Origin of the sequence: Desulfobacula phenolica (genome assembly GCF_900105645.1) — a bacterium.
GTDB classification, from domain to species: domain Bacteria; phylum Desulfobacterota; class Desulfobacteria; order Desulfobacterales; family Desulfobacteraceae; genus Desulfobacula; species Desulfobacula toluolica.
This window is the reverse complement of sequence record NZ_FNLL01000001.1, coordinates 519043-576713: the sequence shown is the minus strand read 5'-3', so window position 1 is coordinate 576713 and position 57671 is coordinate 519043. Positions and strand designations below refer to the sequence as shown.

The 57671-nt window shown below is 40.1% G+C and carries 47 protein-coding genes (2 of these 47 only partly in view); 14 read left to right on the top strand and 33 right to left on the bottom strand.

Annotated elements, in window-relative coordinates:
• The 4 genes in view from BLT94_RS02415 to BLT94_RS02400 are tightly spaced (at most 56 nt apart) and all read right to left on the bottom strand, a layout consistent with a single transcriptional unit that may run on beyond the window.
• Positions 1 to 950: the 5' portion of an ATP-grasp domain-containing protein gene (locus BLT94_RS02415; protein WP_175530247.1), read on the bottom strand. The gene continues 139 nt to the left of window position 1, outside the view; only the first 950 of its 1089 coding nucleotides appear in the window; it begins with the start codon at positions 948 to 950; its stop codon lies beyond the left edge, outside the window.
• A 56-nt stretch (positions 951 to 1006) separates the two neighbouring features.
• Complete coding sequence (locus tag BLT94_RS02410) at positions 1007 to 2227, bottom strand: MFS transporter (RefSeq protein WP_092230045.1); 1221 nt, start codon at positions 2225 to 2227, stop codon at positions 1007 to 1009.
• A gap of 25 nt (positions 2228 to 2252) precedes the next feature.
• On the bottom strand, positions 2253 to 3404 hold the full coding sequence (locus tag BLT94_RS02405; RefSeq protein WP_092230043.1) for a hypothetical protein: 1152 nt from the start codon (positions 3402 to 3404) through the stop codon (positions 2253 to 2255).
• Entirely contained in the window at positions 3397 to 4476 is a 1080-nt protein-coding gene (locus BLT94_RS02400; protein ID WP_092230041.1) for an alanine racemase, read from the bottom strand. The genes BLT94_RS02405 and BLT94_RS02400 overlap by 8 nt, the downstream gene beginning before the upstream one ends.
• Before the next feature lie 219 nt (positions 4477 to 4695).
• Here BLT94_RS02400 and BLT94_RS02395 point away from each other — a divergent pair, with 219 nt between their 5' ends.
• Positions 4696 to 6807: a methyl-accepting chemotaxis protein gene (locus BLT94_RS02395; RefSeq protein ID WP_092230039.1), complete on the top strand. Its 2112-nt coding sequence runs from the start codon at positions 4696 to 4698 to the stop codon at positions 6805 to 6807.
• Between the two features lie 240 nt (positions 6808 to 7047).
• Here the strand turns inward: BLT94_RS02395 and BLT94_RS02390 are convergent, their stop codons facing one another.
• The 14 genes from BLT94_RS02390 to hisA all read right to left on the bottom strand — a co-directional run bounded on the left by BLT94_RS02390 (position 7048) and on the right by hisA (position 25227).
• The gene (locus BLT94_RS02390; protein ID WP_175530246.1) at positions 7048 to 9306 is read right to left on the bottom strand and encodes a PAS domain-containing hybrid sensor histidine kinase/response regulator; all 2259 of its coding nucleotides are present in this window, start codon (positions 9304 to 9306) and stop codon (positions 7048 to 7050) included.
• 54 nt (positions 9307 to 9360) lie between these two features.
• Positions 9361 to 11271, bottom strand: a complete 1911-nt coding sequence (locus BLT94_RS02385; protein WP_092230032.1) for a methyl-accepting chemotaxis protein — start codon at positions 11269 to 11271, stop codon at positions 9361 to 9363.
• 15 nt (positions 11272 to 11286) lie between these two features.
• On the bottom strand, positions 11287 to 11664 hold the full coding sequence (locus tag BLT94_RS02380) for a response regulator (protein ID WP_092230029.1): 378 nt from the start codon (positions 11662 to 11664) through the stop codon (positions 11287 to 11289).
• A gap of 220 nt (positions 11665 to 11884) precedes the next feature.
• The gene (locus BLT94_RS02375) at positions 11885 to 13702 is read right to left on the bottom strand and encodes a sigma-54 interaction domain-containing protein (RefSeq protein ID WP_092230025.1); all 1818 of its coding nucleotides are present in this window, start codon (positions 13700 to 13702) and stop codon (positions 11885 to 11887) included.
• 89 nt (positions 13703 to 13791) lie between these two features.
• Entirely contained in the window at positions 13792 to 15096 is a 1305-nt protein-coding gene (locus tag BLT94_RS02370; RefSeq protein ID WP_092230023.1) for a TRAP transporter large permease, read from the bottom strand.
• Entirely contained in the window at positions 15093 to 15503 is a 411-nt protein-coding gene (locus BLT94_RS02365; protein WP_245742912.1) for a TRAP transporter small permease, read from the bottom strand. The genes BLT94_RS02370 and BLT94_RS02365 overlap by 4 nt, the downstream gene beginning before the upstream one ends.
• Before the next feature lie 175 nt (positions 15504 to 15678).
• Positions 15679 to 16689 carry a TRAP transporter substrate-binding protein gene (locus tag BLT94_RS02360; protein ID WP_092230100.1) on the bottom strand — a complete coding sequence of 337 codons (1011 nt, stop codon included), beginning with the start codon at positions 16687 to 16689 and terminating at the stop codon, positions 15679 to 15681.
• Positions 16690 to 16835: 146 nt separating this feature from the next.
• The gene (locus BLT94_RS02355; RefSeq protein ID WP_092230018.1) at positions 16836 to 18125 is read right to left on the bottom strand and encodes a phenylacetate--CoA ligase family protein; all 1290 of its coding nucleotides are present in this window, start codon (positions 18123 to 18125) and stop codon (positions 16836 to 16838) included.
• 29 nt (positions 18126 to 18154) lie between these two features.
• The gene (locus tag BLT94_RS02350; RefSeq protein WP_092230016.1) at positions 18155 to 18697 is read right to left on the bottom strand and encodes a 2-oxoacid:acceptor oxidoreductase family protein; all 543 of its coding nucleotides are present in this window, start codon (positions 18695 to 18697) and stop codon (positions 18155 to 18157) included.
• Between the two features lies 1 nt (position 18698).
• Positions 18699 to 20516 (bottom strand): thiamine pyrophosphate-dependent enzyme, encoded by a 1818-nt coding sequence (locus BLT94_RS02345; protein WP_092230098.1) that lies wholly within the window; start codon positions 20514 to 20516, stop codon positions 18699 to 18701.
• A 134-nt stretch (positions 20517 to 20650) separates the two neighbouring features.
• A complete protein-coding gene (gene mdh / locus BLT94_RS02340; RefSeq protein ID WP_092230014.1) occupies positions 20651 to 21610 on the bottom strand; it encodes a malate dehydrogenase in 960 nt (319 codons plus the stop codon).
• Positions 21610 to 22518 (bottom strand): malate dehydrogenase, encoded by a 909-nt coding sequence (locus BLT94_RS02335; RefSeq protein ID WP_014958197.1) that lies wholly within the window; start codon positions 22516 to 22518, stop codon positions 21610 to 21612. Before BLT94_RS02335 ends, mdh begins: the two co-directional genes overlap by 1 nt.
• A 336-nt stretch (positions 22519 to 22854) precedes the next feature.
• A complete protein-coding gene (locus BLT94_RS02330; RefSeq protein WP_014958198.1) occupies positions 22855 to 24354 on the bottom strand; it encodes a hypothetical protein in 1500 nt (499 codons plus the stop codon).
• A gap of 108 nt (positions 24355 to 24462) precedes the next feature.
• Entirely contained in the window at positions 24463 to 25227 is a 765-nt protein-coding gene (gene hisA, locus BLT94_RS02325) for a phosphoribosylformimino-5-aminoimidazole carboxamide ribotide isomerase (RefSeq protein ID WP_014958199.1), read from the bottom strand.
• Positions 25228 to 25640: 413 nt separating this feature from the next.
• On the opposite strand from hisA, the gene BLT94_RS22485 reads away from it, so the two are divergent.
• Positions 25641 to 25775, top strand: coding sequence for a hypothetical protein (locus BLT94_RS22485; RefSeq protein WP_281243335.1), 135 nt, complete (start codon positions 25641 to 25643; stop codon positions 25773 to 25775).
• Between the two features lie 64 nt (positions 25776 to 25839).
• Here the strand turns inward: BLT94_RS22485 and BLT94_RS02315 are convergent, their stop codons facing one another.
• Positions 25840 to 26811 (bottom strand): NAD(P)/FAD-dependent oxidoreductase, encoded by a 972-nt coding sequence (locus BLT94_RS02315; protein WP_092230010.1) that lies wholly within the window; start codon positions 26809 to 26811, stop codon positions 25840 to 25842.
• Positions 26812 to 26876: 65 nt separating this feature from the next.
• Entirely contained in the window at positions 26877 to 27998 is a 1122-nt protein-coding gene (gene cfa, locus BLT94_RS02310) for a cyclopropane fatty acyl phospholipid synthase (RefSeq protein WP_092230008.1), read from the bottom strand.
• A gap of 475 nt (positions 27999 to 28473) precedes the next feature.
• Between cfa and BLT94_RS02305 the strand changes: the two genes are divergently transcribed.
• The gene (locus tag BLT94_RS02305) at positions 28474 to 29817 is read left to right on the top strand and encodes a sigma-54 interaction domain-containing protein (protein WP_092230006.1); all 1344 of its coding nucleotides are present in this window, start codon (positions 28474 to 28476) and stop codon (positions 29815 to 29817) included.
• 205 nt (positions 29818 to 30022) lie between these two features.
• Complete coding sequence (locus BLT94_RS02300) at positions 30023 to 30400, top strand: NifB/NifX family molybdenum-iron cluster-binding protein (protein ID WP_092230004.1); 378 nt, start codon at positions 30023 to 30025, stop codon at positions 30398 to 30400.
• 168 nt (positions 30401 to 30568) lie between these two features.
• Here BLT94_RS02300 and BLT94_RS22260 read toward each other — a convergent pair whose 3' ends face one another.
• Entirely contained in the window at positions 30569 to 31282 is a 714-nt protein-coding gene (locus BLT94_RS22260; RefSeq protein WP_245742910.1) for a cytochrome c3 family protein, read from the bottom strand.
• Positions 31283 to 31485: 203 nt separating this feature from the next.
• Between BLT94_RS22260 and BLT94_RS02290 the strand changes: the two genes are divergently transcribed.
• Complete coding sequence (locus BLT94_RS02290; RefSeq protein ID WP_092230001.1) at positions 31486 to 31830, top strand: cytochrome c3 family protein; 345 nt, start codon at positions 31486 to 31488, stop codon at positions 31828 to 31830.
• A gap of 87 nt (positions 31831 to 31917) precedes the next feature.
• A complete protein-coding gene (locus BLT94_RS02285) occupies positions 31918 to 33837 on the top strand; it encodes a GAF domain-containing protein (protein ID WP_092229998.1) in 1920 nt (639 codons plus the stop codon).
• A gap of 121 nt (positions 33838 to 33958) precedes the next feature.
• Here BLT94_RS02285 and BLT94_RS02280 read toward each other — a convergent pair whose 3' ends face one another.
• Both BLT94_RS02280 and BLT94_RS02275 read right to left on the bottom strand, forming a co-directional pair.
• The gene (locus tag BLT94_RS02280; protein WP_092229996.1) at positions 33959 to 35035 is read right to left on the bottom strand and encodes a uroporphyrinogen decarboxylase family protein; all 1077 of its coding nucleotides are present in this window, start codon (positions 35033 to 35035) and stop codon (positions 33959 to 33961) included.
• A 183-nt stretch (positions 35036 to 35218) separates the two neighbouring features.
• Positions 35219 to 35845, bottom strand: coding sequence for a cobalamin B12-binding domain-containing protein (locus BLT94_RS02275; RefSeq protein ID WP_092229993.1), 627 nt, complete (start codon positions 35843 to 35845; stop codon positions 35219 to 35221).
• 655 nt (positions 35846 to 36500) lie between these two features.
• On the opposite strand from BLT94_RS02275, the gene BLT94_RS02270 reads away from it, so the two are divergent.
• From BLT94_RS02270 to BLT94_RS02255, 4 genes are all read left to right on the top strand, one after another.
• Positions 36501 to 37301: a dihydropteroate synthase gene (locus tag BLT94_RS02270; RefSeq protein ID WP_092229991.1), complete on the top strand. Its 801-nt coding sequence runs from the start codon at positions 36501 to 36503 to the stop codon at positions 37299 to 37301.
• A gap of 13 nt (positions 37302 to 37314) precedes the next feature.
• Complete coding sequence (locus tag BLT94_RS02265) at positions 37315 to 38034, top strand: hypothetical protein (RefSeq protein WP_092229990.1); 720 nt, start codon at positions 37315 to 37317, stop codon at positions 38032 to 38034.
• Between the two features lie 13 nt (positions 38035 to 38047).
• The gene (locus tag BLT94_RS02260; protein WP_139168967.1) at positions 38048 to 39595 is read left to right on the top strand and encodes an ASKHA domain-containing protein; all 1548 of its coding nucleotides are present in this window, start codon (positions 38048 to 38050) and stop codon (positions 39593 to 39595) included.
• Positions 39596 to 39701: 106 nt separating this feature from the next.
• Positions 39702 to 40265 (top strand): DUF2889 domain-containing protein, encoded by a 564-nt coding sequence (locus BLT94_RS02255; protein WP_092229986.1) that lies wholly within the window; start codon positions 39702 to 39704, stop codon positions 40263 to 40265.
• A gap of 208 nt (positions 40266 to 40473) precedes the next feature.
• Here the strand turns inward: BLT94_RS02255 and BLT94_RS02250 are convergent, their stop codons facing one another.
• From BLT94_RS02250 to BLT94_RS02235, 4 genes are all read right to left on the bottom strand, one after another.
• Positions 40474 to 40854: a DUF1667 domain-containing protein gene (locus BLT94_RS02250; protein WP_092229984.1), complete on the bottom strand. Its 381-nt coding sequence runs from the start codon at positions 40852 to 40854 to the stop codon at positions 40474 to 40476.
• Entirely contained in the window at positions 40848 to 42083 is a 1236-nt protein-coding gene (locus BLT94_RS02245) for an NAD(P)/FAD-dependent oxidoreductase (RefSeq protein WP_245742908.1), read from the bottom strand. The genes BLT94_RS02250 and BLT94_RS02245 overlap by 7 nt, the downstream gene beginning before the upstream one ends.
• 10 nt (positions 42084 to 42093) lie before the next feature.
• Complete coding sequence (locus tag BLT94_RS02240; protein WP_092229980.1) at positions 42094 to 43563, bottom strand: NAD(P)/FAD-dependent oxidoreductase; 1470 nt, start codon at positions 43561 to 43563, stop codon at positions 42094 to 42096.
• A 73-nt stretch (positions 43564 to 43636) separates the two neighbouring features.
• The gene (locus BLT94_RS02235; protein WP_092229978.1) at positions 43637 to 45073 is read right to left on the bottom strand and encodes a 4-hydroxyphenylacetate 3-hydroxylase N-terminal domain-containing protein; all 1437 of its coding nucleotides are present in this window, start codon (positions 45071 to 45073) and stop codon (positions 43637 to 43639) included.
• A 582-nt stretch (positions 45074 to 45655) separates the two neighbouring features.
• Here BLT94_RS02235 and BLT94_RS02230 point away from each other — a divergent pair.
• From BLT94_RS02230 to asd, 3 genes are all read left to right on the top strand, one after another.
• Positions 45656 to 46789: a succinate--CoA ligase subunit beta gene (locus BLT94_RS02230; protein WP_092229976.1), complete on the top strand. Its 1134-nt coding sequence runs from the start codon at positions 45656 to 45658 to the stop codon at positions 46787 to 46789.
• A 95-nt stretch (positions 46790 to 46884) separates the two neighbouring features.
• Positions 46885 to 47757, top strand: coding sequence for a succinate--CoA ligase subunit alpha (gene sucD / locus BLT94_RS02225; RefSeq protein WP_092229974.1), 873 nt, complete (start codon positions 46885 to 46887; stop codon positions 47755 to 47757).
• Positions 47758 to 47799: 42 nt separating this feature from the next.
• A complete protein-coding gene (asd, locus tag BLT94_RS02220; protein ID WP_092229972.1) occupies positions 47800 to 48906 on the top strand; it encodes an aspartate-semialdehyde dehydrogenase in 1107 nt (368 codons plus the stop codon).
• A 152-nt stretch (positions 48907 to 49058) separates the two neighbouring features.
• Here the strand turns inward: asd and BLT94_RS02215 are convergent, their stop codons facing one another.
• From BLT94_RS02215 to BLT94_RS02205, 3 genes are all read right to left on the bottom strand, one after another.
• Entirely contained in the window at positions 49059 to 50507 is a 1449-nt protein-coding gene (locus tag BLT94_RS02215; RefSeq protein ID WP_092229970.1) for an ammonium transporter, read from the bottom strand.
• A 26-nt stretch (positions 50508 to 50533) separates the two neighbouring features.
• A complete protein-coding gene (locus BLT94_RS02210) occupies positions 50534 to 50872 on the bottom strand; it encodes a P-II family nitrogen regulator (protein ID WP_092229968.1) in 339 nt (112 codons plus the stop codon).
• 251 nt (positions 50873 to 51123) lie between these two features.
• Positions 51124 to 52221, bottom strand: coding sequence for an NAD(P)/FAD-dependent oxidoreductase (locus tag BLT94_RS02205; RefSeq protein WP_092229966.1), 1098 nt, complete (start codon positions 52219 to 52221; stop codon positions 51124 to 51126).
• A gap of 230 nt (positions 52222 to 52451) precedes the next feature.
• Between BLT94_RS02205 and BLT94_RS02200 the strand changes: the two genes are divergently transcribed.
• A complete protein-coding gene (locus BLT94_RS02200; protein ID WP_092229964.1) occupies positions 52452 to 55037 on the top strand; it encodes a hypothetical protein in 2586 nt (861 codons plus the stop codon).
• Positions 55038 to 55086: 49 nt separating this feature from the next.
• On the opposite strand, the gene BLT94_RS02195 is transcribed toward BLT94_RS02200, so the two are convergent.
• The 3 genes from BLT94_RS02195 to BLT94_RS02185 form a co-directional block, all read right to left on the bottom strand.
• Positions 55087 to 55557, bottom strand: coding sequence for a hypothetical protein (locus BLT94_RS02195; RefSeq protein ID WP_092229962.1), 471 nt, complete (start codon positions 55555 to 55557; stop codon positions 55087 to 55089).
• Positions 55554 to 56270, bottom strand: coding sequence for a DUF4198 domain-containing protein (locus BLT94_RS02190; protein ID WP_092229960.1), 717 nt, complete (start codon positions 56268 to 56270; stop codon positions 55554 to 55556). The genes BLT94_RS02195 and BLT94_RS02190 overlap by 4 nt, the downstream gene beginning before the upstream one ends.
• Before the next feature lie 104 nt (positions 56271 to 56374).
• A protein-coding gene (locus tag BLT94_RS02185; protein ID WP_175530245.1) for a TonB-dependent receptor plug domain-containing protein crosses the window boundary here: on the bottom strand, positions 56375 to 57671 show its 3' portion. Its footprint extends 782 nt past the window's final position; 1297 of the gene's 2079 nt are visible here — the last part of the coding sequence; its start codon lies off the right edge, out of view; its stop codon occupies positions 56375 to 56377.

Below are 57671 nucleotides of genomic sequence, written 5' to 3'. Positions count from 1 at the left end.
GCCGGATCACAATTGTTCTCCAAAAAATAGATTTGTTTTGCCGGTGTAACAATAAAATCCATCCGTGACAAATTTCTGCAATCAACGTCTTTAAAAAGTTTTCGGGCAAAATCCGTTATCGATCCAATTTTTTCTTTAACATACACATCATGTCCGTCTGTTGCTGCCTTATATTTGTCCTGAGTATTTAAAAAATCATTTTCCGTAAAGAATTGTTTTACGGCCAGAATATCAACCTCACCATTTTTTTCCATGCAATAACAACCATATTCATCCCCCTGAATATATTCTTGTATAATGGCCCGGCGATCATACTCAAAAATATTTTTAACCAGCTCTTTGATATCATCCTGATTCTTGTTGTTGCATTCAAACATCTTTACATAAATACTAGAACCCAGCGAATTGGGCTTTACAACAATTTTTCTGTCAGCAAATCCGGCAAAACATGAGTCCAGTTCTTCAACAGAAGAGATATAAGCCGTATCCGGAATTTTAATATCGGAATAATTAGCAGCAACGAACCGATCCATATGAAATTTGCTCTTGCATATATGAAAACTTAACGGCGTTCCAAACGTGCCTTTAATACCATAGTTTTCAGCAATGCTTACAAATCGTCCATCCGTGCCGACAGGGCCGTCACACATCAGGTAAACAAATTCATTGTTTTCCCTGATCAGGGAAAAGGCATCAACAATGTCACACGAAGCAGTCCTGCCGGGGTCAAAATAGAATGATGCAGGTTTTTTTAAATCAACCTGCGACACCAGCACTCTGCCGTCTTGCAGTATATAGTAAGTGCTTGACACCTCAATTTCTTCATCAACTATAGATGACTGGATATCCATATAAAAATTTTTAAAACTGAAAATACTGGCATCATGCTCTGTAGACTGGCCGCCAAATACAACGGCTATTTTTTCAGGATAGTTTATTTTTAATTCCATTTTAATTTCCATTTAGCATAAACAATTCAATTTTCATTTTGCAACTTAAATATTTCTTACGTTTCAACTTCTTTTTTTGAAACAAATACAAACAACAGGGTAAGGACGATATAAATTAAACCTATCATTGAAAGACCTTTTTCAATTTCTCCAGAAGCAAGTATAACGCTCAGCACAAGAGGACCCAGTAAACACCCTATTCTATCTATTGCTCTATACAAACTCATTGCCTGCCCGGCTCCGATTTCAGTGACGATGTTTTGCTGCAAAGCATAGACGGTTCTTGCAGAGTGACCAATGGCTGCGGCAAAACTTAAGATAAAAATAACAAAAATAATTGCCCAAACCCCTTTAAAAAACAAAAAGCACAACATCCCTGATCCACCGATTAGCCCACTGATAATAATATAAATCCGCTTATCCTTAGTCTTATCCATAAGCGGACCAAGCAAAGGAGAAATATAAATCATAAAAACCCCGTTTATCATTAAAATTCTTGCAATATTGGCCTGGGATGTCCCCATCCTGTCAAGGTAAATAGGGCTGATATAATAAAGGATGCCGATTAATGTAACAGCTGCGGGAAGACTTAACAGTACCAGCAGGGAAATGATGTTTCTATTGGTCACAAACCTGAATATCAGCTTTAAATTAGTTTTATATGACCTTGGTTTATTATTCTCCCGTATTTTTTCAGGATAATAATACGTCTTTTGCATAAATAAAATTGTGTAACCTATTGTGATCAGAGTAAAAAAAGCGGCCATGAAAAACACATTTTGAAATCCAAGCCTTTCTGCCAGCATCCCTCCCACTGCGCCTCCACAAATACTTCCTGAATACATGCCTGCGCTCATTGTGGCAAACCCGGTTGTACGATTTTCTTCCCCTGTATTAGTGTATACAAACCCCATGTAAGACATGAACACAAGGCCGTAACCAAAGCCGTATACAGCCCGTGACAAAACATACAGTTCAATCGAAGGTGAAATACCTGAAATAACCTGGGCTGATCCAGCCAGGAGTATTCCCCAGAAGTGGCTTTGCTGCCAGCCTTTTCTATCTATCCAGTATCCACCGACAAGAAAGGCAACAGTGGTAAAAAGCATGGAAATGGAAATGGGCATTCCCATGACATATGCTTTGGACAATCCAAAAATGGGAGCATATAAATCCTCAGCATACAGGGTAATGAATGATATCGGCAAATCTATTCCAAAACAGAAAAGAAACGCATCAGGTCTGATTAAAGAGTAAAGTTTTGATTTTTGTGTCATTACTGTTGAAATCCTGATTTCATTATCAAATAAAGATAAACATAAAAAAAAGCAGTTCTGTAATAAAAACTAATGAAATTAAAAGAACAGTAACACTGTCCATAATAATTTCAAATATTTTCTTTTGTATGGCAGACTTTGAAATCTGTATCTGTATATGCCCGCTGATCAATTCTTTAGATTTAAGAGTTCCTTGTAAAATCTGTTTTGATTCCATGTTATTTTTAATGGGGAAATCCTCATGTTTATCATATGCTGAACAGAGAAGTTGCATATCCTTATTTAAAACATTAATATTATCTATGTATGGAGTTGAATCGGCAATGGATTTGAGCCTTTCATCAATTTTATTCAGTTTGCAGATATTGATCCCGGCCGTTAAAAATTTTTCAATTTCTGTTGTTAACTGGTTTTGGATACCGAGAGTTTTCAAATGAATAATACCTACATATTTTTCATGAAAGTAAGTTATACTATAATAAGAATAAATCATCTGCCCTAAGCATAGAAACAAAAACAACAAGCAATACAAGCGTTTCCTCTGAAATCTCCCGGTACTGAAATCAAAAAGCCAGACCATGCTTGAAAAAAGCAGAACAGATACAACCAATGTGGTTTTTGCAAGCTTTTTTAAATTCCACTGTATTATTAAATTAAGTGGTTGTTTAACAAGTGATTCTTTAAAAGTAACATTGATCATCCCGGTAATTTCTTTTTTTTTATCCCGGATTTCAAGGAAAATATAATACATGCCATCATGCAATTTTTTTTCAGGATTATACTTACATAGGGTTTCTTTCCCTTGTAAATAATCAGGAATTAAATTTGACGGGATAACGGTATGAACTTTAGCCGAATCAAGGCTGTATAAGATTTCTCCACCGGGACGTGCAATGGATATGTCCGTAATATTTGAATTTTCCTCTTTAAATTGTTCCAATAACATATTTATCCCGTAAAATTCATGCAATTGTTTTCCAAATTTAATGGACAGTTCAATGGTTCTCTTGAGATTAACAGCAGCATCCCTGTATATGGAAAGCACTGAATCCGTATACATCTTTTCAAAAGATGAAATACTTAAAATACCATTAAACGTATTTGCAACAATTAAAATACCTATTGCTATTACAAAAAACTTCCAGTTGTTTTTAAGGATGTTAAAATAGTTATTCATCTGTCTGCTGTTTAAAAACAATACAGGTAAACGGGGAAATAAAACTTTGAAGCATGCTCATGTAATTCATTTTAAATTCTATAAAGTCACCTGGTTTCAAGTCTTCCCGGCTATCTGTAAAATCAATGACCGTATAATTGCTGTTAATACAGACAATATCCAAACCGGCATTTACCGGCGTCAATCCTGCAGGATATGTGTCGGCAATGCCAAAATTCATTACGGCTCTCTTCCTTATTCCCGTATGCTTGAACTCAGGGTTGTATCCAAAGGCATTTTTACCAAGATTTTCAGGCAAATCAATTCTTTTTTCACTTGTTTCCAGCACATCACTTCTGAATATCAAAACATCGTCATACAAATTTTCATGTTTTTTATCAATGGTCGGGATATTGCCAAGAAAAATAGATTCGCCCAGCCTGACTTGATTGATTTTCTCCGGCAAAGGATTGGTCTTAAGATACTCCAGCATGACGGAACCGCCGACTGAAACGGTTTTAACCGGCAAGCTCAATTGCGTTTCAATCCGGGTTGCCAATTCCTGTAAAATATCAACATTCAAATGAGTTGGAATAATACCGGCACAGCACCCCAGATTGGTTCCGATTCCGGAAAAAACAAGCCGTAATTTTTTTATTTCATGTATCCGTTTTACCGTATCAACAACATTTTCAGGCAGGACACCTTCACGCAAATCACCTGTATCAACCATCAGGATAATATTGTGGGTTTTGTTCCGGGCAATCGCCACTTCATTCATCTTCTTGAGAACAGACAATTCAGAATTAAAACTGGTGCCAAAATACTGAATCATATCACCTAGTTCATGAAGGGATGGCAAAGATATAAAAACAGGCTTTTTTTGAAATACATTGTCGTAGTTTTTATTAACCGGCAGATTGGAGAATCCGATATTCTCAACCCCATTTGATATCAGTTCATGAAGGATAACGGAATCCAACCCCGGCCCCTTTAATATGCCTGTAATTTCAAGGCCCAGGCGATTACAATATTGAACTAAAAATTGTATATTATGTCTTAATTTTTTTATATCTATTGTTAGCTGGCTCATAATTTTATTGCTATATCACAAAAAAAGTAAAAATTAATTGTTTTTACATAATATTGCGACGGCAAACTTTACTTTTTCTCAGCGTTCAAACCTTGTGAATCGGATAATATTGTGTTAGGAAACAGTCAATATTTTTCTTTTCTTTGTAACTATCTTGTATAACAGATATTTACAGGACAACGAATTTCAAAATTTTATTCGGTTCAGGAGGTATGTATCATGAAAGCATTAAATCTCAATTCCAAATTTATTTTATTTGCATTGTTAATTTCTGTTATTCCACTGGGATTTAGTTTGTTTCTATCAATTATGAACAATCAAAAAATGAGTTCCCTGTCAGTAGAAGAGTCAATGAAACTTGGGGATGCCGACATGACCCATATCGTTGAAAATGTTAATTCAATGTGCCTTGCACAAAATGGACTTGCCCAGGAAGTTATCAGCAATGCTCTAAAAACATCCCGTAATATTTTAGAATCAACCGGCAAGGTTACCCTTTCTATGGATGAAAAAGTAACCTGGAATGCTGTAAATCAATTCACAAAAACCTCAACCAGTATTGATCTTCCTAAAATGCTGGTTGGCGGACAATGGCTGAAAAAAAACCAGGACATGAACTCACCCTCAATCATTGTCGATAAAACAAGGGATCTGAGTGTTGAAACATGCACTATCTTCCAGAGGATGAACGAGAAGGGAGATATGCTAAGAGTTTGTACCAATGTGCAAAAGCTGGATGGAAAAAGAGCCATAGGAACTTTTATCCCGGCTGTAAACCCGAATGGTTCACCCAACGCAGTCGTATCAACCGTATTAAAGGGAAATACATTTAAGGGTCGGGCATTTGTCGTAAATGCCTGGTACATGACAGCTTATGAACCCATTTATGATGATTCAAACAATGTCGTTGGAATATTGTATGTCGGCATCAAGCAAAAGACCCTTGAAAAAAGCCTGGTTGATGAAATTGTTAAAATCAAAGTAGGTCAAACCGGCCATGTTTATGTTCTCAATTCTAAAGGAGAATATATTGTTTCAAAAAATAACGAACAAAATGGACAAAACATCCTGGACACAAAGGATGGCGCAGGCAACTTTTTTATCCAGGATATTATTGAAAAAGCCCATGGTCTTGATGCAGGTAATACTGGCTCTCACAAATACTTTTTAAACAGAAATGAAAAACTGCCCCAGACTAAAATTGTAAAAATCAAATATTTCAAAGACTGGGACTGGATTATTGGCGTTGAAGCCTACGAAGAAGATTTTCTGGTGGTAAAAGATAAGATCATTAAATTGGGAAGACACTCAAACTATTTGTTTGTTATTGCTTCCGCCATTATTCTTGCAGCGGTAATGCTGGCTTCTTTTTTCTTTGCCAGAAGAATTACAAAACCGATTATGCTGACCACGGAAGGCCTGTATAGAGGAACTGATCAAACCTATCTGTCATCAACTCAGGTGTCGGATTCAAGTCAATCCCTTGCTGAAGGCTCATCAAGACAGGCTGCCTCAATCGAAGAAACATCCGCGTCAATGGAAGAGATATCATCCATGACAAAACAAAATTCTGCAAATGCCTCTCAAGCCGATAATTTGATGATGGATGCAAACAAAGTAATAAATACAGCCACTGAATCAATGGAACAGGTTATAGCGTCCATGGATGATATTTCAAAAGCCAGTGAAGAAACCTCAAAAATAATAAAAACCATTGATGAGATCGCCTTTCAGACAAACCTTCTTGCCTTGAATGCCGCTGTGGAAGCTGCCCGGGCAGGTGAAGCAGGCGCCGGGTTTGCGGTTGTGGCCGATGAAGTCAGGAATCTTGCCATGAGGGCGGCTGATGCGGCTAAAAATACGGCGGAAATGATCGAAGGAACGGTTAAAAAAATCAACGCCGGTTCCATGCTTGTTTCTGCCACCAACAAGGCATTCAGCAAAGTTGCGGAAAGCTCGACCAAGGTCGGTCAACTTGTGTCTGAAATATCAAAAGCTTCCAAAGAGCAGTCAAATGGCATTGAACAGGTGACCAGTGCTTTTGAAGATATGGATAGAGTGATTCAGCAGAATGCAGTCGATACTGAAGAATCGGCCTCTGCGGCAGAAATAATGACCACCCAGACAGAACAGCTTCGTGAACATGTGGGAGATCTTGTCCTGCTAGTATCAGGAAAAAAAGATCAAGGAACCGCACTGGATAACTACAGAGCAATAAAAACAATTTCTTCAAGGCCCGGCTCTTCCAAAAGAAAAAAAATTCTCCCCCGACGCCCTGAAAAAATCCGGGCGGTTAATTACCTCCCCGTTGACACTGATGAAGATTTTTAAGACGTTTACACAATTTTGAGCAAACTGCCACGGCCCAAGATCAAAAGTTATCCGGGTTGACCGGTTGAATCCATGGGCTGTTTGGCAAAAAATTTCACATAAGGCGCAATATCAAATTAAAATGTTCCATCGGCTCAGTTTGCCTATAAACGGTTTGGCCACAGCCCATTATTTCCAAATTTCAGATAGCAGTTACAGATCTTTCTTGTGGGCTATTTATTTATGATATTGCGCCTAAAATCAATTTAATGAATTCTTTACATTTCCATCCAGCACCTCGCGAACAGACATGGCAAATTCTTTTTTACCGACCGGCTTCACCAGAATCTTGTCTATGCCCATGGAAGAAACCGAACGGGTGCTGATCTTCTCACTAAACCCAGTACATAAGATAATCGGTATATCAGGTCGAATTTTTTTTAATTCAATTGCCAGCCTGTCTCCAGTAATATTTGGCATGGTCAGATCGGTAATAACTATGTCATAATTTTCCGGGGCCGCGCGAAAAGCCTCTAAAGCATCGGTACTGCTGTTACGGGATGCGACTGAATAGCCAAGGCGTTCCAATATCAGGCGGAGAAGTGACGTAATGGCCTGTTCATCATCAATCAGTAAAATGCGCTCATTCCCTACTTGATCCGGCTCAGGCTTTATCTTTGGACCGGAATTAATTTCCGATATGATCCTGGGAAAATATATGGTAACTTCTGTTCCTTTTCCAGGTTCGCTTTTGACCAGAATTTCACCTTTATGGCTTTTGACAATACCGTGAACAACAGCAAGCCCAAGCCCGGTTCCCTTATTTTTATCCTTGGTTGTAAAATACGGTTCAAAAATTTTTTCCATGGTTAACGCATCCATTCCCATACCCGTATCCGAAATGGTCAAACTGATATAAACTCCTTGTTTGAATTTTGGATCAGGAGAATTTTCAGACGTTATTTCAACCTCATTCACCTCAATAGTCAAGACGCCTCCTGTATTTTCCATTGAATGAAAAGAGTTTGTGACCAGGTTCATAAGGATCTGATGAATTTTAATGGGATCTCCCATTATTGCACCACAACCTGCAGGCATAATTTGATTGATTTCAATAGTTGAAGGCAGGGAGGATCTGGAAAGTTTTATGATTTCTTTTACAATGGGCTGGATTTGCAGGGGTATTATTTGATGGCCATGCTGGCGGCTGAACGTCAAGATTTGCTTGATCAATTCTTTTGCACGGAAACAACCCTTTAAAATTTCATCCAGAAATTCTCTGCCCTGATCCTCTTCTTTGGTATCTTCAATCAGCATTTCAGCCAGACCCATTATAGGAAATAAAATATTATTAAAGTCATGTGCAATCCCCCCGGCCAGGGTGCCGATGGCTTCCATTTTCTGGGACTGTTGAAGCCGGGCTTGTATTTGTTCAATTTCAGTGGTATCCCTCAATACACTAAGCATGGAGACTGATCCGTCGCCATTTTCAATAGGGGTAGAAGAGACCTGAAAGAAACAGCCATCTTTTGGGCTGACAAAATCAAATTCACGGGGATTCCCTTTTATGACGCTTTCATAATCACACCACGGACATTGTTGGTCAAACCCATGAAACGATTTAAAACAAATTTCTCCTGTGGCATCATGACCGATTCTTTTGAACATGACCGGATTCATATATTCAACGATAAAATCCTGGCCGCAGATATACATTGGTTCTTTCATGGATTCCATTATTGCACGAAATTTTTTTTCATTTTCCTTTAGTTTCTTCTCCGCAATCTTTCGCCGGGTCACATCCCTGTAAACTACCACAACCTCTTTTGAGTTCAGTCTGTAAACGTAATTTTTTCTCCATCCGACAATTTTTTTATCCATATAAATTTTAATATCGTGATGTTCAGGCTTTCCTGAGGCCAGTACGTTTTGCAAAACATCAAACAACCCCGAACTCTTGGCATAGGGGAAAACTTCGAGAATTCTTTTGCCCTGGATCTCCTGCTTTTTGATATTTCCAATCAGCTCAACTGCATGATTCACATCTGTTATGACAAAATCGTTATTATTGTTAACGCAACAGCATACCAAAACACCGCTGTCCATATGATCGACAAGTTTTTTATATTTTATTTCACTGTTTTTTTTCTCTTTTTCTTTTTTAATAAGATTGTCACTTAATATGGCGGTTACCGCACCGATAATCAGAAACATCATTGCTCTTAAAATATCATCAACATTAAATTCAAATATTCCTCTATTAACAACAAAATGACTATGCAACATCAAAAAAAGCGACAAAAAACACGCCAGATAAAATCCTTTTTTCTGCCACCATAATGAGGCAATAATAATGGGAATATAGTACAGATGGGTAAACACTATATGGGTATTATAAAATGTATGCAAATAATAGGTAATAACAAACAGAGCAATCGTAAATACCGATACCAGCCAGATTTTTTGTTTTTCCGTTGTTTTGAGCCTTATTTCTAAAATTGAATTTTGAGTATATTCCATTTTGTTATTAATCCCCATCAAGAAAAATGCTGATTTATCAACAATGCGTCGCGTCTAAAAATCTTTAAATTCATCCTCTTCAAAAGGGATAAGCTGTTCAGGTTTAACTTCATTTTTCAAAGAAAGCATGGCACGCTTTTTAACTGCAAATTCCTTTTCAGGGGCAAAAGATATGTTATGATTATTTTGAAATCCCCTTCCTGATATTCCTTTTGTTTTACCGGTAACAAGCTTGACAAGATCTTCAACATAATCCTTGAGCTGTTCTGCCTGGGCATTCATTTCTTCGGATGCAGAAGCCGACTCTTCGGCATTTGCCGCATTTTGCTGGACCACCTTGTCCATTTCACTTATGGCAATATTAACCTGCTCTATACCATTGGCCTGTTCATCTGATGCGCCTGAGATTTCCGCAATAAGATCTCCGACCTTGACCGAGCTTTCCGCCACTCTGGCAAAGGCCTCATTGGTGCTTGACACAAGCTTTGAACCTTCACTCACTTTTTTGACAGTTCCTTCAATAAGTTCAGCTGTATTTTTTGCGGCTTTGGCAGACCTCATGGCAAGGTTTCTGACTTCATCGGCCACAACAGCAAACCCGGCACCTGCCTCACCTGCCCTGGCTGCTTCCACAGCAGCGTTCAAGGCAAGCAGATTTGTCTGAAACGCAATTTCATCTATGGTTTTTATGATTTTAGAAGTTTCTTCGCTGGCTCTGGAAATATCTTCCATGGAACGGGTGAGCTGATCCATGGATTCATTGGCTGTTTTTACGACTTTATTTGAGTCTTTCATCAGGGTATCTGCATGGATTGAATTTTCAGCATTCTGTTTTGTTATAGAAGACATCTCTTCCATTGAAGCGGATGTTTCTTCAATGGATGCCGCCTGCTGAGACGAGCCTCCTGCAAGAGACTGACTGGCAGAAGACACTTGGCCGGCAGCAGAGGCCACCTGACCTGCGCCCTCGCTCAACCCTTTAATAATGAAATTAACCGGACCGGTAATGCTTCTGGTAATCAAAAATGCAAATAATGCACTCAGTAAAGCCGCAATAGTGGCACCGAGAACTATAATTTTATTGGCAATTGAAATCTGATTTTCCATTTTTATTTTTTGATCAGCTCTTGCCTCCATACACAATTTATTGGCAGCCCTTGCGGCTACAACCATTTCAGCATCTATATTTTTTTGTTCTTTCATTATTTGTGCAAAAGTCTTAAAGGCTTTATCATATGCCTGTATTGCAGCAATAACAGCATTGATCTGTTCTATATTTTTATTGTTTTCAAACCGTGACTTCAAATCATTTGACAATTCAAATATCTTTACCAGGTTTTTATCAACACTATCCTTCCATTTGCTTTCTCCTGCAGATATGATGAACTCTTTCTCGTTTTTACGGCTATCCATAAACAAGTTGATCATTCGGCTGGCATCATCTGCCTTCTCAAGCCTGTCATCAATGACGTCATCACCTTCACCATTTTTTCTTGCTGCCGCAAGCTGCTGTTTTTGATCCGCCCGGATGGCCTCAGTCTGTGCCAAAGCCTCCCTTGCCATGGACCTCATTTCTTCCATAGCCATAGCCTTTTGCCGATCTGATTTTTCATATTTTTCAAATGCAGCTGAATACATATTGACCTTTTCAATCACCTGGTCCATTTGATCTTTGTTGATTTGACGATTAAACTTGCCTTTTGTTTCCATAGCCTGCTCAACAAGCTTTTCAACATTTCCTTCAACTTTGTTTATATAAGTTTCTCCACCACGAATAATATAATTTTTTTCATGCCGCCGGGCTTCCAAAATCGTTTTAACGATACTATTCATATCATCTGCTTTTTCCACCCTGTCAACAACTCCGGAGAGACTTTTAAAACCGATAAAGGCAACTATGCAAAGGAACATAAGCACAATGGCAAATCCAAACGCTATTTTTATCCCTAAACTCAAATTTTTCATTATGACACTCCTATTTTATATACTGATTTGCTGCTTAATATCATTTTTAATATGGTCCAGTAATAATTTCAGATTTGCTGCTTCAATCGGCTTTACCATGTAGTATAAAATACCTTGTTCCCTGACTTTTTGTTCCAATTCGCGGCTGCTTTGCCCGGTCATGGTAACAATACCTATATCAGGATTCATGCGTTTAAATTTCGGGATCAAATCAAAGGCCATGTAATCGGGAAGAATTATATCCAAAAGGATAAGATCAAAATTTTTTTTTGAAAACAGTTCAAGAGCATCTTTGCCGGTTGCTGCTGAATTTGTTCTGTATCCCCAACCGGATAATCTTTTTGTAATATAGTTTGTAACCTGAGGGTCATCCTCAACAATTAAAATTATCATAAAATCCTCCTTTATGTTTTAAAACACAGCAAAACCAATGCCAACAGGATATAAAATCGAATAACCACTTGAAAACAAAACAATAATATTATTTTTTGAGTACATACGATTGAAATCAGAAAAAATTTCATGTATCAGGCCTGACACATAGGACATGAGGAAAGATATCTTAATATTCTGAAATTATTAACAAACAACAACAAATGTGTCAACAATGCAACTAATGTGTCTGCATTAACCCATATTTGTTGATTTTTCTAAAGAGGGTACTGCGGGTGATGCCCAATTGAGCTGCCGTATTGATCCGGTGCCAGTTGTTCTTTTTCAATATTTTTAATATGTGTTCTTTCTCACATGCTTCGACAAATTTGATTAAATCTTGATGCTCACTGCTGATCAGATCACAAGAGTTATCACTGTTTGTAGGCATATCATTCTTAACGTCTAAAAATTCAAACACACCGGTTGAAAAAAACCTGAGCAGCACATTTTGAAGTTCCCGGACATTTCCGGGCCAGTCATAATTATAAAATTCACTTATTACATAATCAGGAACTCCGTCATATTGACTTGCTTTTGAAAACATCTGCGTAAAATGTTCCACAAGAAAAGGGATGTCTTCCTTACGTTCCCTTAACGGCGGTAATTTTATTGGAATGACCTGAATTCTATAATAAAAATCCTCCCGCATATTGCCCTTAAGCACTTCTTTTTTCAAATCCTTGTTGGTCGCGGCAATAATGCGAAAATCAGCCATGCGTTTTTCATTGCTTCCAATTGGATTATACCCTCCTCCATCTATTGCCCTGAGCAACTTGGCCTGCATATTGAGTGAAAGTTCACCAATTTCATCTAAAAGCAGGGTTCCGTTATCTGCCAGATCTAAAAAACCATGCTTATCAATCACAGCACCGGTAAAGGAGCCTTTTTTGTATCCAAAAAATTCACTTTCCAACAAGGGTTCAGGAATAGCCCCGCAATTAATGGTTACAAAAGCATTATCCTCTCTATGGCTTAAATCATGAATGGCCTTGGCAACCAGCTCCTTGCCTGTTCCGGATTCACCAAAGACAGAAACATTTGCATCAGAATTGGCAGCGCTTAAAATCTGATCATATACATTCTGCATTGTTTTGCTTCTGCCGATAATATTTCTGAAACGGTATCTCTCTTTCAAAGAAGATCTGAGCAGAATATTTTCCTGACGAAGCTGTTTGGTTTCCTCTATAGACGACACCTCTTTTTTCTTTTTTTCCGTCATGTCCCGGAGTGTACACAATAATGCACAAGAAGAGTTCCAGCTTATGACATTACGCTTCTCCTCCACCCATATTATTCTTTTGGTCTTTGAAACAAATTGGTATTCAATTGTATTTTGGACATCATCACTATCAGAAGTTATTATTGTGGATTTATCGTACTTGCTTATAAAATCACGGGAAACAAACCTGTTATATCTTTTACCAACAACATGTTCCGGCGAATCATAGCCTGCCATTGAGGAAAAAGCATTGTTTGCAAACTTATACTCCCCGTCCTGAATGATAACTATTCCATCAGCAAACCGGTTGGTCAGTATTTGATATCGAGCCTCTATTTCCTTTAATTTTTTATTTGTTTGTATCCGTTCAATAATTTTACCCACTCTTTTGCAGACATTGTCAACGAGATCTTTTTCTTCTTTCTGGAAAGGGTCTTTATCAAGCGGGGATATTTCACGTGTATAATAAACTTCCAGAAATCCTATTTTTTTTCCCCCTGTATGTATTTGTGAAACCAATTTTAATTTTGTTGCTTTAAAAAACCTGGATTTATAGTTTATTCCATTAACACAAGCTGTTGCACAAGCGATATCAGGATATCTAAAGCTTGACGGAACAATGTCAACCACAGATTGCATCAGATCGTCAATTGTAAGATTTTCAGTTTCAGCTACATTTGCTATGGAATACACGCAATGAAGCTCTTTAACTCTTTCTTTTAATTTTTCGCGTAATATTTTATTTGTCTGTTGATAGACAGAGACTTTTTTTTCCATTGTTTTATTATTTCCCAAAAGCCTTTTTTGTCAAGACAAGATAAGCGAAAAAAAACACTCTGATTTCAAACTTTTTTTAAGAGTTCTTTTTATTGTAAAAGTGTGGGCAAAAATGTAATGATCGCCGGAAAAATCATCAACAGGATAATACATAAAATATACGCCGGAAGAAAAAAAGAAACCCCCTTAAACACCTCTTTAAGCTCCGTTCCCTTGGCCATACCGGCAACGACATAGGTGGTTGCCCCGACAGGAGGAGTTACTGCACCCAGGGTTGTTACCACTGTAATAATAACCGCAAACCACAAGGGATCACACCCGAGTTCTTGTGCCACCGGAAAAAAAATGGGAATGGTTATCAACAGCAGGGCCAGCGCATCCATAATAGCTCCGCCAACAGCATAAATCAAAAAAATAACCGCCAGCACAACTGTACCGGAAACCGGCAGAGATGCGACCCATGATGCAATATTAAATGGGATACGGGTCAGGGCAAGAAATTTTCCAAGTATCATGGCCCCTGCAATGAGCAAAATAACCATACTGGAGACACGAAGAGTATCCTTAACAGCGGATATAAAATTTTTCCAGGAAAGGGATCTTCTGACAACGCTTATCACCAGGCAAAAGAATGCCCCGGCACCACCGGCTTCGCTGGGTGTAAAATACCCGATATACAGGCCTGTCATAATAAGAAAAAATAAAATCAGCATTTCAACTGCACCGGAAAGGGAAGATAATTTTTCCTTAAAAGAAAATTGCGGCCCCACCGGCCCCCAGGAAGGGTTTAGCCGACACAGGACATAAACGGTAAACATTAAGAGTATGGACAGCAAAATACCCGCCCCAATACCGCCATAAAACAATTTTGCAATGGATTGTTCCGTTGAAAGCCCGATGATGATCAGAACGACACTGGGGGGAATAACAACGCCCAGAGTAGAGCCGCAGGCAATGGCCCCGGTGCTTAAAAGGGGTTTGTAGCTATACTTGGTCATCTGGGGGAACGCCACGGTTGTCATGGTTGCCGCAGTTGCCGTGTTTGACCCGCATATGGCCGCAAATGCTGAACAGGCAAGAACGGTTGCCATGGCAATGCCGCCCCTTATATGCCCCACCCATTTATAAGCAGCCTTGTAAAGTTTTTCATTTACCCCGGAATAAAAGGCAATCTGCCCCATAAATATGAACAAAGGGATCACCGTCAGGCCGTATTTTGAATAAACAGACCAGAGTTCAGAACTCACCATATTCACGCCGGCATTAAAATTAATAATATAGGAAAATCCGCAGAACCCCACAATGGCCATGGCAAAACTCACCGGCATGCTGAAAACAAAAAGAAGCAGCATTAAAATCAAGATGCCGGTGATTCCTATTACCGTAAGACTCATTTATTCACATCCTTTGAAAAAGCAAGCAACATATCACTTAAAAGAACGGCTGCCAGGAGAAAACACCCTGCCGCCACAGCATAGGTGAAAGGATAATAAGCAATTCTCAAAGTTTCAGATACCTCGCCGGCTTCATACAGGGTGTATGCTTTTTTGGCAACATACAATCCTGAAACGAAAAAAAAGGCACAACAGATGCCGGCGTTTATGGCGGAAAGTATCTTTTTTATCTTACCTGGAAATTTATTAAACAGGATATCCACACGAATATGTTCTTTTTTTTTCTGAGTGATGCCCATGGCAAAAGCGGTCAGCACCGCCCCGGCAAAGCCCATGATTTCATAGGTTCCACGGACAGGAACCCATACCTGCCTGAGTACGATATTGGCAAAAGTGAGAAGAATCATGAAAACAAGAATTCCCCCAGCTATTGCCAAGGCACATTTATTAAGAACAGTGTTTATTTTTTCTAAAAATTTCATCTTTATTTATGGATCAGCCGTTATATTTTTTTATCTGTCTGTTTTTATCTGTCTGTTTTTATCTGTCTGTTTTTATCTGTCTGTTTTTATCTGTGTGTTTTTATCTGTGTGTTTTTATCAGATTTTTTATATCGGTTACGATTTGATCCCCCGGTAGATTTTTTTTGTTTGCATCATCAATCCAGTTTTCAATAATAGGGGCAAGCTTGTTGTCCCATTCTGTTTTTTCAGCATCGCTTAAATTAATCACATTGATATCATATGTTTGTTTAGACCAGTTAATGGATTCTTCCACATGGTTATCCATGTATTCTCCCGTCCAGGCTGACTGCTCCCGGACAAGGCCGTCCATGATTTTTTTCACATCTTCAGGAAGTGCATTCCATTTATTTTTGTTCATGATAACGGCAAAAGGATAAATAACTGTATTGGTCATGGTTACATTTCTACAGATTTCCGCAAATTTTAAATCTTTCATCACCTCAAGAGAAGAAAAAAGACCGTTGACAACCCCTTTTTGAAGTGCTTCCGGTGTTGCCGACATGGGCATTCCAATCTGGTTGGCACCCCAGGATTTGAGAATCTGGGCCGCGCCTCCCGAAGCCCTTAAATCAAGGCCTTTAAGGTCTGAAAGGGTTTTTACAGGATATTTAGACATTATATTGGCCGGTGCAGATACAAACATGGTCAAAACCTTTACCTTTTCAAACGCCCGGGGCTGGTATTTATTGTACAGATCAAGCAGCACAAGGCTTCCGGTCTTTGCATCGGGAATGCCAAGAGGAAGGCTTGTGGCATTGGTGGTGGTAAACCGTCCGGGCTGATACGCCATGCAGATACAGCCGATGTCAGCCTGGCCGTTAATCACACCGTCCATCATATCTTTGGCCCCCAGCAGGGTTCCTCCGGGAAAGGTATTAATGGCAACCGCACCATGAGTTCGTTCTTCCACCTGGGTTTTCCATCTTTCCATCTGTATGCATGGAAAAGTGGGTGCCGGCGGAAAATTAGCATAGTTCAAGCTCGTGGTTTTGGCAAAGACAACCGGGGAAAACCCCATAACAAGAAGTAAAGACATCACAAAGACACTCAGCACTTTATTTATTTTCATTTTTATCCCCATTTAATTTTCATTTTTATATAACTGCCACGGGCAGGCTTGGTCTTTAAACTTGGTTTGCCAACAACAAAGATTGAAAGTCGCTTCGCTGTTTGGATTTTTGAAGACTGCGGCTTTAAGGTTTTCTTGTGGCGGTTTTACACTCTTTTATCAAACACCCTGACGCTTTTTCCATGTGTTCGAGGAAGACTGCCATAATCAACTAGTTCCACATGGCTTCTCACAAGCAGTTTTTTTCTGATTTCACGGGAAATCATGTCGGCAAATCCACTATCACTATCGTCACCTTTTACGCCATCTGCATTTTTTTCCACCCGGATGGTCATATAATCCCTTCCATCCTCGTTCTGGGCCAAATGAATCTGATATTCACTGCCGGCATCCTCAATTTTATTGAGAATATCATCAATCTGACTTGGATAAATATTCACGGCCCGAAAAATAAACATATCATCGGTCCGGCCTGAAATCCTGTCATGTTTGGGAAAACAATTGCCGCAGTCGCATTTTTCAGGTATCAGGCGTGTCACATCATGAGTTCGGTATCGAATCAGGGGACTGCCCTCTTTTTTCAGGGTGGTGACCACAAGTTCGCCTTCTTCGCCCACAGGCAGCGGTTTTAACGTGACAGGGTCAATGATTTCAAAAATAAAATAATCCGCCCAGAAATGAATGCCGTTATGCGACGCGCAATCCAGTCCCGTGCCGGGGCCGTATAATTCAGTCATACCGTAAATATCATGGATATGCTTTGCACCCGTGATCTGCTGAATCCGGTTTCTCATGGACAGGCTGTGTCGTTCTGCACCGAGAATAATGGTTTTCAAATTAATTTTTGAAGCAAGATTTCTTTTTTCTATTTCCTCTGCCAAAAGCAACGCCATGGATGCCGTGGAACAAAACACCGTGGTTTGAAGATCCAGCAGCATATCGATATGCATTTCAACATTGGCAGGCCCCAGGGGAACAGCCATGGCACCCAGGCGTTCACATCCGTTCTGAAACCCTGCCCCGGCAGTCCACAAACCATACCCCACACCAATCTGTACACGGTCTTGCTTTGTCAACCCGGCCAGTTCATAACACCTGGCAAAAAGGTTGGCCCAATTATCAATGTCCCGTGCCGTATAACACAGGATCTTTCTTTTTCCGGTTGTGCCGGATGATCCGTGAATTCTCACGATGTCTTCCATGGGAGCGGATCTTAAAGGAAACGGGTAATCTTCCAGAAAATCTTGTTTATCTGTAAAAGGCAGGTTTTCAAGGTCATCCAGGGAGGTGATATCCCCGGGCTCAAACCCTGAATCCTGTAATTTTTTCCTGTAAAACAGTGAATTTTCATATACATGATTCAGGGTCCACTTAAGCCCCTGGCATTGCGTCTTGTTTATTTTTTCCTCATTCATATCAGACGGAATAAAACTCATCGTGCAAAAACTCCCGATCATTCAAATAGTTAGTCAAATAATTTATAGCCTGACTCAAGCAAACCTAAAACGCTTTCAAGAACCTGTTTTTTACCACCCAATTTATGTTCAATGGTTTTACAAATGCCGGCCAGAGATATCAAATCACATTTTTTTTCAAGAACAGCCGTAAAATAGCCCAGCATGACAACATTGACTGATTGGGGATTGCCTGCTTTGATGGCAAGAGTTTCAGCATCCCGGGAATATACAAAAAATCTGTTTGACTCGATCCTGGAAGGACTGTTCACAACGCTGAATCCATTATCCTTTACCAGATACCCATGGTGATGAAAGGTCTCTTCTTTTAAGGCAATAAGTGCGTCAGCCTTTCCAGGCCGGATCAGCGGGCCTGAAAAATCTCCGATCTTAAGATAGGAAATAACAATCCCGCCTCGCTGAGCCATACCATGTGTTTCCGATGTCAGCACCTTGTAATTTTCTGCCATGGCTGTCTCGGCAAGCAGCTTTGTGACAAACAGCACGCCCTGGCCGCCCAGACCACTTATGATGATTTGTTGTTCCACAGACATATTACCCCTCCTGATGATTTATAATAAGAGACCCTTTAGGGCAGACAAAGCTGCACACCCCGCAACCGCTGCACAGTGTATCATCCAGTGACACACAGGTTTCCTCCTGGTTCAATGAAAGGGCCGGGCATTCAAAATGGTTGACGCAATAGCCGCAACCATCACAGGAAGACTCATCCACAACCACCTTTTGAAAATCTTCTTTGAGGATTTTTTTGTCCATATTGAGCAGACACGGATATCTGGATATGACAACGGCAGGACCATTGTCCTTACAATAGTCACACGCTTGCTTGAGCAGATCAATCAGTTCGGGAAGCTTATACGGATTTGCCTGTTTACAAAAATTCACGCCGCAGCCTTGAACGATTTTTTCAATGCTCACCGAGTCACAGGCGTCTCCGGAAGCATCAAACCCCGATGCAGGGGTTGGCTGATGACCTGTCATGGCGGTTGTCCGATTGTCTAAAATCACAAGCACATAGGGTGTTTTTCGCACAACCGTTTCAATAAGGGCCGGAATCCCGGAATGAAAAAAAGTTGAATCGCCAATGGTGGCAATCACCTGGGGTTTTTTCTTATTGTTCTCATAGGCCAGGGTGAACCCGGAGGCCTGGCTGATACTTGCCCCCATGCACAGCACCGTATCCACTGCCCCAAGATTTATTCCCAGGGTGTAGCAGCCGATATCACTGGTGTAAATGCCCCTGGGCGCTGCTTTTTTAATGGCAAAAAAACTGGCCCTGTGGGGACAACCTGCACACAGGGTCGGACGCCTTCCGGCAATTGCAGGCGGTGTGATTTCCTGATAATCAAGATTGCAAAAAGATGAGATCAATTTTTCAATGGTCTCGGGGAAAAGTTCCCCGGCCCGGGATACAAACCCTGAATTTTTTCCTTTAACCTTTTTTTTGTCGGCAAGCTGCATCTCAATCACACCGGCGGTTTCCTCTATAACAAGGATATCTTCATAAGATTCAAGTTCCTCCATAAATTTCGTATGAAGAGGAAACGGCTGAAGAACCTGATACACCGGAATTTCAAGATCCAGGTCTTTTACAATATCCTTTGCACTGGCAGCAGCAACGCCTGAAACAACAATGGCTTTGCCTGATTTTTTTGCAGTGCCGCTCATAAGCGTCGGTTGAGTGGGATTCCAGGCCGCTATTTTTGAAAGTTTTTCTTCAAGCTCTTTGTGAAGGGTTAACCGGAATTTTGGCGTGGCAGCCCATCTTGCCGGATTTTTTTCAAATTCAGCTTCTTTTCTTTCATAAACGATGTCATCCATTTCCATGTTTTGACGGGTGTGACAAACTCTTGTGGTCGGACGAATCATCACGGGAATTTCAAAGGCTTCAGACAATTCATAGGCCAGGCCCACCATGTTCTCGGCCTGCATGGGAGAAGCAGGGTCCAGAACCGGCAGTTTTGCCATGACCGCCATGAGCCTGCTGTCCTGTTCTGTTTGAGAGGAATGGGGTCCGGGATCATCAGCGCTGATAACAATAAATCCGCCTTTAACGCCTGAATATACGGCACTCATCAGCGGGTCCGCCGCAACATTCAATCCCACCTGTTTCATGGCTACAGCGCTTCTTACGCCTGCCTGGCAGGCGGCATAGGCTGTTTCAAATGCTATTTTTTCATTCACTGCCCACTGGGCATGGACAGGAATATTATATTCTTTTTTAAAGGATACGAACGATGCAAGAATCTCGGAAGAAGGCGTTCCCGGATAGGCAGTTGCAATCTCGCACCCATTTTTGAGCAGGCCGTATGCAAGAGCATCGTTACCCAACATCAGTTTTTGTCTGGTCATAATCTCCACCAAATTTAAATAATCAAATTTCATTTGCGTTTCTGCGGACAGTAACATTGCAGAGAATGAAATAAAAATCAAAGCTTTTTTGATTTTTTTACTTTTTGATCATCTTTAATTCAGTGGATAACACCCTATTTTGATGAATCCGATCCAAGCCCCGGCCGGTAAAAGCTTCTCAACGTCTCAACTCCTTTTTTCACCCCCAGGGCAGACTGGTCCAAAGCCTGTTTTTCATCCGGCGTCAGGTCCAGTTGAATAATTTTTTCAATGCCGTTTCTACCCAGCAGCACCGGCACCCCCAGGAAAACATCATAATAACCGTATTCGCCCCTCAGGTATGCAGACACCGGAAGCACCCTTTTCTCGTCCTTTACAATGGCCTCAACCATTTTGGCAACCGATGCGCCGGGCGCATAAAATGCACTGCCTTTTTTCAGAAGAGAAACAATTTCACCGCCCCCGGTACGGGTTCGGTCAATCAATTGATCAATGGTGGCCTGATCCATAAGCTCACTTACGGGGATACCATTGACCCTTGTATACCGTGACAGCGGCACCATGCTGTCACCATGCCCCCCCAATACCATGGCCATGACATCCCCGGGCCAGACATTGAGTTCTTGTGCAATAAAATACCTGAATCGTGTGGAATCCAGCACACCTGCCATGCCAATGACTTTTTTAAGAGCAAACCCTGACTCCTGAAGCGTTACCATGGCAATAATATCCAGGGGATTTGAAACCACAATAACAATGGCGTTGGGAGCGTATTCGGCAATGGCCAGGGATGCTTTCTTTGCAATCCCCACATTGATTTTCATCAAATCCATGCGGTCCATCCCGGGTTTTCTGGGAATGCCGGCAGTTATCACCACCACATCAGAATCAATAATATCCTTGTAATCATTGGTCCCCGAGATATGAACACTGTATTTTCTCATGGGTGCGGCATGAAGATAATCCAGGGCCTTTGCCTGGGGAAGGCCTTCAACCACATCAACCATGACAATATCAGCCAGATTTTTTTCTGCAATATAGTAAACGGCAGTTGCGCCCACATGGCCTGCTCCGATTATAGATACCTTATGCATTAGTCTGCCTCCTTTATGGTCTTGGCAATCAGGTCCGCAGATTTTTTCAACGTCTTTATCTGTGAATCTTTGAGCCGAGGTTGAATCACTCTTGAAATGCCTGTTTTATTGATCACACAGGGAAGGGATAAGGCTACATCCGAAATTTCAAACACCCCGGACAGGACATGGGAAACCGACAGCAACCGCCCGGTATCATGACAGATGGCTTCAGCAACTTCAGCAACCACGGCGGAAGGTCCGTAGTATGCTCCGGCCAGCCTGGCCAGGTCAACGATCAGGTTTCCGGCCTGCCTGGTTTTTTCAAATATCTCCTCCATCCGGTCTGATGATAAAAAATTATCCAGGGAGATGCCCGATACACTGCAGTAATCCTTTAATATAATCATATCATCCATGTGCCTGCCAATCACCTGGGCAGATACATTTTCCGTGGAAACCTTGAGTTCTTCGGCGATGAGAAAACGAAGCCTTGTGGCATCCAACACACCGCCAATACCCATGATCTGATTTGCCGGAAGACCGGAGATCCGGGCAAAAACCGTTGTCAGAAAATCCACGGGTTCGGTCACGATAATGACCTTGGTGTCAGAGCCTGTAATTTTTGATGCATAAACATCGATAATCTTTTTGTTTTCCCAAAAAAGTGCATCCCTTGTCATTCCCGGTTTTCGCACAGCCCCGGCAGTGATGATGATGATATCACAACCAAGTACGTCTTCGGGCCTGTCAGTACCTGATATTTGGGTACGATACCCCCGGATGGGGGCCGCTTCCATCATGTCAAGCGCTTTTCCCTTTGCCGTTCCCTTCCGGATATCATAAAGCATCACATCGTCCACCCCTTTTTCAGCCAAAAAAAAGGCAGTGTTTGCACCCACATTACCGCTGCCGATAATTCCGATCATGGTATCCTCCTTTGCTGATTTACCTTAAAGGCCCACATTTTAAAACTCCACATTGATGAATGACTTGTCTGAATCTGATTAATTGAATGGAATCTTAGCTTTGCACTGAATTGTAACATACGACAATCAAATTCCATAATGCTGCTGATAATAAAAATTTTATTCGAAACAAACAGGAAAAGTCAAGAAATTATATCGGGTCCGGCTATTTGATTGCCGCACATCAAATAGCCGGATAAATTTATTTGGCGGGAGTACAAACCTTAAAATCAATGCACGCTCATCATATCACAAATCAGGTGCAGGCCTTTGAAATAACATGTCTGCCCATTGAAATTATGCGATTATGGTTGGGCTTAAAACTTTTTTTGCCTGAAGACATGTATAGCCGTTTTCATACAAAAAAGATTCAATTTGATCGGATATTTTAGATCCTTTTTTAATAATTCCCTGATCATGTAATTCAATAATCCTGAAGATCGCTTTTGACAAATAGGTAAACCCTAAAAATATTTTTTGGGCGCTTTTTTCCTTATTACCCAGAGTAACGTCACCTCTTTCGTCATAAATTGTCTTCAAATCCTTTTTGATTTGACTTACTTCATTATCATCTTCAGCCAATAAAACAGTACCATACAAGCAGAATTTAAATATAACTCCACCACCTTGTGCAGAAGACCCCAGCAGACTTTCCAGCCCCATAAAAGCATCCAGAACGGCATCCCGATCTGTCTGCGACACATAACTTCTGCCCCAATACCAAAATGCCTGTTTTAAATCAGGCAGTTGTTTAATTGCTTTCCGGGCTTTTTTCATTAATAGTTTAACTGAATTTAAATCTATCTCTTCAAAATTGTAAACCATACCCCCACAGGTTCGGGTCTGCCTTCGAAAAACCCCATAAAAGCCGGCTGACAATCGATTGCCGATGGTGTCGTCATAAACAATCATGTCTTCTCTAAAACCGGTAATAGGCTTTTGCCCTGACATCAAGGCCCATTTGCAAAGATCTAAAGTATCACATATTTCATTTTCAATAAGAGTGGTTGCACGAACCTTTTTGTTGCCGATCTCATATGAAGTTTCAAGTAATTTAGGTAAAATGGAACCCGTAAATTCTATGAGAGCAACTTTTTCATTAAAACCATAGCGTTGCAGGTCAACATAATCGAATTTATCACGATGCTTTGAGATATAAATAAGCAGCTGCTTTGCTGAATACAGTTTTAAATAAATATTATTAGATAATTTATAACCTTTAAATTTTCCGGAATGATTCACATATAACAATGGGCATCTGGCTATATAAATAGTCTTTTGACTTACAATTTGCTCAACGATCTTATTTATTAAATTTATTTTTTTGGAAACCGGCAAATACCAAAGAGTTATGTTCGCATCTTTAGCCGCTTCATCATAGGCTTCATCACTTAAACTTCGTATTACAGGATTTTTAATATACTTTTCAAAAACCAAAGATTTCCAGGTGTTTTTATCCTGGTTTGAGTCTGTCAAAGTTATTTTAAAAGCACCTTTTTCCCACATATAGTCATAAAACTCATTTATCTCCCGTCCGTTTTCGGGTGCAATTATTTTTTTTGCTTCAATACGATCATAACAAGGAAAATTAAACTTTGAGATTGGAATATGAGTTGAATCAAGATCACAAATCCCATAAATTGTCTTTTCCACCATAGGCACTTTGATCTGTTTGTTTTTTAAAAACTCAAGATACCAGGTTATGGTTGTTTTAAGAATAATTTTAAGTTTTTCTTTTTCAATTTTCTTAAGCTTTATGTCAGGTAATGTCAGGGTATTTTCTTTTTTATTATTCATGATTAAATCTTTAATATCCGAGTAAAATCAATTTTTTTTATTTAGTGAACTATATGCAAATTAATTCAAAAGAGGCTGTTTACGAAAAAGAACATCCAAAGGATGAATTCAACAATTTTCCTTGTGCCATTTCACAACATCCTTATAAGAAATATCGCCCCCAAATATATCAAGAGCGCTACCAATGGTCAGATCAACCCTGTTTCGTCCCAAATGCTTAACTTTGTCAAGATCTGAAAAACGGTTTGCGCCACCCGCATAGGTTACTGGAATGGGAGAACAGGTTCCCAGCAATTCAACCAGATCTGTCTGGATTCCCTGCATCATGCCCTCCACATCAACCCCGTGAACCAAAAATTCATCACAATATGATGCCAGATGAATTATGGTTTCCGGGTTCACCACAACATCCGTATATTTTTGCCATCTGTCTGTAACTATCCAAAACTCTCCATTTTTTTTTCTGCAACTCATGTCAAGTACAAGATTTTCTTTACCAACGCAATCGACAAGGGTTTGAAGTTTTGCAAGGTCTATTTTTCCATTGGAAAACACATAAGATGTAACAATCACATGACTTGCTCCGGCATCAAGATATCTTTCTGCATTAGAAGGGGTAATTCCGCCGCCGATCTGTAATCCTCCGGGATAGGCTTTTAGAGCAGATAGCGCCGCATCCGTATTCCCAGGACCAAGAGATATGACATGTCCACCTTTCAGGTTGTCTTTCCGGTACATTTGTGCGAATTCTGAAGAGGCTCTTCCTGTTTGAAAATTGGTAACAGGAGACACCTTTTCCGATTCTTTCAGGGTCCCTCCGACAATTTGAACAACCTTTCCTTCCCGCAGATCAATACAAGGCCTGAATTTCATTATTTATTTTCCTTAAACAACAGAACTTTGAGTGTCGGTTAAATCTTAATATCCATTAATAGTCATTTATATAAAAACGACATTTTTTTATTTGTACCATTTGGGTGGTCATGTACCGAGGTTCCAATCCAACAACTGAATTTAAAATCAAAACAGCCAATAAAAGGCTATTCATATCAAATATATTGTTTTTTGCAAGATCTATATTGTTATACAGGCAACAAAATTAATTTTTTTCATTAGTTTTTTTCTTACCCGGAACAACAAAACAGCATATCCGGATCAATCAGTGCCCGGAGCAATAAATATCCGGATAACTTCCAATATCAATGATATGCATTTGCAAAGTACCGGGTTGCAAATAAATTGCTTTCAGGATGTGATTGTTTACAAAAAAAAACGGGGATATCTTTTTGACGAAATTGATACAGTTCTTCAGTATGGCAAGGGTTGCCGGAAAAAAGGTTCGCGGCCTCCCTGGCGTAAAAGGGGCGAATCTTGGTGAGATGACCAAAATCAAAAACCCTGTACCGCCGTGGATACAATAACCACAGAAGCATTTAAGTATGTTTGTGAAAAGTTCAAGACTGTTTTCAGCAGGAAGTCACGACATCAAAAAAAATCGTTGAGAGACCTCTTGTTTTGAAAAATCATACCAGGCAGACTGAATTTTCCCAAAGATTCAACCCGGAACTCTTTTTTCTCGACAATGGCTTTTGCAGCCAGAATTCCACCGGCAATTGCCGCATGGATACCCTCTCCCATATCAAGTGTGGACAAACCGGCTGCATCCCCGATCACAAACACATTGTCCTTTTGACATTGGTTCATACGGTGGCGCAGATAGTAGGTATGACCTTTGGGCGTTTCCGGAATTTTGTTGATCAATGAGAGCCTTAAAAGTTTTTGGGTAAAATATCGCCAATGGTCCATAATGGTTGTGCCCTGTTTTTTCATTTTCAAAAATTTTCCGCCGATACCGATATTTAACCAACCATTGCCCTTGGGAAGATACCAGGAATATCCCGGAAGTTTTTTGTCAAAAAACCAAATGTGGCATCGGCTGTCCTGGTAATCGCAAACATACTCTTGTTCAACTGCTGCAATCATAGACTTCATGGGTCTTTTTTCATCTTTGCTGAAAAAAACTCTGAACACTGGACAATGGGTGCCTCCGGCCCCAACAAGATATTGGCACCTGTATTGGTTATCAATAATATAAAAACCGTTCTTTTTAATGATTTTTTTAACTGTATGCGTATGCACAGGAACATTGGCCCGCTTCACCATCCAGTCATCAAATTCAACTCTGCGTATGGCATACTGACGTGTTTGAACCGGAATATGAACCCCGAACAGGTAAAAATGAATCCTGTCAACCGGATGAAGCAAAAAAGGATATTCCTGTTTTTTAAAATCAATGGCATTCAATGCCTTTGGGTTTATCCATCCGGCGCACAATTTGGAACGCGGAAAAGGCTTCCGGTCCAGGATAAGGATTTGTTCTTCTGCCTGCTTGAGTTTCCATGCACATGCAGAACCTGCAGGGCCTCCGCCGACAATAATTATTTTAGAATCTATCATTTGAATCTATTCTGTTAAACATATTCTGTTAAAAATATCAGTTGAGTCTATCATAGATGAAAATCTCAATTTATCCGGCAGTCCGGACGGGTCCTGCCGGGTTTGGTCATTACAATCTGCCATAATTGCATGCTTCGTGAACGGAATCCGCCGGCACAGCTTAAAAGATAATATGTCCACATCCTGTAAAACCGTTCATCGTATTTTTCTTTCAGACCTGGCCAGGCTTTTTTAAAATTCTCATGCCAGGCCATCAGGGTTTTATCGTAATCCTCACCAAAATTATGCCAATCTTCCACCACAAAAAGCCCTTCCATTGCTTTCCCCAGAAAAGCTATGGATGGCAGGGAGGAATTGGGAAAAATATACTTGACCGTCCAGGGATTGCAAATTTTACGGCTGACATTGCTGCCAATGGTATGAACAAAAGCAATTCCTTCATCCTTGAGCAGACGATTTGTCAGTTCCATATAGGCCCTGTAGTTCTTGTACCCGACATGTTCCATCATCCCTATGGAAACAACCCTGTCATACAACCCTGATGCGTTCCTGTAGTCATCGAGCCGGATATCAACGGGCAGGCCCCTGCACTGTTTTTTTGAAAACGCAGCCTGTTCCCTGGACACTGTAAATCCAGTGACATGGGCATCATATTTTTGAGCGGCATACCGTGCAAAACCGCCAAACCCGCATCCAAGTTCCAACACCTTCATTCCCGGCTTCAGGCCGATTTTCCTGCATACCAGTTCCAGTTTGGCTTTCTGGGCCGATTCAAGGGTGTCTGCCGCCTCCCAATAGCCGCAGGTATACTGCATTCTTTTGTCGAGCATGGCTTGGTAAAGGTCATTGCCGACATCATAATGTTTTTGACCTACCATGAATGCACGATCAGGTTTCTGCAGGTTAATAATTCTGGCTTTTAAAATTTCCCATGTGGTGTTCCAGTCCTGACGAATCTTGTTTACAAGATCTGCACGAAGAATTTTATCAATAAACCTGTCAAGGGCTTTGCATTCCCACCATTGATCCATGTAGGACTCGCCAAGCCCCAGTGCGGCTTTGCTCAATACCCTTTGGTACAAATTATCATTTTTAACCTGGATATCATAGGGACGTGGCCCGTTAACCTTAATTCCCGCCATATCCATCAGACCATGAAAAGTATATTTTACCTTATCATTATTCATGTCTTCCACCTTTTTTCCCAAATATGGATTCTAAAAATAATATAAGCAAAGATTTAATTGATCTTACTTGTTTAATTCTTTAATGACTCTGAATTATAGCATATGTATATAATCAATAACTAACTTTGGGTCAATAAAAGCATAAAAAAAAAACAAAACCTAACCAAACGGCCCCAAAAAACAAAAAAGCTGTTTTAGAGATCAGCAGATAATGGACAGCAATGATTTCAATGGTTGCAAATTTGCAAACATCGAAATTTTTCCAACATAAACCCACCACTGTTTTTAATTATTTTCTTTCACACTCTCATAAAAACAAAAGTCAACTGCTTGTAAAATAAGCGGATATCTCCATAAAAAATAAAACAATATTTCTATTGCATATAAAAACAAAAAGGTTAAAATGTATTGCAATATTGCAACCACTTGGTTAAAATACCGACCAATGAAACTAAAAAACTTGGGCAGATTATAGATGACAAACAAAAAAATATTTGGACCGCTTACGGAAGATACCACTAAGGTGATTCTTGAAAGCATATCAGATGGTGTTTTTACAATAAATTACAACTGGGAAATCACATCGTTTAACCGGGCAGCAGAAGAAATAACCGGCATTTCGCGCAAGGATGCCATTGGCCGGCATTGCTGGGAAGTATTTCGCTCCAACATGTGTGAAAAAGACTGCGCCCTTAAAAAAACCATGGAGGACGGCAAGCCTTTTATCAATTCGTCCGGATATATTATTAACAATGAAAAGAAAAAAATTTCCATTACCGTATCCACATCTCTTTTGATTGATAAAAAAGGAGAAGTGATCGGAGGAGTTGAAACCTTCAGGGACAATTCCCTTGTTGATCAGCTTAGAAAAGAGCTTTCAACAAAATTTAAAATGGAAGATATTGTCAGCAACAGCGATGCCATGAAAAATATCTTTAACATCCTGCCCCAGGTATCTGACAGCGATTCTTCAGTTCTGATTGAAGGAGAGACAGGTACGGGCAAGGAGCTGCTTGCAAGGGCCATTCATAACATGAGCCACAGAAAAGACAAACCGTTTATTGCCATTAACTGCGGTGCTCTTCCGGACACGCTTCTGGAATCCGAGCTGTTCGGATACAAAAAAGGGGCCTTTACCAATGCCATGAAGGACAAACCCGGCCAATTTGCCCTTGCCGATGGCGGCACCATCTTTTTAGATGAAATCGGGGATACAAGTCCAGCTTTTCAAGTCAGTCTCCTTCGGGTTCTCCAGGAACATGAATTCACCCCCCTTGGTGCTTTGGGCCAGGAGAGAACAGATATCCGCATTATGGCGGCAACCAACAAAGACCTATCCGCTCTTGTCGCTCAAAATCAATTCAGGCAGGATCTGTATTATCGGATTAATGTTATCCGGCTTTCCTTACCACCTCTAAGGCATAGAATGGAAGATATTCCGCTTCTTGTGGATTGCTTTATCAAAAAAATGAACATTCACCAGGGGAAATTTATCCAGGGAGCTGATAAAAAAGTTCTTAAGGCCTTTATGTCCCATGATTTTCCAGGCAATATCCGGGAACTTGAAAATATTATAGAACATGCATTTGTGCTTTGCTCAGAGGGGCATATAAAGCTCAATCATCTACCAGGTTTTCTGTCATTGCCATCCAGTATCACCAGCGAAAAAGACAACAATCCTGTCAAATCAGCACAGATAAAACTTATCACCGATGCCCTGGCACGCAATAATTATAACCGTAGTGCCGCAGCTAAAGACCTGGGTATCCATAAAAGCACACTTTTCAGAAGAATCAAGAAACTGGGAATGAGATTATAAGACTTTTTCTTTTGCAATTGCAACGCCTGCAATTCAAATCGTCTTATTTATGCAACCCTTTTTATTATACAGGCTAAACCATTTGGTTTGTTTTTTGGCTTAAGCTTTTGTTTTTTATGATTATATAGCCAAATGCCACGTTTTTTTTCATCCAGGCACATGCTTTGCAGTTCCTTAAAGCTTTCAGAACAAATGGAGGATATCATTGAAATTAGCCATAACAATCTGGGGAAACCGTATATCACCTGTTTTTGATGCTGCCGGAACACTGCTGGTAGCAGAGATTAAAGACCGGATGATCATAAAAAAAAAATATGCGTCTTTTAACCCTGAAACACCATCTGATCTTATAAAAACACTAAAAAAAATGGAAGTGTCAGTTCTTATATGCGGCGCTATTTCAACAAAACCTGCAGATTTGATTGTTGAAAGCGATATTAAACTCATCTCTTTTGTGACAGGAAATGCATTAAAACTTCTCGATAATATTGCCCAAAAACAAACCATTGAAAAAACATTTATGATGCCGGGATGCAGCAAACAATACTGCTGGCGCTACAAATCAAAAAAAATTCAGATTTAAGGGTACGGTCGGACTCTTCGTATAAAGGCCATGGCAGATCACTCTGCCACGACAAATAATTAAAGATATTTAATTTCAGCAGGTTAAAAGTTCTTTTATATAAAGTATTCCCGGATAAACCTCCGGTAAAAAGAACTGTGACAGGCGCTTACCCCATATTCTTGATGCCTATTGCTTGGGATGACATTTTGTACAGGACACAGGTGCAGGTACCTTGCCCTTTGGATCACCTTTTTCCTTGTTGTAATCCCTGTGGCAACCAATACAATTGGCATGAAGGGCTTCAAAATGATACCTGGCTATTTTTTCTTTTTTAGCAAGTTTTTCACCCTTTATTTTTTTTGTACCAGGGTGACAATCAATACATCCTTGGGGAATATCAGTCGCTTTTAAAACCAACGGATTTCCGGTTTCATCATGATGACAACTGCCACAGGCAATTAAATATTTTTCCACATGCTGCTTATGAGTAAATTGCACAATCCCTTTAGTGTGCTTCTCATACAAAGGATTATTCATTGAAATGATATCAATATTAGACTCAGTACCAGATTCAACGATTTCAGGCTTAATTGTTTCAGAATCTGTTTTTTCCTGAATTGCTTGCTCTTTGATTTTGATTTCCAGGGATTGAACAGTTTTTTCTTCAGACGGGACATTGACAGGTTCAGAATGACTGGCCAAAGATTTTTTCACAATCAACTGATCTTCTACTACCTTTGTTTTGTCTTTTTCATCAATATAAACTTTTGTCTGAGCTTTTTTTGATATTTTGTTATGTTTTTCAGTATCATGCAAAGGAATTGAGTAATAACTCAAAAAAAGAATGGAGATTAAAATAATCAAGAAAATAATATTTAGCCCTTTTGATTCACTGTTCACGTCTTCCCTCCTATTTAAAATATTTTAAAAAGTTTTTTATCCTCAGCAAATGCCTTTAACTTGAAATCAATTAAAAATCAAACAAATTTTTCTTTACACCAAGGCCTGCAATTGATAATCAAATGCTATCCATACGAAATGGCTTAATTTTTTGATATCATTATTTTAACAGTACATTAATTCTAATGCGGATAGGATTGCCTATGAAAACATTAAAAAAAATCGTTATTCTTGTCAGTGTTATTTTCTTTAGCAGTATTTTCTGTGTGTTTGCACAAAATACCGGTAAAAAAACCATTCTATTGAACGGTGGTAAAAAGGGAAACATTAATTTTGAACATCATATGCACCAGACTATTATCAATGATTGTTTGATCTGCCATTCTTTTTTTCCACAAAAATCAGGCTCCCTGGATGAATCAAAAGACAGCGGAACAATCAAAGCAAAGCAGGTAATGAATACCGTCTGTATCAAATGCCACAGGGAAATGAAAAAAGCCGGAAAACATTATGGGCCATTACAATGTTCCGGTTGTCATACCAAGTAGGCTTTCTTTTTGTACTTTTTAACCTTTTTGTACTTGTTAAATTGTTGATACTTTTTTTAATGTTTTCAGTTTCCCCAAGGGAGGGTTATGGTTCAAAAACCCACATATGAAGAATTGTTGATCAAGATAGAATCCCTTGAAAAAGAAGTGCAAAATGTCAAAGAAGCCTATCAGGTTCAAACGGCTGAAAAAGAAAATCATCAAAGGTTTTTAAAATTTTTACCCTATCCCGTCCTGGCAAGGGATGCAAAGGAACGGGTCACCTATTTAAACCCTGCTTTTACCAAAACCTTTGGCTGGACATTAAATGAGATGAAAGGAAAAATAGGAAAAAATTATGTTCCTGATTCACTTAAAACCGAATTAAGGGACAAGATAAAAATGCTGCCATACAGTAAAAATATCCTGCAATTCAACACCAAGCGGCTGACAAAAAATGGTGATATTCTGGATGTAGTCATTCGAATTGGTGTGGACAGAGATAAAAACAAAAATCCTGAGGGTGTGATTATTGTCCTCAAGGACGTGACCATGGAAAAACGGATCGACCGCAATCGCACGGCTATGAACCGCATCAGCAAGGTTCTCCCCCAATACCCTGGTTTAAAAAAGCTACTTTTTTATGTGAATACCGAGATCAAAGAACTTTTAAATGTTGAGAGTGCCAATACAATTTTACTGGATGAGGCTCAAAAAGAATTCTATTTTTTCAGTGTCGCCCACGATGACCCTACTACAAGGGAACATATTGAGAAAACTCGATTTGCAATGAGTGAACTTATGTCAGGCCAGGTCGTAAAGACAGGTAAGCCCATTATTGTTAACACCCCTTCCGACGACAGGCAATTGTATCAATTAAGGAACCGGAAAATGGGATATAAAATAAAAAACTTACTCCTGGTTCCTTTAAAAAATAAAGACCGCATTATCGGTATACTGGCTGCTGATAATAAAAAAACAGGCGATTTTGATGAAACTGACCTGGAAACATTGAATACAATTTCTGCAACAGTTGCTCTCTCGATTGAAAATGCAAGGGTTTCAAGGGAATTAAGAGAAGCTTATGAAGAATTAAAAAGCCTGAACCATGCAAAAGATAAAATGATCAGCCATTTGTCCCATGAACTGAAAACCCCTGTAGCAATTCTTTTAAGCTCTTTTAAAATCCTTTCAAAAAGGCTGGCGGATCTTCCTGAAAAAACCTGGCAACCAACAATGGAAAGGGTTCAAAGAAACCTGGATCGGATTATTGGAATTGAAGGAGAGGTTTCTGATATTGTTGAAAAAAAAGATTTTTTTCATCATAAGATCTTTTCCCGTATCCTGGAGCAATGCCGTGATGAATTTGAATCTCTTATTGCAGAGGAAACCGGGGAAAAAGGGATCATTGCCAAAGTAAGCCGGAAAATTGAAGATATTTTCAGCAGTCGTGATCTTGTTGTCCAGGATATTTTTTTAAACAGGTTTGTTGAAAAAAGGATTAAAGCCATAAAACCTGATATGTCCCACAGAAATATCTCTTTGATTCCCCACCTCAAATCTTCTTCCCCGATTCGAATGCCTGTTGATCCCTTAAAAAAAACTGTAGATGGATTGATTCGAAATGCCATTGAAAATACACCGGATGGGGGAAAAATTGAAATTTTTGTTCATCAAAAAGGCAATGGCATGCAATTTGTGGTAAAAGACCATGGAATAGGGCTTACACAAGAAGCCAGGAAAAGAATTTTTGAAGGTTTTTTTTCTACTCAGGAGACCATGAATTACTCATCCAAAAGGCCTTTTGATTTTAATGCCGGCGGCAAAGGCGCTGATCTTCTGAGGATGAAAATATTTTCTGAAAAATATAACTTTAAAATTTCCATGACCTCACAACGCTGCCGGCGTATTCCAAAAAACATGGACGCATGTCCAGGTTCGATACAAGAATGCCAGAATATTCCCGGACCTGAATGTGATGGCATGACAACGGTAACCTGTTTTTTTCCTTTTCCTGAAAGCAAATAAAATTTTATAACAGGACGAATAAACAAGCTGACCATTTCAGTTGTTCAAAAATCATCTAAAAATAAAACATACGGCTCACCCAATCACAGGCGAGCCGTATGTTTTATTTTTTTTTCACCTGTTAATATCGACCGAATTGCTCGGCAGCATCAATCATAGCCATTACTTTTATGGGAGCGGCATCTGCGGGAAATTCACACCCCGGAGTCAGAATAAATCCGCCGGGATTGTCTTTGCCCTGTTCAATAGCCTCTTTGCATAATTGAACGACTTGTTCATAGGGTTTTTCAAGAATTGCAATAGGATCAACGTTACCACAAATAATATCATGATCTCCAAAGGCTTTGATCTGATCCGGAATTGATGTTTCAGGACCAAAAATCCAAATATATCTGCCGTGCCAATCGCATTCTTCTCTCATCTTGACATAGTAAGGAATATTTAAATTCTGATCTGCACATGGATGCATCAATGAGACACCAATGCCGAGTTCTTTTATTCTTTTGTTCACTTTTAAATTATAAGGATAAACCAAATCTTTAAATGTTACGGGTGAAATCATACCATTGGCTTCCAGTGGACCCGCCTGAAACGGCATACAGTGCTGAGCGCCGAATTTATTAACAAAATACTCCAGGGCATTGATAAACATATCGCTGACCTTGTCCATTAGCATATGCACCGCATCCGGCTCAGTAACCACCCAGGTTAAAAAGCTATTGGTTTCAGCCACCTGTGCCGCGGCTGAAAAAATACTTCCCGCCTGAAAACCGGCCGGCATTCCCATTGCAACACATCGTTCAGCGTTTCTGTCGGCAATGGCAAATCCCCCCGGCAGAGGGCCGTCAAAGGTTGGAACCTCCAATTTTTCAATATCTTCAAGGGTCTTTACGGGAGACTCAATAACATAAGGTGCCAGTTCACCACTTCCATCGGGCATACCCACTTTTCCGCCAAATTCCCAGGGGCCGCAGGCGGCATATCCGTAAAGAGGTGTTTGTTCATAACCATGCAGTCGCATACTGGCAAAATTAGCATCAAAGTAGTTGTCTCCGTCTGACCAGAACTCACCCGGGGGCATGCCCGCAATATTTGCTGCATATCCCTGAATAAAAGGAACCACCGGAACCCTGTCCGGTTTTTCCTGGCCCATTAATACCGCCATCATTCTTTCAGGTGGGGTCATTGGTTTTGTCATCTTTGGTTCTCCTTGAATGATATGTTTAATGTTTCGGGTTGGTCAGCATCCAAACAACTTAAGCAAAATTAATTCTATATTTTTTTATTTTTTCTAAAAAAAATGATCAAGCCATTTTACCTGGACACTGTTTTTTTCACCCGGATTCTCCCGTACTTGATTGCTTTGTAACAAAAACAAAAATCACATTTTCATAAGACTTCTGGCAGCTTGAACTGCTTTTGGGCCATTTTCACCATACCCGCTTGATCCGATCCGTTCCGCAAATTCAATGGAAACAGGGGCACCGCCCACCATGGTTTTAATGTCACTGACCTGCTCTTTCAGTTCTGCCACGATTTTTTCCATGGATGGCATACTGGTGGTCAAAAGAGAGGACAATGCAGCAATATCAGCATTGTTTTCCGAAATAGCCTTTACAAATGCTGCAGTATCATTATCCACTCCAATATCCACGACATTGAACCCTGCCCCTTCCAGCATCATGGCCACCAAATTTTTTCCCACATCATGCTGATCGCCCTTAACAGTACCGATAACAATTGTGCCTTTGGACTGGATATTGGTTTCAGCCAGTATCGGTTTTAAAACAGCCAGTCCATTTTTCATGGTCATGGCACCAATGAGCATCTCCGGTACAAACAGCGTACCTTCACTATAAAGCCTCCCCAACTCATCCATGGCAGCAATAAGTCCGTCCTGAATAATTTCGGAAACATCTGTTTCCAAAGCAAGTTCTTTTTGAACCAAACCTGCAATTTCCTTATGTTTAAAGTCCAAAACTGCCTGATAGATATCATTGACTGCCATCTTTTGCTTCTCCTGTTTATGCCCATTACTATTTAACGATCTTAATATTGAGGCAAATTCTAATCCTTAACCTTATTTTTTGTCAAGCACAATTACAAAAAAATAAGTTTTTTACCACAAATTTGACAGCTACAACTCGAACACATGCGCCAAAACCCCAGTAAGATAAACCATAATGCCACAACACAATCTTAAATGTACAATATAGTTTTAAGCACTCAATCAATTATTATCCAAATATTATTTTGAATCTTACAATAACCCTTATTTTTTCGAGCAATATTCATAATAACATATCAATAAAAATCACAACCCTTGAAGTTATCCTATATTTTTTATACACCAACAAAACAATATGCTATCAGGCTGTTATCCTTAAATTAATAATATTTCAAACATTACATGACATCTAAAAACACCAATATGTCTTTTTTTCAAACAACAAAAAAACTTGACAAAATTATTCTATATTGCTTGAATATGCCTCATATAATATCAAATTCAATTCACTGACTGACAATTATTTAGTTTGATATTGGAGAATGTTCACAATTTTTAACAAATGAATCCAACCCAAAGAACCGACAAGCAAAGCCTGTTAAATCCAGTAAAGCTGCTGCCGTGAAGAATGGAATCAAAACAAGGGGTCATATAAATGTTTATCGTTATTGGAGAAAGAATAAATACCACCCTGGAACAAGTAAAAAAAGCAGTAGACAAAAGAGATGCTGCCTACATAACAAATGATGTAAAAAACCAAACAGAATGCGGCGCAACTTATATTGATGTAAACGCAGGCGCTGGAATCGGTCATGAAGAAGAAGACTTGAAATGGCTGATAGAAGTTGTACAAAAAGCCACTCACCTTCCTTTGTGCATAGACAGTCCTGATCCGAAAATTCTGGAAACAGCCTATGAGATGACTGACAAGCCTCCGATAATCAATTCGATAAGTCTTGAAAAAAACAGATTCAATGCAATGATACCATTCCTAAAAGGAAAAGATTGTAAAATCATTGCACTGTGTATGGATGATTCCGGAATGCCGAAAAATTCACAAGATATCATCCGTTGCGCAAAGACCATAGTTAAGGAACTTGAAGATATAGGAATCAAAAGGGATAATATTTTCATAGACCCCCTGATCCAGCCCATGAGTGTTGACGGCAATAACGGCACAATGGTTCTGGAAGCTGTAAGCGTGATAATGAAGGAGCTTAAAGGTGTCCATACAACCGGAGGGCTTTCCAACATATCCTATGGCCTGCCGCAAAGGAAAATAATCAACCGCAGTTTTCTTTTGATGCTTATGGCCAATGGATTTAATTCCGCCATAATGGACCCGACCGACAAAGATCTTATGGCTGCCTTAAAAACCGGAGAAATGATTATGGGAAATGACAATTTTTGTATGAATTTTTTAAAATCAGTTAGAGCCGGAGAAATAACAGCTTGATGTTATTTAAGTTATGAGCCGTTTCAATCCGCACCCCCAAGTTCTTAGTCATTTAAATGTTGCCATAACGTTAAATGATGTTTTAAAGCTGATTGAACCGTCAGGCCGTCACCCACAACTAATTGAAATCGCAGAAAAAACATTTGGTAAAGTTAAAACCATATGGAAACCAGCAGCCGTATACGGATGGTTTGAATTCCAACAGACAAATAGCGACCCTTTGTTATGCAGCCTTAAAGACACTGATAGCCGCAGCAATATCAGTCCAGGCTATGCCATTAAATTTTTGAGGCATGCCAGCCATTCACTTATATCTGTTTACACAGCCGGGCATGAATTTGAACTGCAATCCATAAAAGCATCCTCGAAAGGAGATTTTATGGAGGCTTATCTGATTGATCTCATTGGATTGCTAATTCTCAAACAAACAGAGCAGGTCATCAAAAAAATTGCCGAGAAACAGGCCCAAAAACTGGGATGGGGTGTAAGCCCCTTTCTAAGTCCGGGTTCAGTCAAAGGATGGGACATAGAAGATCAAACAAATCTGTGTTCACTTCTGCCCCTTGAACAAATCAATGTAAAAATCCGAAATGCTGTTTTATCGCCTTTTAAAACTGTTTCCTGTCTTATTGGTTTGGGGGTGGCATACAAAACAATTATTGTTGGAAGCACCTGTGAAGTTTGTACGAAGAATCATGACTGCCGGATGAAATTGATTCAAACTATAAATTAAGGAATTCATAAAATTGAATAAATATCATATCAACTTACTGCCCCATGGTAGACAGATCAACGCAAGATCAGGAAAAAGCATGATGGAAGCACTCATGGATCAGAATATTTTTTTAAGATCCGATTGTGGTGGCAGGGGTACGTGTGGGAAATGCCGGATCAAAATTATTCCCACCAATGATCCGCCTGAATTTAAAGAAGCCTGTAAATTCATAGTTACAAAAAATACTGATATTGAAATTCCCGAATCATCCATGCTGTCATCCCATATAATCAGCAAAGCCCCGTTATCTTTGCCGACTGAGTTCAAAGACAAATTCAAAACCATTGACAAAAAAAACGAATATGGCATTGCCGCAGATATCGGCACCACAACCATTGCCATGTATCTTTGCAACACAGCAAGGGGCAAGACACTTTCATCCATCTCAGTAAAAAATCCTCAAGCCATATACGGGGATGATGTCATGAGCCGTATTGGCGCCATCTATCAAAAAAAAGAGAACCTTGCATATTTACAAAAAATCATTGTCAACGCAATGGAATGGGGGATCAAGAAACTTCTGGATTCGCTTGATTTTAAAGATGAAATGGTTTCAAGAATGGTGGTTGTGGGCAATCCCACAATGATTCATATTTTGGCTGGTGTTGACCCCAAATCCATTGGTCTCTCCCCTTACCACCCGGCATTTTATGATGCAAAAAATATTTGTTCAAATGATTTGAATTTTACTTTGAACAAATTTTCAATCCAGACATTGCCCCAGGTATCAGGTTTTATTGGCGGAGATATCCTTGGTGCAGCCATTGCAGTTGACCTTGAAAATCAACCGACCGGAACTTTGCTGGTCGATCTGGGCACTAACGGAGAACTTATGTTAAAGGCAAAAGACCATTTTTTTGCAGCTTCGTGTGCAACCGGCCCGGCATTTGAAGGGGCATCCTTGTCGTGCGGGATGCAGGCAGTTCCAGGTGCCATTAATCAGGTTAAAATCAAGAACAAAAACGACCTGCCTGAATATACATTTATCAACCCTTCACAATCTTTTGGATTAAAACCATCTGGAGTCTGTGGAACAGGTGTGATCAGTGCTGTGGCCCAGTTTTTACAAAAACAGATAATATCGGCCGATGGTGCCTGCAAAAAAGACATTCATTTTCCTTATGTTCTCGCCCAAAAAAGTTCATCTGCAAATAATTCTGACATTTTTATCACCCAAAAAGATATCCGTTCCGTCCAATTGGGAAAGGCAGCTTTGATTACCGGGATTGAATTTATCTTAAAGGAAGCAGGGCTTGATAAACCTGAAAAGATCATTATTGCAGGGGCCTTTGGAACATTTCTTGACAAAAAGGATATGATGACGTTGGGAATGATTCCGGTCATGGATCATGACAAAATTGTTATTGCGGGGAATTCAGCCGGAGCCGGAGCCGTAATGATCTTGTGTGACAACTCTTTGCTTGACAAAGCTGCACAAATTGCAAACAAGGTTAAAGTTGTTGATTTTAACGCCAAACAAGACTTTCAGGACGTTTTTATCAAAAAACTTAAATTCTAAAAATTTAATATCTTTAAATCAAAAAGTTGTTGTTTTCTCAAAAAAATATATTTGTTTGTAATTATCCTGTTTGATTTTCAGAAAAAAAAAGATTACATATTGTCTCATGCTAAATAAAATAATAGAAAATAAAACAAAAATACATACTCGGGATATCCAGCTTGCCACATATCCCCATACCGATGGCCAGGTGATTGTTCACGGGATCTTAAAAGACCAGAGATACACTAAAGTGTTTGATATCACAGGAGAAGTCAAAGAACCCGGAATCGTTCACCATCTGGATGTAAAACTGCTGATCAAACCTGATCCGCTTATGATAGAAGATGTCCAGGTACAGATGGTACATGTCCCTTTGTCCGAATGTACAGACACCCTTGATACTGTTGAGAAGCTCAAAGGTCTTGAAATAAAATCGGGATTTTCAAAAAGTATTCGGGATATCATGGGTGGGAAAAAAGGATGCAGCCATCTTTGCAATCTGATCATTGTGATGGGCCAGGAGATTGTCCAAGGCTGGCTGGCCCATGACAGAAGAAAAAAGCCATTGATTCCAAAAGATCTTGACAGTATCCGTGAAAAAAACTTTTTAATTGATTCCTGCCGGATGTGGACCCTGCAAGGCCCAAAAGTAAAAAGCCTTAAAAAAGCAATAGAATCAAATCAATAAAAGCAAATCAATCGGTTTGACAAAGATCCCCTGAAATTCATAAAAATAGTTTTTGGGGATCTTGGAATCGTTATTAGGCACCTGGACTAAAATTTCTTCTGATTTCAGCTTGGAAGAAGGCCCCTCAATCAGTGAAATTCCCTGCCATGAAGAGGAAGGAACTTATGTTCGAGTACTTAGTAGTTCTTAAGCCTTAAAGCAGGTATCTTTAATTTACGGCAACAGACACATTTCTTGTGGCAATAATATTACAGGGCACACCTGCCGGATCTACAATGAGTTTATCCCCTATTTTTACAGGAGCCTTAACCGTCTTGTGCTTAATTGCCTCCATTACATCAAATATTTTGCCCAAAGGAATTGAAGCATCTGTTCTTACACTTACAAGCTCAAAATCCCCCTGGTCAACAACAACACTTGAAGCAATTGTCCGCATGGGATTTACAATTTCCTGTTTTGCCCACTCAATACCTTTGTCACAGGTACATCCGTTAACCTCCAGAACTTTTAATTCAGGTATTTCTTCAATCAGTGCCTCTACCTGACAGCCATTGGGACATACGATACAAACCAGATCTTTTTTTAACATTGAACACTCACCTCAAGTTTTTCTGCGTTTTCAATATTCTTTGCCTTGACCTTAACCCGGATCATTTCAGCAGGATGCAATCTGACCAGTTTCTTTCTTGCAACTTTTCTGTCCTTGTCTGTTACCATAATTGCCGCATTCTGCATTGGACGGGTAACCCTCAACGACAATGTAAAATCTTTTTTTCCACTGATTTTTTTGGGCAGGACATACCGGACATCCTGTTGTGTTTCAATGTGTATAAATGATTCTTCAGGCAATGTGTTTTGATTTAAATATTGAACCGCACATTGACCTACCAGGGATGCCTCTTCTGAAACATGATCCACAAGGTCATGCACATGCAAAACATTGCCGCAGGAAAAAATACCCGGAATATTTGTCATATAATTATCATCTACAGATGCACCGCTTGTTGTAGTTTCAAGATTTACCCCGGCACCAAGGGAAAGTTCATTCTCAGGAATCAAGCCGACCGACAATAACAGCGTGTCACATGGAACAAACCGTTTTGTTTGTTCCATCATCTGAAAATTTTCATCAACTTGTGCAACCGTAACACCCGTGAGCCGCTCTTTTCCATGGAGTTCAAAAATAGAAGTGCTTAAAAACAAAGGAATCCCATAGTCGTTCAAGCATTGCTGGACATTTCTGGCAAGACCGCTTGGTGTTGGAAGCAGCTCAAAAACAGCCTCAACCTTGGCACCTTCCAGGGCCATTCTTCGTGCCATTATCAGACCGATATCTCCTGATCCTAAAATAACGACATTATTTCCAATCTTTATATTCTGAAGATTCACAAAATTCTGTGCGGCACCAGCAGTATAAACCCCGGAGGGCCGGGTTCCGGGCAAGGAGATGGCACCTGCTGTCCTCTCCCTGCAACCCATCGACAATATCACTGCTCCTGCTTGAATATTTACAAAGCCTTTTTTTGAACTGACACTGAGATTTTTATTTTTATTCAATGACAGCACAATGGTTTCAAGCATGACTTCAATACCAAGTTCATGAAATTCATCTATGAATCGCTGGGCATATTCAGGCCCGGTCAAGGCCTCCTTAAAAGTATGGAGTCCGAATCCATCATGAATGCATTGATTGAGTATCCCGCCAAGGATCTTATCTCTTTCAATTAAAAGAATATCCTTTACCCCGTTTTTCCTGGCAGAAATCGCTGCAGCAAGACCTGCAGGGCCGCCTCCAATGATTACCAGATCACGTTTCATATGTTGCATCTTATACAAGTTCCTGACGCATTTTCCCTATAAACAATTGGGAATTCCTGCTGTTGAGTAAATAATCTTCAGGTTTATAGCCAAACTCCTTTTCCATGATCTGAACGATTCTGGGCAGGCAAAATCCGCCCTGACAACGCCCCATCATCGCCCTTGAACGATACTTGATGGCATTAATTGTTCTAACGCCCAAAGGATTGGAAATGGCATCCAGTACCTCTTTTTTGGTAATCTGTTCACACCGGCAGACAACTTCTCCATAATCCGGATTCTGGGAAACCAGATCCGCTTTTTGCTCATCCGGCAATTGGTGGAAATAACCGGTTATACCGGATTGAATACCGTCAAACCCGTCTTTTGGTTCCAATGTTAAAAGTTTTTCAACCATATCCTTGACCATCAGAGCAATGGCCGGAGATGAAGTAAGGCCGGGACTTTCAATTCCAACCAGGTTGATAAAGCCTTTGATATCATCACGGCTTTCGATCACAAAATCTTTAAACCCTCCAACCCCGGGTGGTGTCTGCTTGGCTCTTAATCCTGAAAAACTGCGTATAAAATCAGAAGTTGTCAGATTCGGCAACAGATCATGCCCCTCTTTTCTCAGCAAGGCCATGATATTGGCAGTACAGGCATAATCCTCGGGATCATCCTGGTATTCATTGCTAGGTCCTATGAGAATATTGCCTGAAACCGTATTGGTCAAATGGATGCCCAATCCTGCTTTTCCCTGGTGGGGTGCAGGATAAACAAGAACATTCAAAGTACCGTCCAGCCGTTTGTCCAAAATCAGATACTCACCACGGCAGGGATAAATTTTATACTCGTCTATGCCCAGCATGGTACAGATATCAGCAGAATAAAGGCCTGCGGAATTGATCAGCACTTTTGACCTGAACCGTTTGCCGGCAGCATTTACTTCAAACAGATCATCCTGCTTTTGGATGGAAGTTACGGCATGTCCCAGATAAAAATGACAGCCGTTTGCATGGGCATTTTCAGCCAAAGCAATGGTCAAAGAATACGGACAGATAATTCCGGTGGTGGGAGAATGAAGTGCCTTGATGCCGCCCACATTGGGCTGGATCTTTCGCATCTCATTTTTTTCCAGTATCTCCAGGCCGGGAACCCCGTTTGCAAGGCCTTGCTCCTTGAGCATATGAAGGCTTTTGACCTCTTCTTCATCCTGGGCTACTGTTAATTTTCCCAAATAATTGATCTTTACTTTTAAATCGTTGCAAAGATCAGCCATCATTGAATTCCCGAGTACATTTAAACGGGCCCTTAATGTTCCCGGTTTATAATGAATACCAGAATGCAGCACACCGCTGTTTCTTGAACTTGTACCCATGGATACGTCAAGCTCTTTTTCAAGGACAGCCACGCTTATCGAATACCTGGACAATTCCCTGGCGATGGCGTTTCCAACAACGCCTGCGCCGATTATTATAACATCATATTGGTTTTCCATTTAATGCCGTCTATATCCTTTTGCTAAGACCGGCAAACACTGTTTGCCGGTCTTTTTATTATGATATAAAAACCTATCCTTCAATACCTGCAAGACGCAAAGCGGATCGCTTTTTGCTTTCAAGATCACTTTCCCTGAGAATTGTTACCCTGTGGGCTTCAGGAGATCCCCCGCCGTGAATATCGGAAATGGTATCGGCAGATTCCATAGCCATTTTTTCCACGAGTCGGAACATCTTGATTCTGTTTTCTACAGGAACACCTTCAACCGCCTTAAAATACCGTTTCAGCTTGGGACCAATCTCGGGATGCTCAAAATCCTTATCAGACGGCATATCCGCCACAAATCCACCGACAATATCAATCATAAGCCGAATACTTTCAGAAAGCTCTTTGCCTTCATGAATTTTGGAAGCATTGGATAAAATTGTATCAATGAAATAGGAACCTGATGCCTGTTTTTTTCCTTCATATGAAGATGCAAGACAACAGCCGTAAAGTGTTTCCGCTCTGTGGATCATATCAATTACTTTTTGTTTGTGATGACCGACTTTTGAGGTTCCGTTGTAATCCATCAGTGTCAATGCAGCACCGATCATGCAGTCGATTTTGCCTGCCTTGCATCCGCCATGGCTCTGTCTGTGAAATGAAGAAAATTTGATCACCATATCAACTGCAAACTCGGTTTCACCGCACAGGAAAATCCTGTCATTGGGAACAAACACATTGTCAAATATCAACGTGGGACAATTTTTCGAATACCGAACGTTACCACAGTCAACTCCTTCAAGCTCACGGCCATCAAGGCTTGAACGACCAACAACATGGATAAGACCTTCGGCATCAGCAGGAACCGCAAATGCAACCGCATAATCCTCATCACCTTTTCTCATGGCACGGGTGGGTAGCACTATAATTTCATGGGATGAAAGAGATCCTGTCTGATGAACTTTTGCACCGCTTACCACAATTCCGTCAGATCTGCGCTCAACAATCTTCAAGTACATTTCATCATCTGCCTGCTGGGTCGGGCCTTTGGATCGATCCCCCTTCAAGTCCGTAACTCCGGCATTTGCCGTAAGATCGTTTTTTTGCATATACTTTAAAAACTCGGTAAAGTTCTGATTGTAGCTTGTGCCATGTTTTTGATCAACATCATAGGTCACAATTGACAAAGCCGAAAGGCAGTCAAGTCCGGTACAGCGCTGGTGGCAGGTTCCGACATGATTTGCAATAGCCCTGTTCAATTTAACCCTGTGAACCAGATCATCAATGGAACCCGGCGGGAGGGTGAACCGGTTGACAGGCTCATTAATCAAAGGACTTGTGGTTATTGCAAGATCACGATATTCATCCATTTCGGCCACTTCATATGTCGCACCTGTCGCCTCAATGCCCGCCCTTAATCTTGGATTGTCTACAACGTCGGTAATTCGTTCACCAAACATATAAACAACAGGGTTTAGTTTTCGCAATGATTCAATATACTGATCTTTTGTCATAAGTCCCATAATAATTTCCTTCACTTTAAAAATTAATAATAATTTTATCTGATATGGAGTTTTTGGTGATCTTGATAATAATGTTTAATATCAAGCCGAGAGGTTTTAGTTGGGTAAACTGAAGATAAAGAAATTAAATTTATACTAAATTCGTTCAATTTTTACAGTATAAAAATAAAATAAAAAGCCGTTCAAAATAACATATGCGATTTATTTTTAACTAATACTTAAATTCCAAAAACCACTATTCAACACATCCATACATAAAATCTTTTTGATCAACCAAAATAAAAAAATCGCTGAAAAACGATAATTATTTTGCGTTGCCTGCTTCATTAATACAAGCAAAAAAATGGCTTTATTTTCTTTGCCTGGTGGCTCATCAAACCACTGTTCTTTTTAAAATATATTTTAACAACTTGTCAAGTGTTTTTATAACTACCTGATATTATATGTTAAATATTGACAAACATAACATTGGCAATAATTTTTCATTGACATAACCCTTATTTTTTCTTAAATTTTTGAGTTGATTATTCAAAAAAAATATAAAAGAAAATTCATAAAATTTGAATTTAACAGGAATTAATTATGAGATTACACGAGTATGAAGGCGCGGAAATTTTCGAAAAATTTGGCATACCTGTTCCAAGAAGAGGAGTCGTAAGAACTGTTGAAGGCGCCTTAAAAATGGCGGATGAGATTGGATATCCGGTCGTTCTTAAATCACAGGTCCTTGTTGGAGGACGCGGACTGGCCGGGGGAATCAAGGTTGCCGACTCATCGGACGAACTTGAAATAATGACGGATGAGCTTTTGAATATGGAAATAAAAGGCTGTCGTGTCAAAGAGATCATGATCAGTGAAAAAGCAAATATTGCAAAAGAGCTTTATATGGCAATCACGATTGACGGCTATTCAGGAAAACCAATTGTTGTTGTCAGCACTGAAGGCGGTGTTCATATTGAAAAAACCGCAAAAGAATCATCCGACAAGATCGCCTCTGTAAAAATAGATCCAAAATTTGGTTTTTATCCTTACCAAGCACAAAAATTGTTACGACAGCTTAATCTATCCTCAAAACCTTTAAATGCCTGCTCTGACATCCTGGTGCGTCTTTATAAAGTGTTTGAAAAATACGAGGCCATCATAGCTGAAATCAACCCCCTTGTCATTTTAAAAAACGGTGGAATTGTGGCGGTTGACGCGGTTCTTGAAATTGATGACTCCGCCATGTTCAGACTTAAAAAATCCCTGGCATTGCCCAGTGAAAACCGAGCGGGAAATTCCCTTGAAAACAAGGGAAAAGAAATTGGGGTTACCTATGTTGATCTTGAAGGAGATATTGGATTGATTTCGTCCGGTGCAGGTCTGGGCATGGCATCAATGGATATTATCGGCAATAAATTAAAACCTTCAAACTTCCTTGAAACAGGCGGCGGTATCACGGCAGATCTTCTCTATAAATGCATGGAGTTGATCATGATGAAAGATTTGAAAGCCATCTTCATCAACATATATGGCGGCATCAATCCCATTCATGAAGGGGCTAAAGGGATTGTAAAATACATCAAAGAACATAATCTGACCATTCCTATTGTTGCAAAGGCTCTTGGAAATCACCAGGAGGAAACATGGGAAATTTTAAAATCCGGTGGTGTCCATGTTGTAACCGAAGCAGCGACTGAAACTGCAGTTGACAAGCTGATTGCCCTTCTAAAGTAATCGTCTGGTAACATAACAATTCAGCAAGACAGCAATTCGGCAAGACAATAATCTGCAGAACAAATGGACTGAAAAAATTAAATATAGAGGTAAAAATGAGTATTCTTCTTAATGATGATACCCGCGTAATTGTACAGGGAATAACCGGAAAAATCGGAAGTGTTCAAACCAAATGGATGCTTGATTACGGGACAAAAATAGTAGGTGGCGTAACACCGGGCAAGGGCGGCAAGACTGTTGAAGGTCTGCCGGTTTTTAATTATGTGGACGAGGCGGTGAAACAAACCGGCGCAAACGCCTCGGTCTTCTTTGTGCCGGCCATATTTGTTCTTGATGCTTTTCTGGAAACCGTTGATGCCGGCATTGACTTGATTGTCATAGTACCCGAACATATTCCTGTGCATGATGCAATGAAAATGAGGGACTATGCCAATGAAAAAAATGTCATAGCCTTGGGACCTACCACCCCTGGAATTTTATCTCCGGGCAAAGGGAAAATGGGCATCATGCCTGCTTCGCTTTTTGAGCCTGGCCGGGTGGGCGTTATTTCAAGGTCAGGAACCCTGTCCTATGAATTTGCCGGTATCCTTTCTGAAAAAAATGTTGGTCAAAGCACAGTTGTCGGCATGGGAGCGGATCCTGTTGTTTTTTGTAATTTACCACAAATCCTTGAAATGTTTGAAAATGATGACGATACCGATGCAGTTATTGTTGTTGGTGAAGTTGGAGGAGAACAAGAAGAAAAAGCTGCTGATTTTATCGCCAATAATATGAAAAAACCGGTTGCATCCTTTATTGCCGGACGATTTTCCCCGCAAGGCAAAAAAATGGGGCATGCAGGTGCCATTGTCCGAGGATCAGCAGGAACCTATGAAGGCAAAGTGTCCTCTTTTCGAAAAGCGGGCGTAACCGTACTTGAATCACCCATTCATGTGAATGACTGGGCTGAAAAACATAATTTAAGATAACCCTGCCCTTTACAGGGAACATTATAACCTAAGGAGAGGATTATGAAAAAAGTTGGAATTATTGGTTGGCGTGGAATGGTTGGCTCCGTACTCATGGAAAGAATGATAACGGAAAATGATTTCAAACGCTTTACCCCTCTTTTTTTCACAACATCCCAGGCTGGTCAGCAAGCTCCGGATGTGGGCATCAAAACACCCCCGCTGGTTGATGCCTATGATATTGACCAGCTGCTGGACATGGATATTATCCTGTCCTGCCAGGGCGGATCATACACTGAAGAGGTTCGGCCCAAGCTTGCTGAAAAAAACTGGGACGGATACTGGATTGATGCCGCATCCACCTTGAGAATGGATGACAAAAGCATTATCGTTCTGGACCCTGTAAACCGCAAGGTCATTGATAATGCTCTGTCCGACGGTATTAAAAATTATATTGGCGGCAATTGTACCGTATCTCTCATGCTCATGGCCCTGGGCGGGTTGTTTGAAAATAATCTGATCGAATGGCTGACCTCCATGACATACCAGGCAGCATCCGGTGCAGGTGCTAAAAACATGGAAGAGCTTGTGGCCCAGATGCAGACCATAGGCAATATGGCCTCCCCTGTTCTTGAAAATCCGGCCTCAGCTATTCTTGATCTGGACAAGAATGTAATCGACACCATGCGATCCAATGATTTTCCCGTTCAAAACTGGGCAGTTCCGCTGGCTGCAAGTCTGATTCCATGGATTGACAGGGCAATGGACAATGGTCAGACAAGAGAAGAGTGGAAAGGATTTGTTGAAACAAATAAAATAATCGGGAGATCAGACAATCCCATTCCCATTGACGGTCAATGTGTAAGGATAGGGTCTATGAGATGTCACAGCCAGGCTTTTACCATTAAGCTGAAAAAAAATGTGCCGCTCAATGAAATCCAAGCCATGCTGGCTGAAAATAATGACTGGGTTAAAGTGGTTCCCAATTCAAAAGAAGACTCCATCAAAGATCTGACCCCGGCAGCAGTTACAGGGACATTGACGGTTCCTGTCGGCCGTGTCAGGAAAATGAACCTTGGAGATGATTACCTGACTGCGTTTTCAGTTGGAGACCAGTTGCTCTGGGGCGCGGCTGAACCGCTTCGCAGGATTTTGAACATTATTCTTTGATTTTAATTATTGTTTTACAGCATATTTTTTCAAGCAAAGCAACGGATCTTGAAAAAGAAAATGTAAGCCAAAAGATAATATAAAAAAACCTGTCACCTCATAATAAAAAAGGGTGACAGGTTTTTTATTGTCTTAACACCTCTTTGTCAGGTTTAAGTTTGCTTGATTAATTTTCCGGATGCAGAAGCAACAGAAACACCAGAAGCGCTATCAGAGCTATAAGCACAGGTTGCCTCATGCTTAGGACTGCCGGTTCCGCCAAAAATTCCCATGGTGCCGTGATTAATAGTGGTAAAATCAGGATATGCATTTCCCCCATGCTCCGTGGAATCCAGCCCTTCCAATTCTTCTTCTCTGGATACTCTTAATCCTATTGTCACATCAATCAATTTGAACAAAAGATAGGCCAAAGGGAATGTCCAGGCAAAACAGGATATGATCCCGGTTAACTGAACAGCAACTATCTTCAATGTAATGCCGTCCATATTAAAAATACCTGCGGCAAGTGTTCCCCAGGCACCGCAGACACCATGAACTGAAATGGCACCCACTGGGTCATCAATTCTGATCTTATCAAAAAACACAACTGAGAATACAACAATCACGCCTGCTGCGGCACCGATCACGATTGAGCTTGCAGGTGTCACATTGGCACATCCGGCAGTAATTCCCACAAGACCGGCCAGGGCACCATTCAAACTCATGCCGACTTCGGGTTTTCCAAACTTTATCCAGGATACCACCATGGCCATGATGGCACCTGCTGCTGCAGAAAGGTTTGTATTGACAAAAATCATGGCTATATCTTTGGATGCAGCAGTGGTTGACCCCGGGTTAAACCCGAACCATCCCAGCCAGAGGATAAAAACCCCTATGGCAGCAAGGGGTATGTTGTGCCCCAGTATTGGTCTGACTTTTCCCTCTTTGGTGTACTTTCCAAGGCGGGGCCCTAAAATCATGGCACCTGCAAGAGCTGCCCATCCACCAACTGAATGAACGACCGTTGATCCTGCAAAATCGATAAATCCAAGCCCTTCAAGCCATCCGCTTCCATTGAACAGGCTACCCCATGCCCAGCTGCCGAAAATCGGATAGATCAGTCCTGAAACTACCACGGAATAGATGAGATATCCTGAAAATTTGGTTCTTTCCGCCATGGCACCTGATACAATAGTGGCGGCCGTGGCGGCAAATACAGCCTGGAACATCCAGAATACCAGTACCCATGGGTCTTCGCCCACCTTGAAATCACTTAAAAAGAAACCGGATGTGCCGAAAAAACCGGTTTTAGACACTCCAAACATCAGACCGAACCCGACAGCCCAATACACAATAGACCCCATGGAAAAATCCATCAAATTTTTCATCATGATATTGACGGCATTTTTAGCCCGTGTGAAACCGGTTTCAACCATGGTGAATCCGGCCTGCATAAAAAACACCATCATGGCTGCAACAAGGGTCCATACATAATCCGCATGGGACTGGACCAGATCAATGGCCGCTTTATTGGACGTTATGGTGGGTGCATCATCACCTGCCCAGACTACGGAAACTGAACATACCAAAAAACAAATAATTGTTAGCGCCAACTTTTTCATTTTATTCTTCTCCTTTTCCTTTTCCGCTATAATGCTTCGATACCGACCTCATTGGTTCTGATTCTAATTACATCTTCAATCGGCATAATAAAAATTTTCCCATCTCCGATTTTCCCGGTTTTTGCAGCTTCAATAATGGTTTTAACCACTTCATCCACCTGATCATCAACCACAACAATTTTGATCTCGACCTTGGGGACAAAATCCGTCTGATATTCCGCACCCCTGTAAATCTCCTTATGACCCTTCTGGCGACCAAACCCCTTGACCTCAGAAATAGTCATGCCCTTGATATCAATTTTTGCCAAGGCATCTTTTACTTCATCCACCTTAAAAGGTTTAATGACTGCCAGTATGTTTTTCATTTCGCTCTCCTTTTATAATAATTAAAAATCATTTGTATTTCTTTAGAGCAAAAGGAGTGCCACAATCAAAATAACAGATAGAAATAAAGTTAAGTATTTGAAATATAAGAGAAATTAATACAGGAAGCTTTTCAAGCCAAAAGAGAATTAATAACATTTATGTTATTTTATACATACAAAAATGTTATTAAATAATTATACATAACTATTTAATAACATTTCTTGTTACAATTTTGCTATTTTATAGATATCTATCTGCTTTTTGTTGCAGCCGCTTTGCCATAAAGGATTTGGGTTATGGTTTTCCCGTCTGCATAACCCTTTGCAAACCGTTTATGAATAAATGGAAATGATACTGCCGCTAATGAAAAGCCAGGGAACGTGTAAAACCACTTTGAACTCAAATCATAAACCCGTAAATCCGCCTGGATGGCTTTTAATTTTTCCAAATAAAGATCCCTGGCTGACAATGCGTGCAGCTCTGCTTCCAGAATGGCCCAGGCAGCCGCCTGCCCGCTTTTCACGGCAAAAAAAATACCTTCCCCAAGCAGCCGCTCAGACAAACCTGCAGCATCCCCTGCAAGAAGAATCCGTTTTAAATCAGGTCGATAATCAAACCCGCCCGTGCAAACGGGATAACCCTTAACGGCATCAAGCCGTTTTGAATGAAGCTTTTCATCAGCATAGTCAAAAAGCTGCTGAGTCTGCAGCCTTGCATTTGAATCAACCGAATAAATCCCGATATTCACATGATCATCTTTGGGAAAAATCCAATAATAACCATTGCGCGACTTTGAAAAATCAAACTCCATGTGATACATGTCCGGCCTGTCGATCTTAACATCCGCTTCAATGGCAAATTGCTTTTGATAAAACCGGCCCTTTGAAACAAACCGCCGGACAATACTGTTGGCACCGTCCGAACCAATCAGATACGATGCCCTGAAACATTCCGAATCCGTATGGATCTCTACAAAAAGCGGGGTTTCTTCAATGGATTGAATCTTTTTTATCACCCGAAAATCCGCGCCCTTTTCCATAACCTTGTTTAAAGAAAAAAGATCCAGATCTTCCCTTTTGGTCATATAGCAAAGCGTGTTGTTATCTTTGATAAAAAATGACTTTTTATTATGCGGACTAATTTTTACGGTGCTGCACTCTCTTTTTACCATGGAAGAGATATCATACCCGAACAGATGATACCCCTTGGGTGTAATCCCGCCGGCACAGGCTTTTTTCCTGGGAAATTCATACTTATCCATAATCAGCACCTTTAACCCTTTTAATAAAAGATCAAAAGCAGCCGCTGTTCCGGCAGGCCCCGCCCCTATGATAGCAACATCAAACATGACCTTTTCTTATCAGTTCTGAAATTCAAAAACAAGAAAACCCTGTAGAAGCCGGAAAAACAAAAAAAATATATTAATATTTGATTTAAAATCATCGAAAATAGCCGTATTAACTTGCATTAATTCTCTTAACTTTGCTATCTTGACTCTTATTTTTATTGGCTAAAAACAGGTAAAATTAAACTCTTAAAAGGCTTGTCAGTGAAAATTTGCAACTGGCCGGAAAACTTATGAACGCATCAATTCCTCAAATAAAAAGCCGGGAAGATCAAAACATACTGTCAATGTTTCGTTCCAATCTAAAAATCCTTGAAATCATTTTAACAAAGAAACTTATTTCAAAAGGACAATATAAAAGTATTCGAAAGATTTTGGAAGATGCTGTTAAGCTAGGACAGCAATCTACCATTGATAAAATTCTTGAGTCCCATAACTTCATTTCTCCACAGATCATTATTAAAGAACAGTTTAAATACAATCAGATTATCATAAAGCTTGCCCAACAACTTTTAAAAAATACGCTGATTCAGAAAAAAAACATTGAACAGGAAGATGAAAACTCTTTTCAAAAAAAGCTATCTGAACAAAAAGTTATTTTTTCAAATCTGCTCACGCAAATCACTGATGATTTTTTACGCAAAAGGGTTAAAAATATTGATATTATACTGCTGGAAACCGGACTGTTGGAGGCATCACAACTTGACTTTCTTCACAATGGTTTAAAGCATCTGGAAATCAAGGCAATGGACCGAAAGTTCGGTGAAATAGCTGTAAAAAATAAATTTGTCACAAAAGATATTATCGACAAAGCCCTTGTTGATCAAACCCGGCTTTATCAAAAAACACATAAAAACCATATCATTGGGGATATTTTGGTTCATAAAAAAGAGATGACCCCTGAAACCCGAGATGAAATTTTATTGCTTCAAAACAGAATTTTAGAAGAAGATTGGGAGGAAACCCTCAGGTCCATCTGCCAATCAGCTATTGAAGAACAGGAAAAAAACGCTGTTTTTGGCGTGCTTGTTGTTAAAGAAAACTTAATGAATAAAGAAAAAATCAAAGAGGCTTTAAAACTCCAGAATTTAGAAAGAGAGGCTTATAAAAAGAGACATAGCGGCACCCCGAATAGCAAGAACCAAAACCCGGAACAAATCAACACACCAAGATGGATAGGAGATATCCTTGTCGAAGATTTTGGTCTTTCTGAAAAAGACCGCAGAAAAATTGTTAAAAAACAAATGAAGAAAAAAATCGAAATTATCAACTTGAAATTAGGAGGAAACATAAAAGACGCCCAGCGGGAAATGATTAATCAACTGGATTCTTATTTTCAGCTGATCTATTCAAAAAACAGAATACAGGCGCAGCTGCAAGTTAACAAAGAAATCCCCAGTTCAATGACAACAAACAATATTACACTCTGGTTATACAATAAAAAGATCACCTATGGAATCATCACCAATGCCATTCACAAGTTGCTTGAAAACAAAATCAAACCAGGCGAAAAAATAACCGTTGCCAGAGGAACCGAACCAATTCCTGAAAAATTTATCCCAAAAATAAATTTTACCTCACCAGACGCTCTGGATAACACACAAACATTTCCTCCCATTGTTTCAAAACATTCAAATCTTCTGACACTCATCCGAATTCCGGGAGAATCCGGATTCAATGTAAACAGAAATTTTGTCATAGCTCCAAAAGGGGCGACTGATATTACCAAAGGTTCCAATGTCATCAAAAAAAAAGATTCTTTTCTGGCAACCTGTGATGGTGTGCCAACCATTTCAGATAAAGGTGTTATTTCCGTTTCTCCCATTATCGTTATCCCGGCTGATTTATCCTGCGACAACCCTGCCATAAACCACGACTGCGATGTTGATGTTCATGGCATTGTAGAAAAAAATGTCAAAATAAAATGCCGAAAGCTGATTGCTGATATTTTTAAAGGGCATGTTGTAACCAGTGGCGATGTGATAATAAAAAAACAGGCCGTCAATGCTGAAATCATTTCCAAAGGTTCTGTAACGATACCCTCGGTTCTCAACAGTACGGTGAATAGTGAAAAAAACATCCTGATAGAAAATTCAAAATCTACGGACAGTACACCTTATAACAAAGTTTCGAGTTCGATCATTTCGTGTAATAATTTTTGTATTATCACTAACTCAAAATTATTTTCATCAATAATTCGAGCAAGAAATAAAATAATTCTTCGAAAAACCGTATTTGAGAGCGACTGCAAATTGATTGTCGGTGATTCTGTTGAGGTTATCGCCTGTAAAACAAAAATCGAAAAGATCAACGCCAAAATACAGGAATTAAATAGTGATATTAAAGTCTCCCAGGAAGAGATTCGGGTTTTATTTGATAACCTTGAAAAAAAAGACACCTCAGACATTGAAAACGAAATCGAATCCATAAGCAAACGATCCCAAAAATCAAAGGATGATATGGACAAAATCCTTGAACTCAAAAAAAACAAAAGAAGATTAGAACAAGAGTCAAAAAAGAAATATGATGAATATGGAGATCTATTTATTAATATGTCAAACAGCATTTCTTCTTTAAAAAAGATGAAAATAAGCTCTGAAAAAGAGAAAGCGGAACTTGGCAAAACCATATTGAGTTTGTACAAAGAAGACAAAAACATTCCTGTCATAGATGCCCAAAAAGCAACCCTCCCCAAAGGCTTAATTGTTCAGTTCAGGCATACCAATTGGGCACTTGATGCTGATTATACCGGATTTGTTTTAAGAGAAGACTTTAACAAAAAAAAACAGCAGTATGAAATAAAAAAACAGCGCTGGTAAAAATATTTCAGGCCAACTCCATACATCTCATGTAAAATTAGGTCATGCGTCATTTATGATTTCCTTTCCAGGTTTGCAATCCCCAGAAGATGTTCAGCAACAAACTTAAGCCGAAAAATATTCTGAGCCACATGGAAGATTCGGCAAAAAGATTTTTTTTCTTTTGTGTTACGTTGGGGGTCTTTTCACCAGGAACTGTTAACGGATTTACTGTTATTGTTGTATTCACCGCGTGCCCCATACCGTCATTGACTTTAATGCCCCACATTCCAGGCTTGTTCGGGCAGAAGGCAAACCGACCCTCTTGATCAGTCCGGCCGTTTTGATATTCAACCTCATTGTTTTCCGGACTGAAAATCAGCACTTCTGAATAGCGCATGGGTTCTTTATCCGAATAAAAAAATTTTACTGCAATGACTTGTTCTTCCATGACAAGAGAGTAGTCTGTACCATGGGCAGCAGCCACGACCGGCAAAGCCAGAACAAATAAAACGAAAAATAAACAAGTAAAAGTTTTCATGGTGTTACCTCAAATGTTAAAAAAGTCATAAACCTCAAAAAATCCAGTTCACTGTTGTTTTCAGCAGGAACATTGTGCCTGGCATAAAGCAGTTGAACTCCTTTGTCTTTTAAATTGATTTGAGCCACACCGTTTTTATCGGTTTTAAACTCCTGTCCGCCCCTCATAATAATAGATGCCCCTGCCAGAGGATTGCCTTCATACAAAAGTTTAACAGAAAGCGGTTCACCTGGTTTGGCTCCCATTGGATCAGTAATTGGAACCATTTCAAATTTTAATCCCAACGGCTTTTGAGTCAAACTGGACGGCAAGAACAGGGTTTTTGAAAACTGTGTTGAAAAAAACGCGCTTACAACTTTAAAACCTGCAGATTCAGCCTCCTGGCGGTTCATAAGTTTTTTACCCCTGGTTGTATTGACACGATGTCCCCATTTGCTGACAACACTGGCCATGGCAGCCGGTGTTTCAGTTTTGAAAACCACCTGCTCAGTCTCGTTGACCCGGTCAATGGATATTTGTTTTTCATTTTCGGCATATGCTCTGATTTCCGTGACACAGACAGGGTTATAGATGTCTGTCCGTTGTGTAATCATACCGCGCTTCACTGTGTAGCAGCCATTATCGCCTGCCTCAATCCATAAATGATGTGCATGGGATGCGACTGCAAAAAACAGTATAAAAAGCATTATTGTCAATGTTAGTAATTTTTTCATGAATTTAAATTCCTTTGTTTGTGAACTTTTTGATCAAACAGATTCCTGCCGCAACCGGTTTGGCAAGAATCCGTTGATAGTTAATTGGTTTTTGAAAAAAACATTTAAAACTCGAATTTTAAACCACCCGAACATATGGTTCCCGGAGCAATGGCCTCATTGTCCACGCTGTCAAAAATATTCTCCATATTCAGGTAAACCGTTATCCCGTTAAAAAACCGGCGGGAAACACTTATATCCGCGCTCCAGAAATCGTCCGTATCCTGGGTAATTTCATCCACATTGTAGTATTTATCAATATAGTAATTCAATAGCAGGGTGGCATTGAAAAGCTCTGGATTCTGATAGGTTACGCCGGCATGAAATTTGTGTTTGGGGTCATTGGTCAGATACTGTCCTTCTTCAAATGAATTGGCCTCATTTTCCTTGATTTTTGAAACATTCCAGGTGTAATTTGTGAAAATTGATACATTGCTTGCCGGATACCAGTTCAACTCCGCCTCAATCCCGTGCATTTCAACTTCGCTGATGTTGTCCAGAACGTATTCATTGTAAGTTTTCCCCCCTTTCTGATAGGAGTTTGTCAGCCGGGTGCCGATATAATCACTGGCAAATGATTGATAAAATGTCAGGCGGCCCTGGAGCTTTTCCAGCAGCATTCTTTGTACTCCAATATCATACGCCCATATCTCTTCGGGTTCCAGTTCAGGATTGGCATGCCGAAATGATTTGCCGCCATCGCGCACATGTACCTTGTAAAGCTCAAACAGGCTCGGCGCACGAAACCCCTTGCCGCCCGAGGCACGCAAAGTGGTTTTATCATCCAGGTGATAAGTAATGCCAAGTTTCGGTGAAAAGCTGCTGTCTTCATCTGATCCGTACTTGTTACTATAAGCCGCACCAGCATCCGGGTCATCATCCCAATTGGCACCGTCCCTGGTTTTAATCCAGTCATAGCGGGCACCCATATTGACAATCAATTGCTTTTCCATAAAATTAATATCCATATTGGCAAAAGGAGAAAGTTGCTGCTGGACGCCTTTTGCCCCTTCATCCCTGTTGCTGCCGACAAACTCGTCGTCATAATCCCAGCAAACATTTTTAAAAGCTGTTCCCAGGGTAAGCTTTATGCTGTCGCTGATCGGCATTGTGGTCTGTACGTCCGCACCCCATGTTGATGAAGGCGCATCTTCTCTGCGAATAAGCGTTGCAAAATTATCCTTGGAACTGTCCTGGTAAGCGCTTTTGTCAGCACGGTTGTAATACAGCAGCCCCTTAATGTCCATGTTGCCGCCTATTTGCCGGGTATAATTCATTGAGTACTGATTCAGTTGAAGTTCATCATAAAAAAATTGCCGCCCCTTACCGGTTTCATGATCATAATACAAGGCGGCAAAATCC

What these genes read in the sequence shown, in the direction of transcription:
- BLT94_RS02255 (WP_092229986.1), top strand. Translation starts at nt 39,702, where the DNA reads ATGCTAAATAAAATAATAGAAAATAAAACAAAAATACATACTCGGGAT.
- mdh (WP_092230014.1), bottom strand. Translation starts at nt 21,610, where the DNA reads ATGCATAAGGTATCTATAATCGGAGCAGGCCATGTGGGCGCAACTGCC.
- BLT94_RS02250 (WP_092229984.1), bottom strand. Translation starts at nt 40,854, where the DNA reads ATGTTAAAAAAAGATCTGGTTTGTATCGTATGTCCCAATGGCTGTCAG.
- BLT94_RS02285 (WP_092229998.1), top strand. Translation starts at nt 31,918, where the DNA reads ATGGTTCAAAAACCCACATATGAAGAATTGTTGATCAAGATAGAATCC.
- BLT94_RS02210 (WP_092229968.1), bottom strand. Translation starts at nt 50,872, where the DNA reads ATGAAAAACATACTGGCAGTCATTAAACCTTTTAAGGTGGATGAAGTA.
- asd (WP_092229972.1), top strand. Translation starts at nt 47,800, where the DNA reads ATGAAAAAAGTTGGAATTATTGGTTGGCGTGGAATGGTTGGCTCCGTA.
- BLT94_RS02315 (WP_092230010.1), bottom strand. Translation starts at nt 26,811, where the DNA reads ATGATAGATTCTAAAATAATTATTGTCGGCGGAGGCCCTGCAGGTTCT.
- cfa (WP_092230008.1), bottom strand. Translation starts at nt 27,998, where the DNA reads ATGAATAATGATAAGGTAAAATATACTTTTCATGGTCTGATGGATATG.
- BLT94_RS02370 (WP_092230023.1), bottom strand. Translation starts at nt 15,096, where the DNA reads ATGAGTCTTACGGTAATAGGAATCACCGGCATCTTGATTTTAATGCTG.
- BLT94_RS02335 (WP_014958197.1), bottom strand. Translation starts at nt 22,518, where the DNA reads ATGATCGGAATTATCGGCAGCGGTAATGTGGGTGCAAACACTGCCTTT.
- BLT94_RS02215 (WP_092229970.1), bottom strand. Translation starts at nt 50,507, where the DNA reads ATGAAAAAGTTGGCGCTAACAATTATTTGTTTTTTGGTATGTTCAGTT.
- sucD (WP_092229974.1), top strand. Translation starts at nt 46,885, where the DNA reads ATGAGTATTCTTCTTAATGATGATACCCGCGTAATTGTACAGGGAATA.
- BLT94_RS02355 (WP_092230018.1), bottom strand. Translation starts at nt 18,125, where the DNA reads ATGAGTTTTATTCCGTCTGATATGAATGAGGAAAAAATAAACAAGACG.
- hisA (WP_014958199.1), bottom strand. Translation starts at nt 25,227, where the DNA reads ATGAAATTCAGGCCTTGTATTGATCTGCGGGAAGGAAAGGTTGTTCAA.
- BLT94_RS02380 (WP_092230029.1), bottom strand. Translation starts at nt 11,664, where the DNA reads ATGATAATTTTAATTGTTGAGGATGACCCTCAGGTTACAAACTATATT.
- BLT94_RS02275 (WP_092229993.1), bottom strand. Translation starts at nt 35,845, where the DNA reads ATGGCAGTCAATGATATCTATCAGGCAGTTTTGGACTTTAAACATAAG.
- BLT94_RS02400 (WP_092230041.1), bottom strand. Translation starts at nt 4,476, where the DNA reads ATGAGCCAGCTAACAATAGATATAAAAAAATTAAGACATAATATACAA.
- BLT94_RS02405 (WP_092230043.1), bottom strand. Translation starts at nt 3,404, where the DNA reads ATGAATAACTATTTTAACATCCTTAAAAACAACTGGAAGTTTTTTGTA.
- BLT94_RS02200 (WP_092229964.1), top strand. Translation starts at nt 52,452, where the DNA reads ATGAACGCATCAATTCCTCAAATAAAAAGCCGGGAAGATCAAAACATA.
- BLT94_RS02395 (WP_092230039.1), top strand. Translation starts at nt 4,696, where the DNA reads ATGAAAGCATTAAATCTCAATTCCAAATTTATTTTATTTGCATTGTTA.
- BLT94_RS02195 (WP_092229962.1), bottom strand. Translation starts at nt 55,557, where the DNA reads ATGAAAACTTTTACTTGTTTATTTTTCGTTTTATTTGTTCTGGCTTTG.
- BLT94_RS02390 (WP_175530246.1), bottom strand. Translation starts at nt 9,306, where the DNA reads ATGGAATATACTCAAAATTCAATTTTAGAAATAAGGCTCAAAACAACG.
- BLT94_RS02280 (WP_092229996.1), bottom strand. Translation starts at nt 35,035, where the DNA reads ATGACAAAACCAATGACCCCACCTGAAAGAATGATGGCGGTATTAATG.
- BLT94_RS02345 (WP_092230098.1), bottom strand. Translation starts at nt 20,516, where the DNA reads ATGACCAGACAAAAACTGATGTTGGGTAACGATGCTCTTGCATACGGC.
- BLT94_RS02375 (WP_092230025.1), bottom strand. Translation starts at nt 13,702, where the DNA reads ATGGAAAAAAAAGTCTCTGTCTATCAACAGACAAATAAAATATTACGC.
- BLT94_RS02290 (WP_092230001.1), top strand. Translation starts at nt 31,486, where the DNA reads ATGAAAACATTAAAAAAAATCGTTATTCTTGTCAGTGTTATTTTCTTT.
- BLT94_RS02270 (WP_092229991.1), top strand. Translation starts at nt 36,501, where the DNA reads ATGTTTATCGTTATTGGAGAAAGAATAAATACCACCCTGGAACAAGTA.
- BLT94_RS02265 (WP_092229990.1), top strand. Translation starts at nt 37,315, where the DNA reads ATGAGCCGTTTCAATCCGCACCCCCAAGTTCTTAGTCATTTAAATGTT.
- BLT94_RS02190 (WP_092229960.1), bottom strand. Translation starts at nt 56,270, where the DNA reads ATGAAAAAATTACTAACATTGACAATAATGCTTTTTATACTGTTTTTT.
- BLT94_RS02245 (WP_245742908.1), bottom strand. Translation starts at nt 42,083, where the DNA reads ATGAAACGTGATCTGGTAATCATTGGAGGCGGCCCTGCAGGTCTTGCT.
- BLT94_RS02360 (WP_092230100.1), bottom strand. Translation starts at nt 16,689, where the DNA reads ATGAAAATAAATAAAGTGCTGAGTGTCTTTGTGATGTCTTTACTTCTT.
- BLT94_RS02305 (WP_092230006.1), top strand. Translation starts at nt 28,474, where the DNA reads ATGACAAACAAAAAAATATTTGGACCGCTTACGGAAGATACCACTAAG.
- BLT94_RS02350 (WP_092230016.1), bottom strand. Translation starts at nt 18,697, where the DNA reads ATGTCTGTGGAACAACAAATCATCATAAGTGGTCTGGGCGGCCAGGGC.
- BLT94_RS02230 (WP_092229976.1), top strand. Translation starts at nt 45,656, where the DNA reads ATGAGATTACACGAGTATGAAGGCGCGGAAATTTTCGAAAAATTTGGC.
- BLT94_RS02410 (WP_092230045.1), bottom strand. Translation starts at nt 2,227, where the DNA reads ATGACACAAAAATCAAAACTTTACTCTTTAATCAGACCTGATGCGTTT.
- BLT94_RS02385 (WP_092230032.1), bottom strand. Translation starts at nt 11,271, where the DNA reads ATGAAAAATTTGAGTTTAGGGATAAAAATAGCGTTTGGATTTGCCATT.
- BLT94_RS02235 (WP_092229978.1), bottom strand. Translation starts at nt 45,073, where the DNA reads ATGGGACTTATGACAAAAGATCAGTATATTGAATCATTGCGAAAACTA.
- BLT94_RS02330 (WP_014958198.1), bottom strand. Translation starts at nt 24,354, where the DNA reads ATGAATAATAAAAAAGAAAATACCCTGACATTACCTGACATAAAGCTT.
- BLT94_RS02205 (WP_092229966.1), bottom strand. Translation starts at nt 52,221, where the DNA reads ATGTTTGATGTTGCTATCATAGGGGCGGGGCCTGCCGGAACAGCGGCT.
- BLT94_RS02365 (WP_245742912.1), bottom strand. Translation starts at nt 15,503, where the DNA reads ATGATTCTTCTCACTTTTGCCAATATCGTACTCAGGCAGGTATGGGTT.
- BLT94_RS02240 (WP_092229980.1), bottom strand. Translation starts at nt 43,563, where the DNA reads ATGGAAAACCAATATGATGTTATAATAATCGGCGCAGGCGTTGTTGGA.